The organism is Polyangium sorediatum (assembly GCF_029946465.1).
GTDB lineage: Bacteria > Myxococcota_A > Polyangia > Polyangiales > Polyangiaceae > Polyangium > Polyangium fumosum.
In genome coordinates this window covers 57,672-115,342 of sequence record NZ_JARZHI010000015.1, presented here as the reverse complement: position 1 = coordinate 115,342, position 57,671 = coordinate 57,672, and the positions used below count along the sequence as shown (strand labels likewise).

General features: G+C 68.6%; 44 protein-coding genes and 1 tRNA gene (2 of these 45 cut by a window edge). 21 read left to right on the top strand and 24 right to left on the bottom strand.

Going from position 1 to position 57,671, the window contains the following annotated elements; all coding sequences use genetic code 11:
• A protein-coding gene (locus QHF89_RS19020; protein ID WP_136969045.1) for a serine/threonine-protein kinase crosses the window boundary here: on the bottom strand, positions 1-866 show its 5' end (the start). The gene continues 1,105 nt to the left of window position 1, outside the view; the window shows 866 of its 1,971 coding nt (coding positions 1-866); its start codon is at positions 864-866; its stop codon lies beyond the left edge, outside the window.
• 183 nt (positions 867-1,049) lie between these two features.
• On the opposite strand from QHF89_RS19020, the gene QHF89_RS19015 reads away from it, so the two are divergent.
• Complete coding sequence (locus QHF89_RS19015; RefSeq protein WP_136928911.1) at positions 1,050-2,435, top strand: cystathionine beta-synthase; 1,386 nt, start codon at positions 1,050-1,052, stop codon at positions 2,433-2,435.
• 63 nt (positions 2,436-2,498) lie between these two features.
• On the opposite strand, the gene QHF89_RS19010 is transcribed toward QHF89_RS19015, so the two are convergent.
• From QHF89_RS19010 to QHF89_RS19000, 3 genes are all read right to left on the bottom strand, one after another.
• Positions 2,499-3,206, bottom strand: a complete 708-nt coding sequence (locus QHF89_RS19010) for a glutathione S-transferase N-terminal domain-containing protein (RefSeq protein WP_136928912.1) — start codon at positions 3,204-3,206, stop codon at positions 2,499-2,501.
• A gap of 83 nt (positions 3,207-3,289) precedes the next feature.
• A complete protein-coding gene (locus QHF89_RS19005; protein WP_284720675.1) occupies positions 3,290-4,153 on the bottom strand; it encodes a hypothetical protein in 864 nt (287 codons plus the stop codon).
• A gap of 30 nt (positions 4,154-4,183) precedes the next feature.
• Positions 4,184-4,573, bottom strand: coding sequence for a hypothetical protein (locus tag QHF89_RS19000; protein WP_136928913.1), 390 nt, complete (start codon positions 4,571-4,573; stop codon positions 4,184-4,186).
• Between the two features lie 374 nt (positions 4,574-4,947).
• Here QHF89_RS19000 and QHF89_RS18995 point away from each other — a divergent pair, with 374 nt between their 5' ends.
• The gene (locus QHF89_RS18995) at positions 4,948-8,181 is read left to right on the top strand and encodes a protein kinase domain-containing protein (protein ID WP_136969046.1); all 3,234 of its coding nucleotides are present in this window, start codon (positions 4,948-4,950) and stop codon (positions 8,179-8,181) included.
• Between the two features lie 6 nt (positions 8,182-8,187).
• The gene (locus tag QHF89_RS18990; protein ID WP_136928915.1) at positions 8,188-9,177 is read left to right on the top strand and encodes a zinc-dependent alcohol dehydrogenase family protein; all 990 of its coding nucleotides are present in this window, start codon (positions 8,188-8,190) and stop codon (positions 9,175-9,177) included.
• On the opposite strand, the gene pgeF is transcribed toward QHF89_RS18990, so the two are convergent.
• On the bottom strand, positions 9,178-9,954 hold the full coding sequence (gene pgeF / locus QHF89_RS18985; RefSeq protein ID WP_136969105.1) for a peptidoglycan editing factor PgeF: 777 nt from the start codon (positions 9,952-9,954) through the stop codon (positions 9,178-9,180).
• A gap of 193 nt (positions 9,955-10,147) precedes the next feature.
• On the opposite strand from pgeF, the gene QHF89_RS18980 reads away from it, so the two are divergent.
• Positions 10,148-11,515 (top strand): serine/threonine-protein kinase, encoded by a 1,368-nt coding sequence (locus QHF89_RS18980; protein ID WP_136928916.1) that lies wholly within the window; start codon positions 10,148-10,150, stop codon positions 11,513-11,515.
• Positions 11,516-11,557: 42 nt separating this feature from the next.
• Positions 11,558-14,197 (top strand): penicillin-binding protein 1A, encoded by a 2,640-nt coding sequence (locus QHF89_RS18975; RefSeq protein WP_136969047.1) that lies wholly within the window; start codon positions 11,558-11,560, stop codon positions 14,195-14,197.
• Between the two features lie 21 nt (positions 14,198-14,218).
• On the opposite strand, the gene QHF89_RS18970 is transcribed toward QHF89_RS18975, so the two are convergent.
• The 11 genes from QHF89_RS18970 to QHF89_RS18920 all read right to left on the bottom strand — a co-directional run bounded on the left by QHF89_RS18970 (position 14,219) and on the right by QHF89_RS18920 (position 23,883).
• Positions 14,219-14,830: an L-threonylcarbamoyladenylate synthase gene (locus tag QHF89_RS18970; RefSeq protein ID WP_284720674.1), complete on the bottom strand. Its 612-nt coding sequence runs from the start codon at positions 14,828-14,830 to the stop codon at positions 14,219-14,221.
• An 84-nt stretch (positions 14,831-14,914) separates the two neighbouring features.
• Complete coding sequence (atpG, locus tag QHF89_RS18965; RefSeq protein WP_136969048.1) at positions 14,915-15,850, bottom strand: ATP synthase F1 subunit gamma; 936 nt, start codon at positions 15,848-15,850, stop codon at positions 14,915-14,917.
• A gap of 3 nt (positions 15,851-15,853) precedes the next feature.
• A complete protein-coding gene (gene atpA / locus QHF89_RS18960) occupies positions 15,854-17,638 on the bottom strand; it encodes a F0F1 ATP synthase subunit alpha (RefSeq protein WP_136928919.1) in 1,785 nt (594 codons plus the stop codon).
• A gap of 79 nt (positions 17,639-17,717) precedes the next feature.
• Positions 17,718-18,260 carry an ATP synthase F1 subunit delta gene (gene atpH / locus QHF89_RS18955; RefSeq protein ID WP_136928920.1) on the bottom strand — a complete coding sequence of 181 codons (543 nt, stop codon included), beginning with the start codon at positions 18,258-18,260 and terminating at the stop codon, positions 17,718-17,720.
• The gene (locus tag QHF89_RS18950; RefSeq protein ID WP_284720673.1) at positions 18,257-19,231 is read right to left on the bottom strand and encodes a F0F1 ATP synthase subunit B; all 975 of its coding nucleotides are present in this window, start codon (positions 19,229-19,231) and stop codon (positions 18,257-18,259) included. The genes atpH and QHF89_RS18950 overlap by 4 nt, the downstream gene beginning before the upstream one ends.
• A complete protein-coding gene (locus QHF89_RS18945; protein WP_136928921.1) occupies positions 19,228-19,770 on the bottom strand; it encodes a F0F1 ATP synthase subunit B in 543 nt (180 codons plus the stop codon). The genes QHF89_RS18950 and QHF89_RS18945 overlap by 4 nt, the downstream gene beginning before the upstream one ends.
• Positions 19,771-20,066: 296 nt before the next feature.
• Positions 20,067-20,459, bottom strand: a complete 393-nt coding sequence (locus QHF89_RS18940; protein WP_170229043.1) for a PIN domain-containing protein — start codon at positions 20,457-20,459, stop codon at positions 20,067-20,069.
• Between the two features lie 5 nt (positions 20,460-20,464).
• A complete protein-coding gene (locus tag QHF89_RS18935; RefSeq protein WP_136928923.1) occupies positions 20,465-20,743 on the bottom strand; it encodes a type II toxin-antitoxin system Phd/YefM family antitoxin in 279 nt (92 codons plus the stop codon).
• Between the two features lie 48 nt (positions 20,744-20,791).
• Positions 20,792-22,129, bottom strand: a complete 1,338-nt coding sequence (locus tag QHF89_RS18930) for a hypothetical protein (RefSeq protein WP_136969049.1) — start codon at positions 22,127-22,129, stop codon at positions 20,792-20,794.
• Positions 22,130-22,134: 5 nt separating this feature from the next.
• Positions 22,135-22,737 (bottom strand): tRNA isopentenyl-2-thiomethyl-A-37 hydroxylase MiaE, encoded by a 603-nt coding sequence (gene miaE, locus QHF89_RS18925; RefSeq protein WP_136928925.1) that lies wholly within the window; start codon positions 22,735-22,737, stop codon positions 22,135-22,137.
• 90 nt (positions 22,738-22,827) lie between these two features.
• Complete coding sequence (locus QHF89_RS18920) at positions 22,828-23,883, bottom strand: hypothetical protein (RefSeq protein WP_232379497.1); 1,056 nt, start codon at positions 23,881-23,883, stop codon at positions 22,828-22,830.
• Positions 23,884-24,688: 805 nt separating this feature from the next.
• Here QHF89_RS18920 and dnaA point away from each other — a divergent pair.
• Entirely contained in the window at positions 24,689-26,143 is a 1,455-nt protein-coding gene (gene dnaA / locus QHF89_RS18915; RefSeq protein WP_136969050.1) for a chromosomal replication initiator protein DnaA, read from the top strand.
• Positions 26,144-26,196: 53 nt separating this feature from the next.
• Positions 26,197-27,810, top strand: coding sequence for a thioredoxin-like domain-containing protein (locus QHF89_RS18910; protein WP_136969051.1), 1,614 nt, complete (start codon positions 26,197-26,199; stop codon positions 27,808-27,810).
• Between the two features lie 18 nt (positions 27,811-27,828).
• On the opposite strand, the gene QHF89_RS18905 is transcribed toward QHF89_RS18910, so the two are convergent.
• The 3 genes from QHF89_RS18905 to grpE all read right to left on the bottom strand — a co-directional run bounded on the left by QHF89_RS18905 (position 27,829) and on the right by grpE (position 34,371).
• Positions 27,829-31,722, bottom strand: a complete 3,894-nt coding sequence (locus tag QHF89_RS18905; protein ID WP_284720694.1) for a serine/threonine-protein kinase — start codon at positions 31,720-31,722, stop codon at positions 27,829-27,831.
• A 111-nt stretch (positions 31,723-31,833) separates the two neighbouring features.
• Complete coding sequence (gene dnaK, locus QHF89_RS18900; RefSeq protein ID WP_136969053.1) at positions 31,834-33,681, bottom strand: molecular chaperone DnaK; 1,848 nt, start codon at positions 33,679-33,681, stop codon at positions 31,834-31,836.
• Between the two features lie 84 nt (positions 33,682-33,765).
• Positions 33,766-34,371: a nucleotide exchange factor GrpE gene (grpE, locus tag QHF89_RS18895; protein ID WP_136928930.1), complete on the bottom strand. Its 606-nt coding sequence runs from the start codon at positions 34,369-34,371 to the stop codon at positions 33,766-33,768.
• Between the two features lie 130 nt (positions 34,372-34,501).
• Here grpE and QHF89_RS18890 point away from each other — a divergent pair, with 130 nt between their 5' ends.
• From QHF89_RS18890 to QHF89_RS18875, 4 genes are all read left to right on the top strand, one after another.
• The gene (locus QHF89_RS18890; protein ID WP_136969054.1) at positions 34,502-35,755 is read left to right on the top strand and encodes an aspartate aminotransferase family protein; all 1,254 of its coding nucleotides are present in this window, start codon (positions 34,502-34,504) and stop codon (positions 35,753-35,755) included.
• Positions 35,752-36,714, top strand: a complete 963-nt coding sequence (gene argF, locus QHF89_RS18885) for an ornithine carbamoyltransferase (protein WP_136969055.1) — start codon at positions 35,752-35,754, stop codon at positions 36,712-36,714. The genes QHF89_RS18890 and argF overlap by 4 nt, the downstream gene beginning before the upstream one ends.
• Before the next feature lie 9 nt (positions 36,715-36,723).
• Positions 36,724-39,072 (top strand): HAD-IC family P-type ATPase, encoded by a 2,349-nt coding sequence (locus QHF89_RS18880; protein ID WP_136969056.1) that lies wholly within the window; start codon positions 36,724-36,726, stop codon positions 39,070-39,072.
• A gap of 65 nt (positions 39,073-39,137) precedes the next feature.
• Positions 39,138-39,593: a Fur family transcriptional regulator gene (locus QHF89_RS18875; RefSeq protein ID WP_342763967.1), complete on the top strand. Its 456-nt coding sequence runs from the start codon at positions 39,138-39,140 to the stop codon at positions 39,591-39,593.
• Between the two features lie 57 nt (positions 39,594-39,650).
• Here the strand turns inward: QHF89_RS18875 and QHF89_RS18870 are convergent, their stop codons facing one another.
• On the bottom strand, positions 39,651-40,715 hold the full coding sequence (locus QHF89_RS18870; RefSeq protein WP_284720671.1) for a hypothetical protein: 1,065 nt from the start codon (positions 40,713-40,715) through the stop codon (positions 39,651-39,653).
• Positions 40,716-41,015: 300 nt separating this feature from the next.
• Between QHF89_RS18870 and hrcA the strand changes: the two genes are divergently transcribed.
• Positions 41,016-42,065: a heat-inducible transcriptional repressor HrcA gene (gene hrcA, locus QHF89_RS18865; protein ID WP_136928935.1), complete on the top strand. Its 1,050-nt coding sequence runs from the start codon at positions 41,016-41,018 to the stop codon at positions 42,063-42,065.
• Here the strand turns inward: hrcA and QHF89_RS18860 are convergent.
• Complete coding sequence (locus QHF89_RS18860) at positions 42,057-43,100, bottom strand: RluA family pseudouridine synthase (protein ID WP_136969058.1); 1,044 nt, start codon at positions 43,098-43,100, stop codon at positions 42,057-42,059. The genes hrcA and QHF89_RS18860 overlap by 9 nt on opposite strands.
• Positions 43,101-43,370: 270 nt before the next feature.
• Between QHF89_RS18860 and QHF89_RS18855 the strand changes: the two genes are divergently transcribed.
• The 5 genes from QHF89_RS18855 to QHF89_RS18835 all read left to right on the top strand — a co-directional run bounded on the left by QHF89_RS18855 (position 43,371) and on the right by QHF89_RS18835 (position 50,753).
• Positions 43,371-44,159, top strand: a complete 789-nt coding sequence (locus QHF89_RS18855) for a response regulator transcription factor (RefSeq protein WP_136969059.1) — start codon at positions 43,371-43,373, stop codon at positions 44,157-44,159.
• Positions 44,160-44,353: 194 nt separating this feature from the next.
• Positions 44,354-45,088 carry a hypothetical protein gene (locus QHF89_RS18850; protein ID WP_136969060.1) on the top strand — a complete coding sequence of 245 codons (735 nt, stop codon included), beginning with the start codon at positions 44,354-44,356 and terminating at the stop codon, positions 45,086-45,088.
• A 68-nt stretch (positions 45,089-45,156) separates the two neighbouring features.
• A complete protein-coding gene (locus QHF89_RS18845; protein WP_136969061.1) occupies positions 45,157-46,494 on the top strand; it encodes a neprosin family prolyl endopeptidase in 1,338 nt (445 codons plus the stop codon).
• 801 nt (positions 46,495-47,295) lie between these two features.
• Positions 47,296-50,148 (top strand): valine--tRNA ligase, encoded by a 2,853-nt coding sequence (locus QHF89_RS18840; protein ID WP_136969062.1) that lies wholly within the window; start codon positions 47,296-47,298, stop codon positions 50,146-50,148.
• Positions 50,145-50,753, top strand: a complete 609-nt coding sequence (locus QHF89_RS18835) for a Uma2 family endonuclease (protein ID WP_284720670.1) — start codon at positions 50,145-50,147, stop codon at positions 50,751-50,753. Before QHF89_RS18840 ends, QHF89_RS18835 begins: the two co-directional genes overlap by 4 nt.
• 4 nt (positions 50,754-50,757) lie before the next feature.
• On the opposite strand, the gene QHF89_RS18830 is transcribed toward QHF89_RS18835, so the two are convergent.
• Together QHF89_RS18830 and rpoN are read right to left on the bottom strand one after the other, a co-directional pair.
• A complete protein-coding gene (locus QHF89_RS18830) occupies positions 50,758-51,702 on the bottom strand; it encodes a hypothetical protein (RefSeq protein ID WP_136969063.1) in 945 nt (314 codons plus the stop codon).
• A gap of 41 nt (positions 51,703-51,743) precedes the next feature.
• Positions 51,744-53,273 (bottom strand): RNA polymerase factor sigma-54, encoded by a 1,530-nt coding sequence (rpoN, locus tag QHF89_RS18825; RefSeq protein ID WP_136969064.1) that lies wholly within the window; start codon positions 53,271-53,273, stop codon positions 51,744-51,746.
• Positions 53,274-53,625: 352 nt separating this feature from the next.
• Here rpoN and QHF89_RS18820 point away from each other — a divergent pair, with 352 nt between their 5' ends.
• Complete coding sequence (locus QHF89_RS18820; RefSeq protein WP_136969065.1) at positions 53,626-54,351, top strand: Crp/Fnr family transcriptional regulator; 726 nt, start codon at positions 53,626-53,628, stop codon at positions 54,349-54,351.
• Here the strand turns inward: QHF89_RS18820 and QHF89_RS18815 are convergent.
• A complete protein-coding gene (locus tag QHF89_RS18815) occupies positions 54,305-54,754 on the bottom strand; it encodes a response regulator (RefSeq protein WP_136928944.1) in 450 nt (149 codons plus the stop codon). The two genes, QHF89_RS18820 and QHF89_RS18815, sit on opposite strands and share 47 nt — an antisense overlap.
• Before the next feature lie 456 nt (positions 54,755-55,210).
• Here QHF89_RS18815 and QHF89_RS18810 point away from each other — a divergent pair, with 456 nt between their 5' ends.
• The 3 genes from QHF89_RS18810 to secA form a co-directional block, all read left to right on the top strand.
• Complete coding sequence (locus QHF89_RS18810) at positions 55,211-56,608, top strand: hypothetical protein (protein ID WP_284720669.1); 1,398 nt, start codon at positions 55,211-55,213, stop codon at positions 56,606-56,608.
• A gap of 101 nt (positions 56,609-56,709) precedes the next feature.
• Positions 56,710-56,794 (top strand) — tRNA-Leu (locus QHF89_RS18805).
• Positions 56,795-57,110: 316 nt separating this feature from the next.
• Positions 57,111-57,671: the start of a preprotein translocase subunit SecA gene (gene secA, locus QHF89_RS18800; protein WP_136969066.1), read on the top strand. It continues 2,478 nt past the right edge of the window; only the first 561 of its 3,039 coding nucleotides appear in the window; its start codon is at positions 57,111-57,113; the stop codon falls past the right edge of the window.

Here is a 57,671-nt window from a genome sequence, read left to right as displayed (position 1 = left end):
TCGGTGAGCGCAGGCGGCGCGCCCGAAGGTCGCTCCGAGACGGCCTCCTCGACGTCGATCGCGGCGAGCGCGCGAAGCACGGCCGCCGCGCTCTGCGGCCTCGACGCCGGGTCCTCGGTGAGCAGCCGCGCGACGAGATCGTCGAGCGCAGGCGGCACGTTCGGCACGATCGTGGAGAGGCGCGGCGCGGCCGTGTGCAGCACCGCGGAGAGGACCTCGCCCTCGCTCGCGCCCGCGAAGAGCCTGCGCTGCGCGATGCATTCGAAGAGCAGGCAGCCGAGCGCGAAGAGGTCCGTCCGCGCGTCGATCTCGCCTTCCCCGCGGGCCTGCTCGGGGGCCATGTACCCGAGCGTGCCGATGACGAGCCCGTCGCATGTCAACGCGCGCGCGGGGCTCGTCGCGCGGGCGATGCCGAAGTCGAGCAGGCGCGCATCGTCGGGCCTGCCCGCGGCGAGCAGGACGTTCTCCGGCTTCACGTCGCGGTGCACGATCCCGAGCGTGTGCACGGCCTCCAGCGCCTCGGCGACGCGCGTCGCGATGTGGATCGACTCGGAGATCGTGAGAGGCGCGGGCTCGGCGAGGCGCTCGGCGAGCGTCATACCTTCGAGCCACTCCATCACGAGGAACGGCTCACCCGCCTCGGTCGTACCGTGATCGAGGTACCGCACGATCGCTTGGTGATCGAGCGTCGCGAGGATGCTCGTCTCCCGCGCGAAACGCGCTGCGTCATCCGGCGTCGCGCCGCGGAGGATCTTGACCGCGACGGCCTTGCCCGTGACGCGATCGAGCGCGCGGAAGAGGCTCACCGACGCGCCGTGGGCGTCTCCGAGCAGCTCGTATCTCGCGCGTATCTCTCGATCCGCCATGGTGAGGGATGGGCCACCTCGCGCGCTTCGCGCCCCGCGACCACCCTTCGAGGGTAAGACGTTTTGCAGGCGATCGCGGCACTTTTTCCGGTCCGTCCGCACGCGCACACCGGGCCTCCGGCGCGCGCGGGTGTGCCTGACAAAGCTTGTGTCGGTTCTCGTGGCCTACTAGAAACGTCCCCCATGATGCGAGGCGCCCTGAGTGACATCACGAAGGCCGTCGGTCGGACTCCCGTCGTCAAGCTGAACAAGGTGACCGAGGGGATCGCGAGCGACATCTACGTCAAGTGCGAGTACCTGAACCCCGGCGGCAGCCACAAGGACAGGGTCGCCATCAACATGATCCGGGACGCCGAGGCGGCCGGTCTCAAGCCGGGCGGCACGATCGTCGAGGCGACGAGCGGCAACACCGGCGCGGCGCTCGCGATGAACGCGGCCGTCAAAGGCTACAAGTGCGTCTTCGTGATGCCCGACAAGATGTCGCAGGAGAAGGTCGACACCTTGCGCGCGTTCGGGGCGAAGGTCGTCGTTTGTCCCACGGCCGTCGAGCCCGATGATCCGCGCAGCTACTACCAGGTCGCCAAGCGCATCGCGGAGGAGACACCGAACTGCTTCTACGCGAACCAGTACCACAACCCCTCGAACCCGGGCGCGCACTACCTCTCGACGGGCCCCGAGATCTGGGAGCAGGTCGGCGAGGACCTCGACGTGTTCGTCGCGGGCATGGGCACGGGCGGCACGATCAGCGGCACGGGCAAGTACCTCCGCGAGAAGAAGGCCTCGATCAAGCTCGTCGGCGTCGATCCCGTGGGCTCGCTTTATTACGACTTCGTAAAGACGGGCCGCATCACGAAGCCCTTCAGCTACAAGGTCGAGGGCATCGGCGAGGACTTCTTCCCGAGCACGATGAACCTGGAGATCCTCGACGAGGTCATCCGCGTCGACGACAAGGAGTGTTTCCTCATGACGCGTGATCTCGTGCGTCTGGAGGGCCTGTTCGTCGGCGGATCCGGGGGCGCGGCCGTCGCGGGCGCGATCAAGTACGCGCGGCAGAGCGGGCGGAAGGAGAACATCCTGATCCTGCTGCCCGACGCGGCCTCGAAGTACCTCGGCAAGATCTTCAACGACAACTGGATGCGCTCGAACGGCTTCCTCGAAGAAGAGAAGAGCCTCGGCACAGTGCGTGATCTGCTCGCGGGCAAACCCCTCGGCGAGGTCGTCTCCGCGCGGCCGCAGGACCGGGTCGGCGAGGTCATCAGCAAGCTGAAGACCCACGGGATCAGCCAGATCCCCATCGTCGACGAGGGCAAGCTCTGCGGGCTCGTGCACGAGGTCGACCTGCTCCGTCACCTCGTCGGCGGCAAGGGCAGCCTCGACTCGCACATCAAGGAGCTCATCGAGAGCGAGTACGCGACGGTCACCGTCGACACGAAGGTCGAGCTCTTGAAGGGCGTGCTGAACGACGCGCGCGTCGCCATCGTCACCGACGGCACGAAGGTCGTCGGCATCATCTCGAAGATCGATCTGATCGACTACCTGGCGAAGCGCGCGGCCGAGCCCGCGGTCTGAGCCTCACCCACGATAGCCCTCCCTCTCCACGCGCCGGAGAGGGAGGGAGCACGGGACATCCTCTCAGCGGCCGCGCACCGTGGCGGCCGATTGTCCGAACAGAAGCTTTTTCGCCTCGTCGTCCATCGTCTGGCTCGGGTTCTGCACGAGCTCGCGGCCGACGTCGCGGCCGCGGTTGACCGCCGGGCGGGCCTCAATCGCGTCGAACCAGCGCTTCAAGTGCGGGAAATCATCGAGGTTTTGCCCCTGCGCCTTCCACGGCACGACCCACGGCCAGGCGGCCATGTCCGCGATCGAATAGTCGCCCGCGAGGTAGTCACGATCCGAGAGGCGTTTGTCCATGACGCCGTAGAGGCGGTTCACCTCCCGGGTATATCGATCGATCGCGTACTCGATCTTCTCGGGCGCATACATGCGGAAATGGTGAGCCTGGCCGGCCATGGGGCCGAGCCCGCCCATTTGCCAGAAGAGCCATTGCAATGTCTCGGCCCGGCCGCGCGCGTCCTTCGGCAGGAAGCGGCCGGTCTTCTCGGCGAGGTAGACCAGAATGGCGCCCGATTCGAAGACGCTGATCGGCGCGCCGCCGCCCTCGGGGTCGTGATCGACGATGGCGGGCATCCGGTTGTTCGGGCTGATCGCCAGGAACTCGGGCTTGAACTGGTCGCCGCGGCCGATGTTCACCGGGACGACCCGGTACGGGAGCCCCACCTCTTCGAGCAGGATCGTGACTTTGCGGCCGTTCGGCGTGGGCCAAAAATGAAGATCGATCATCGTGCCTCCTCGGGCGCCGCGGGCCGGCGCGAGGACATCTTACCCCCGCCGAGGGACGATGCACGGAGCCGGGCGTCCGGAGCTCAAAACTCACCCATGAATCCGAGCGCCGGATAGACGATGAAGCTATTGTGGTCGAGGTCGCGCACGGGCTTGGCGAGCACCTCCAAGGTGCCGCTCGAGATGAGCTGCACCAGCGTGAGCTCGAAACCGAAAAATACGTGCTTGTAGCCGACGGCCACGCCGCCCTGTCCGCCCACGTAAAACGCATTTCCGCCGAACGACGCGAGCTCCGTGCGGCCCGCGATCGCCTTCGAGACGACCTCCGGGATCGCGAGCTTCAGCGACGTGCCGAAATGCGTGTACATGAACCGCGGCCCGCCCCAGAGCCGATACCAGCTCCCGTGCGTGCCGAATGCGATCGGAATGTCGACCTGATACCGCGAAAAATCCTCGAGCTCGATGATCTGGAGCGTGTCTCCGAGCGGTAAAGGCAAGACGTAATAGCCGAGCCCTAGGCCGACCGTGGCGTCGACGCCGTGCCGCTCCTTGTTCAAGAATTGATACCGGCCGCCCAGGCGAATGGAGCTCGTGGCGAAGCGGAGCGAGATTTCGAGGTTGTCGACGGCCGTATAACCGACGCCGATGTGCGGCGTCACGGAAGGCGGGTTCAGGAAGAGACCGCCGGCCGCAGCGTAAATCTGATCGACTTCCGCCTGGGTGAGCTCGCGATCGTCGGCGGCATCGACGAGCACCGTGGCGACGTCGATGACGTCCGAAATCGGGCCTGTCGGCACCGAGACGTCCATCCCGATCTCCGCCTGCACGTGGCCTTTGGGCGCCACGTGCGCCGGCTGCATGCTGGAGAGCGCAGGCGCGCAGCCGGCAGCGAGAAAGGAGGCGAGAAGCGCACAAAAAGGCGTCGAGGTCGAGCGGAGGACAAGCACGACCCCGAAGGTATCAGGAAGGCAGCGAAGTCAGGAAGACGCGACGACCGGCGGGCTCGCCCCGAAGAGCGGCGCGAAGATTCGCGAGAGCGCGGCGCTCGCGTCCTCGAGCGACGGAGGCATCTTGCCCACCGCCGAGAGCCGAAGGATGCGGCCATGGACCGGGACGTCGAACGAGACCATCCCCTCGCCGCGCGTGATCTCCTCGATCACGTCATCGAAATGGGGCTCACCCGTCACGACGCCAAGCGCCGCGAGCCAGTCGTGGTCGTACCCGGCCCCGGCCCCGGCCACGAGGAGCCCCTCGTCGCTCGCGAGCGCCAGGGCCTTGATCCGGTTCCGCTCGATCACGGCTTCGAGATACAGGCTGGCCGCCTCCTGGATCATCTCGCTCCGTTTCCTGCGTCGTTCCTTCGTCATGTAGGACAACCTCCCGTCGCGTACGACACGACACTACCTTGGAGGCCTCGCCGCGGCCAAAAATGGAGCGATCGATCCGGAGGGGAACGATCCGAGGGCGTCATCCGAAAAACCGGAGGGGACCTCTTCCGCGCGAGGTGGCAAGGGTCGTGACCAGGCGCGAAGAATTTGCCGACGTTCCGTAAGGCGAGCACGCGCGAAGGGGCGAACGATCCGCATGTAGAAGGCTGGTAAGCCGCAAAGAGGAAGAATACGATGCTCGGGATGTCCTTCCCCGTCCCAGCCGCGCGCGCCTCGAGGCATGCCTGCCAAGCGCACGTGTACGGGAACGAAGATGCCCGGCCAGCCGCCCGGTGTGGTGCGCGTCGCTGACTATGCTGCCGGAGAAGATCCCCGAGCTCATCGCATCTCGATATCGCGTCGTTCACCCCATTGGCGAGGGGAACATGGGGACGGTGTACCTCGTCGAGCACGTGTACACCGGCGAAGAGCTGGCGATGAAGGTGCTGCAAGCGCACGTCGGCACCAATGCGAAGCTCGTCAAGCGCTTCAAGCGCGAGGCCTGGCTGCCCGCCCGGATCCGCAGCGATCACGTGGTGCGCGTGATCGACGCCGACGTCGCCGCCGAGCTCGGCAACGCGCCGTTCCTCGTGATGGAGCTGCTCCGCGGCTCGGATCTCGAAGCCTACGTGCAACGGATGCAAAAGGTGCCCGCCGCCGAGGTCGTGGGCATCTACTGGCAGGTCGCGGACGCGCTGAGCAAGGCGCACGCGCTCGGGATCGTCCATCGCGATCTCAAGCCCGAGAACATCTTCCTGCACGAGCACTACGACGGCCGCGTGATCGTGAAGGTGCTCGATTTCGGCATCTCGAAGATGGCCGGCGACGACGGCAACATCGAAGAGGCGCGCCTGACCCGCACGGGCGCGGTGCTCGGGACGCCGCTCTACATGCCGCCCGAGCAAGCCACCGGCGACACGCCGCGTGTGGGGCCCCCGGCGGACATGTGGGCGCTCGGGCTGATCGCGTTCCGGCTGCTCACGGGGCAGGTCTACTGGAAGGCCCACACGATGGCCGAGCTGCTCGTCGAGATCCTCACGCGGCCGATGGAGGCGCCGTCGGTCCGCGACGAGAGCCTGCCGACGTCGTTCGACGCGTGGTTCTTGCGCTCGTGTGATCGGGATCCGAAAAAGCGGTTCCCGACCGTGTGGGATCAGGTCAAGGCGCTGGCGGAGAGCCTCGGGATTGGGCCGCCGGAGAAGACCGAAGCGCAGCGGACGATGCTCACGGGCCAGGCGCCGAAGGTCGAAGGTGATCCGATCCGGATGACCGAGCACGCCGAGACGTTGCGCCCGCAGGCCCTGCCGAAGACGCCGAGCAACCCGCCGCCGGCGACGATGCCCTCGGGCGCGCTCGCGCGGTCGGAGCGGGAGCGGACGCACACGCGCCCCTCGTCACGCTCGCGGCACAACATGAAGAAGGTCGCCGAGGCCGAGGCGCAGGCAAAGGCCGAAGCCGAGGCGAAGGCGCAGCCGACAGCCGCGGCGAAGGGCTCGGAGCCGATGCAGGTGGGCATCGGGACGGTGCTGCGCGCGGGCACCGACACGCTGATGCCCGAGGGCGAGCGCCGGCAGCTCACGATCGTCTCGTACGAGCTTTTGCCCTCGACGGAGAACGCCTCGAAGCTCGATCCGCAGAAGCTGCGCGAGTCGATGAAGGAGTACGAGGACGCGTTCGCGCAGGTAATGAAGGGCTACAAGGGCCAGCCCGCGCAGCCGCTCGGCGAGGGACAGATCGCGTACTTCGGCTACCCGATCGCGCGCGAGGACGATGCGCGCAGGGCCGTGAGCGCAGCGCTCGAGCTCGTGGAGACGGCGCAGAAGCTGAACAGCCGCCACGACAAACCGCTGCTCGACGTGCGGGTCGGTGTGCACACGGGCCTCGTACTGACGTGGGAGATCGTCGACGACGCGGCGACGAGCAAGCCGGCCGCGATCGCGGGCGCGACGCCGACGATGGCCTGGCGCCTGGCGAACCTCGGGCGGCGCAACACGGTGCTCATCAGCGGGACGACGTACCGGCTCGTGCGCAACTACTACCAGTGCGCGAGCCTCGGCCTGCGCACGCTGAAGGGGTACGCGCAGCCGGTCGAGACGTACCAGGTGAGCGACGAGAGCGGCGCGAAGAGCCGCATCGAAGGCATGACGACGGGCCGGCTCACGCCCATGGTCGGCCGCGATCTGGAGCTCGGCCTGATGCTCGATCGCTGGGCCCGCGTGGAAGAGGGCTCGGGGCAGTTGCTCCTGATCTCGGGCGAGGCGGGCATCGGCAAGTCGCGCCTGACGCGCGTGTTCCGCGACAGACTCGAAGCGTCGCCCCACACCTGGGTCGAGACACGTTGCCTGCAAGATCAGCGCGACCGCTCGCTCTTCCCGATCGCAGGCCTCGTGAACCAGCTCTTCGTGCTGGTCCCGCGTGACAGCCCCGAGGAGAAGATCAGCAAGATCGAGCGCGCGCTCACGCACTACGGCTATCCGCTGCCGGAGGTGATGCCGATCTTCGGCGCGCTGCTCGGCCTGCCGGTCTGGCATCGCTACCCGCCGACGGCGATGAGCACGGAGGATCAACGCACGAAGCTGCAAGAGGTGCTCTTCAGCGCGATCGACTCGCTCGCGCGGCGCCGTCCGCTCGTGATCATGTTCGCGGATCTGCACTGGGCCGATCCCGCGACGCTCGCGATCCTCGGCGACATCGTGCACGACCTGCCGACCGTGAGCGTGATGCTGCTCGGAACAGCGCGCCCCGGGTTCGTCCCGCCGTGGCCCGCGCGCTCGCACGTCAGCACCGTCACGCTGAGCCGCCTCACGCCGAAGCGCGTGAAGATGATGGTCGAGGAGATCACGAAGGGGAAAGAGCTGCCCTCGGAGGTCTTCGATCAGCTCGTCGAAAAGACGGACGGCGTGCCGCTCTTCGTCGAGGAAGTGACGAAGATGCTGCTCGAATCGGGGCTGCTCGAGGAGCGCGGCGGTCGCTTCGAGCTCACGGGTCCGCTGCCCGCGTTCGCGATCCCCGCGACGCTGCGCGACTCGCTCATGGCGCGCCTCGACCGGCTCGGCTCAGCCAAACGCGTGGCGCAGCTCGGCGCGATCCTCGGCCGCGAGTTCACCTACGACCTCATCGAGGCCGTCTCGCCGATCGATCCGGCGACGCTCCAGCGCGAGCTCGATCGGCTCGTCGAAGCGGACGTGCTCTACCAGCGCGGCCGCATTCCGCGCGCGACGTACACGTTCAAGTACGTGCTCGTGCAGGACACGGCGTACGAGTCGTTGCTCCACAACACGCGCCAGGCCTACCACCGCAAGATCGCGCAGGTGCTCCTGCAGCGCTCGATGGCGGCCTCGCAGCTCGGCGACGCGAAGGGAAACCGTGATCCGAGCGCGAGCGGCAACCAGCCGTCGCAAGCGGGGAGCGGCGAGAAAAAGGTTCCCTCGGACGACCCTCGGCCGCCTCAAAAAGACGTGAAGGAAGTGCTACGCGGGCTCATGAAGGACAAACCCGAGGAGAGCCCGCTCGGCAACGTGAAGGACCTGAAGAAGCGTCCCTTTTAGCGAGACATGAAGGCAATTCGAGTCGATGCGTTCGGGCCCCCGGCCGAGGCGGTCCGTTTCCTCGAGGTGCCCGAGCCGGAATCGCCGCGCGAGGGCGAGATCACGGTCTCGGTCGAGGCGACGCCGATCAACCCGTCGGACCTCTTGATCCTGTCAGGCATCTACGGCGCGTTGCCGCGGCTGCCCACCGTGCCCGGGAAAGAAGGCGTGGGCCGCGTGATCGACGTGGGCCCAGGCGTGCGCGGGATCGAGCGTGGCATGCGCGTGCTCTTGCCGATCGGCGCGGGTGCGTGGCGCGAGCGGGTGAAGGTCCTCGCCGAGGACGTGATCCCCGCGCCGGAAGGCGTGCCGGCCGCGCAGCTCGCGATGGCGACGTTGAACCCGCTCGCTGCGCATTTCCTGCTGACGGCGCTCGTGAACCTCGGTCCCGGCGACTTCCTCGTACAGAACGCGGCGAGCTCCGCGATCGGCCGGTGGATCGTCACGCTCGCAAAGGAGCGCGGCATCAAGACGGTGAACGTGGTGCGGCGCGCGTCGCAGGTGAACGCACTGCGCGAGCTCGGCGCGAACGTGGTGCTCGTCGACGGCGCAGAGCTCGGCAAGCGCATCACGGCAGCGACGCGCGGCGCGTCGATCAAGCTCGGGCTCGACGCGGTCGCGGGCGGCGCGACGACACGCATCGCGGGTTGTCTCGGCCGCGGCGGCACGGTCGTGAGTTACGGGATGCTGAGCGGACAGCCGGGGCACATCGCGACGAACGACCTCGTGTTCCGCGACATCCATCTGCGTGGCTTCTGGCTCGCCTCGCACCTCGCGACGATCCCGAAGGAGGAGCTGCGCGAGCTGTGGAAGCGGCTCGCAGGCCTCGTCGCGAGCAGCGCCGTCGCCGTGCCGGTGGAGGCGACGTACACGCTCGATCGGATCAAGGAAGCCGTGACGCACGCCGAGCGCGAAGGCCGCAGCGGCAAGATCGTCCTCGTCCCGCAGGGCGGCTGATCAGGCGCGCGCGACGATCGCGGAGAGGAGCCGTCCGCTCTTCGCAGCGTCGCGCCGATACGAGAACCAGCGCTCGGCGTCGCACACGGTGCAGCCGCGGACATCGTCGATGCGCGCGGGCTCGACGCCCGCGGCCGTGAGCTGCGCGCGGACGATGCGGCGAAGATCGACGTGCACGCGCGCACGGCTGCGATCGACGACGTCGTCACCTGCGTTCGACGCGCCGAGGAGCGAGGCCGCGACGTCGTCGCCGACTTCGAAGCAACAGGACTCGATGTGCGGGCCGATCGCCGCGACGATGCTCGGCGAAGGCGCGAGGGTGCGAAGGACGGCGACGCCTGCGGTGGTCGCGTTCGCCACGGTGCCGCGCCAGCCGCTGTGCACGGCGACGACGGCGCCGCTCTTTCGATCGGCGAGCAAGACGGGCACGCAGTCGGCCGAACGCACGCCGCACGCGACGCCGTGCGTGCGCGAGGCGGTGATGTCGCCGTGGCGCTTCACGACCTCGTCGCGGTCTTCGGTGCCGTCGAGGATGTGCGCGTCGGTCCCGTGAACCTGGCTGAGGATGTAGAGGCGCGGCAGGGGCACACCCAGGGCCGCGGCGCAACGACGAATGTTCTCCTGCACGGCGGCCGGGTCGTCCCCGGTGGCGGCGGCGGCCACGTTGAGGGAGTCCCACGGGGGAAGGCTGACCCCGCCCGAGCGCGTGAAGAACGCGTGGCGAAAGCCCTCGGCGTCGAGAAGTGCCGAGAAAACAGGGCTCGGCGCGCCCGCCAGGGGGGGCCCGGAGGGGGGGGCGTCGAGGGGGCTGCCGAGGGCTTCGACTGGGGGGTTACCGGAATCCCGGGTTGGCGTGGGGCGTTGGGACGCCTGCTCTCCATTCGGGCTTTTCACGGATCTTCCTCGCCGGACGTGAGGCTGTCATGGACGAGCGAGGCCGGCGAGGTGATATTTTCCCGCTGAAGCTCCGATGCGCCCGCAAGACCCGAACATCGGCCGAGACATTCTGGGCGGTCAGTTCCAGATCCTGCAGAAGATCGGCTCGGGCGGGATGGGATCCGTCTACAAGGCCGCGCAACCGGCGATGAACCGGATGGTGGCCGTGAAGATCCTCCATCCGAAGCTCGCGAACCGCAAAGACCTCGTCTCGAGGTTCCGCCGCGAGGCGCGCGCGATGAGCCACCTGACGCACCCGAACACGGTGAAGGTGTTGCTCTACGGCGAGCTCGAGGACGGCTCGCTCTACATCGTGATGGAGTACCTGGAGGGGAAAAACCTCAACCAGATCGTCCGCAAAGAAGGGCCGATGGGCCTCGACCGCGCGATCCCGGTGCTCATCCAGGTCTGCGGCGCGCTGCAAGAGGCGCACTCGCAAGGCATCGTCCATCGCGACCTGAAGCCCGAGAACATCTTTTTGTCCACCAACGGAGGTCTGCGCGACTTCCCGAAGGTGCTCGACTTCGGCCTCGCGAAGGTCACCGAGCGCGAGCTGCGTCCAGGCTCCGTGATGCTCACGCAAGAGGGCATGGTCTTCGGGACGCCGGAGTTCATGTCGCCCGAGCAAGCCCAGGGCAAACCGCTCGACGCGCGCAGCGACATCTACTCGCTCGCGGTGATCCTCTACGAGATGCTCACCGGCAAGCTGCCGTTCGACGCGCGCACGCCGATGGAGTTCATCCAGCACCACGTGACGAAGCCGCCGCTCGCGCTGGAGACGCGCGTGCCGGGAAAGACCTTCCCGCAAGGGCTCGGCGCGGTGATCGCGAAGGCGCTCGAGAAACGGCCGGAGGATCGATACACGACGGCCGCGGACTTCGCCGACGCGCTGAAGCCGTACGCGCCGGGCGGAGGCAAGGGTTTCTCCGGGCTCTTCCCCGCGAGCAGCATGGAGGTGCTCGAGAAGGCGTCGCGCTCGCACGCCGAGCTCGCGCACGTGCCGGAGCAGAAGCCGGAGTCGCAGCGGCAGCCCCCGCCCGCGCCCGCGCCCACACCCGCGTCGTCGCGGCAGGGAGGAGGCGCGTCCGCGCCGGCGGCGATGGATGGCGCGCCCTCGAACCGCAAGCCGAACGGCGCGAATCCGATGACGAGCACGGGCAACCCGCTCTCGTCGCCAAGGCCGATGCCATCCCCCCACGCGGTCCGGCCGCCGACGAAGTCCGGGACCAATGAGGGTCCGTCTTCGCTGCGCATCGCGCCGCCGGTGTCGAGGCCGGCGCCAGCACCTGCGCCCGTCGTCGTGAAGGGCAGCCCATCGACGCTGACGCTCGTCGGCGTGGCGGTGGGCTTCTTGATCGTCGGCGTGCTCCTCGCGGTCATCGTCCTCAAGCTGCTCCGCTAGCGGACGATCTGAAGCGCGCTCGGCGTTTCCGAGACACCCACCATGCCGGCCGATCGCCCCTCCGAAGAGCAGAACGGTAGCGACGCTCGGAAGAGCGCGCCCTCCACGCCGAACGAGGTGAAGAGCGCGCCCTCCACGCCGAACGAGACGAAGGACACGAGCGACGACGAGCGCGAGAAGCGGCGCGCCGCGCGGAGGCGCAAGCGCACGATCCAACGATGGGTGCGGCGCGCGGGGATCACGATCGTGCTGCTCGCGGCAGCGGCGATGCTCGGCGTGGCGTTGACGATCCGGCACTACGAAGCGGACCTGCCGTCGACAGAGGAGCTGAAGAGCTACCGCCCGCCGCAGGTGACGCGCGTGATGGCGCGGGACGGTCAGGTCGTGCTCGGGGAGCTCTTCGTCGAGCGGCGCACGATCGTCGACGTCGAGGCGATGCCGGATCGCGTGCGCTATGCGGTGCTCGCCGCAGAGGACGCGTCGTTCTACGAGCACAAGGGCCTCGACTATCCGGGGATGCTGCGCGCGCTCTACAAGAACCTGCGCGGCGCGAGCGCGCGGCAGGGCGCGAGCACGATCACGCAGCAGGTCGTGAAGAACGTGCTGCTCACGTCGGAGCGCACGTTCGACCGGAAGATGAAGGAGGTCATCCTCGCGCGGCGCATCGAGCAGGAGCTCACGAAGAACGAGATCCTCGGGCTCTACCTGAATCACATCTACTTCGGGCACGGGCGCTACGGGATCGAGGAGGCTTGCCGGTACTACTTCGGCAAGTCGATCCGCGACGCGACGCTCGCGCAAGCCGCGCTGCTCGCAGGGATCGTGAAGGGGCCGAGCATCTACTCGCCGCGCGTAAGCCTGGAGCGCGCGAAGAAGCGGCGCGAGTACGTGCTCGGGCAGATGCTCGCGAAGGGCTTCGCGTCGGCGGAAGAGGTGGAGCGCGCGCGCGCGGAGGAGGTGAACCTCGCGCCCGCGCAGGAGGAGATGCGCGAGCTCGCGCCCGAGGTCGTCGAGGAGGCGAAGCGCACGTTGCGCGCGCTCGTCGGTCCGGATGCGGATCGCGGCGGCTACACGATCACGACGACGATCGATCCGACGATGCAGTCGAAGGCGCGCGGCGCCGTGCGCACGAGCCTCGACGGGTACTTGAAGCGGCACAACATGCTCGCGCCGCTCGCGCCGGGGAAACGCGAGCCGCCCGCGTTCGAGGGCGCGCCAAAGCCGAGCGGTCATCGCGTGTACGCGGGCGTCGTGACGGGGCATGACGACACGAAGGGGCTTTTGTTCGTGCGCATCGGCGCGCTCGCGGGCGCGGTCGATCTGCGCGGCAAGAGCCGGTACAACCCGAAGGATCTCTTGCCGAGCCAGTTCGCGAAGGTCGGCAAGGTGGTGCGCGTGAGCCTCGTGGATCCGAAGGAGGCCGCCGCGTCGGCCGCGGATCCGCGCCAAGGCGCGCCCGAGCCAGGGACGGAGGAGCCGGCGCTGGAGCCGGCGCCGAAGGAGAAGGCGCAGCCGGCGGGGCTACGGCTGGAGCTCGGGCCGCAGTCGGCGCTCGTGGCGATCGACGTCGCGTCGCGCGAGATCGTGGCGCTCGTCGGAGGGTACGAGGGCGTGCGCGGCGGGCTCGATCGGACGCTCTCGAGGAGGCAGCCGGGCTCGACGTTCAAGGCGTTCGTCTACGCGTACGGGATCCACACGCGCAAATTCACGCCGGCCACGCTGCTGGAGACGAACCCCGCGGCACTGAAGGGCTACCAGCCGAACAACTACGACGAGAGCGAAGGGAAGACGCCGGCACGTTTGCGCGAGGCGCTCGCGCACAGCGTCAACGTCGCGGCCGTGTGGTCGATCCAGGAGCTCGGCGCGGCGCACGTGATGGCGTTCGCGCAGGACCTCGGGATCGAGTCGAAGCTCGGCGCGGATCTGTCGCTCGCGCTCGGCGCCTACGAGGTGACGCCGCGCGAGATGGCCGCGGCGTACGCGGCGTTCGCAGCCGGTGGCGAGTACAAGAAGCCGCGGCTCATCACGCGGATCACCGGGCCGAACGGGGTCGACATCCCGCTCGGATCGGAGCCGGAGCCGGAGCCGAAGCGCATGCTCACCGAGGACGAGGCGTTCCTGGTGAACAGCCTGCTCCGGACCGTGGTGGAGCGAGGCACGGCGACACGCGCGAAGGCGCTCGATCGGTGGGTCGCAGGCAAGACCGGGACGAGCAACCAGTCGAAGGACGCGTGGTTCGTCGGCTACTCGATGGACATCGCGTGCGCGGTGTGGACGGGCTTCGACGATGCCGCGCCGCTCGGCGCGGGCGAGACGGGCGCGGTCGCGTCGTTGCCTGCGTTCGTGGACTTCATGCGCGAGGCGCACGCGGGCAAACCGAAGCGCGCGCCGACGGAGCCCGCGGGCCTCGAGCACAAGCGGATCGATCCGGAGACGGGCCTGCTCGCGTACGAGGGGCAGGAGAACGCGATCGACGAGGTGTTCCTGAGGGACACCGCACCCGACGCGGGCGTCGACGCCGCGCCGGACGGTGAGGCGGACGCGGAGACGGACGAGGCAGGCGCCACGGACGAGGGCGCGGAGGCGGGCGCGGAGGAGCCGCTCCCGGTCATCCCGGTGCCGACGCTGAAGCACGAGGGGCCGCCCGGCGAGGGCGAAGGGGATCACGCCAAGGAGCCTTGAGGCTCCGGCGTTCGTTCGAGCTCAAACGAGTTCGTCGATGGGGCCTGCGCCCTCGCGCAGGATGCGCACGTCGCCTTCGCTGAGGTCGACGATGGTCGTGGGCAGGTTGCCGCCGGCACCGGCGTCGAGGACGAGCTCGAGGGCGGGGAAGCGTTCCTTGATCTCCCAGGGATCGACCATGGGATCCTCGCCGGGCGGCGCGGCGGTGGTGCTGATGATCGGGCGCCCGAGTTCACGCACGAGCGCGAGCGTGACGGGGTTCGAAGGCACGCGGATGCCCACGGTCTTCTTGTTCATCTGCACGATCTTCGGCACTTCGCGCGTCGCTTGGAGCACAAAGCAATACGGACCGGGCAGGAAGCGCTTGAGCACGCGGTAGGCGGCGTTCTCGACGACCGCATACCGCGCGATGTCCCCGAGATCCGGGCAGATGAAGGCGAGGTTCTTGTCTCGCTGCATCCCCTTGATCTGGTAGAGCGTCTCGATCGCCTGCTTGTTGAAGAGGTCGCAGCCGAGCCCGTAGACGGTGTCCGTCGGGTAGCCGATGACGCCGCCCTTCTCCAGGATCTCGACGGCGCGCCGGATCTTGCGAGGCTCGGGGTGCTCGGGGTTGATGGGAAGGAGGATGCCCACGGGTACGGCTCGGGAAGGAAGGCCTGCGGCAGTGGGGCGCGGCTCGGCTCGTCCGAGCAACGCGCCCCCGGGCGTGACGAGGACCTAGTCCTTCAGCGCCTCGCTGCCACCGATGATCTCCATGAGCTCCTTGGTGATCGCAGCCTGACGCGCGCGGTTGTACTGGAGCGTCAGGCGCTCGACCATTTCCTTCGCGTTCTTCGTGGCCGCATCCATCGCCGTGAGCTTCGCGCCGAACTCGCTCGCCATCGACTCGTAGAGCGCGCGGAGAAGCGAGATGTCGACGTACATCGGCGCGAGTACGTCGAGCAGCGCCTCGCGGTTCGGCTCGAAGATGAACTCGGTCGCCGACGTCGCCTCGGCCTGCTCCCCTTCGGCGAGCGGACGAACGGGCAAGAGCCGCTCGACCACGACCTGCTGCGTGACCGCGCTCTTGAACTCGTTGTAGATGACGTAAATGCTGTCGATCTCGCCCTTGAGGAAGGGATCGAGGATCTCCTTGCCCACGCGCTGCGCCGTTTCGAGGGCGAGCTTCTCCCATACGCCCGGGAGGTAGCCGAGGTTCGGGGCGTTGCGACGGCTCATGTAGTCCCGGCCTTTGCGGCCGATGACCTTCATGATCACCTCCTGCCCCTGCTCGACGCGGCTCTTCCACTCGCGCTCGGCGCGCTTGTTGATGTTCGTGTTGAACGCGCCGCAGAGGCCACGATCACTCGTGAGGATCAGGAGCATCACGCGGCGCTCGGGGCGCTCGACGAGCAGCGGGTGGAGCGGGCGATCGAGGACGACGTCGGCCTCCGCCGGGACGCCTTGCCCGCCGTCCTGCGCGCTCGCCGCCCGCGCCGACGCCGTGATCGCCGCGAGGACCTCCTGCGTCTTGATGGCGTAGGGGCGCAGCTCCGTGATGCGCTGCTGGGCGCGGTTGAGCCGCGCGCCAGCAACCATCTTCATCGCGCGCGTGATCTTCTGCGTCGAGCGGACGCTGGTGATGCGCTTGCGGATCGCTTTGAGCGAAGGCACGGCTTACTTCGCTTTCTTGGCGGCCTTCTTCGGGGCCGCCTTGCCATCGGCCTTCGCCTCGGCCTTCGGGGCCTCGGCCTCCTCCTCCTCGACGGCAGGCTTCGACTTGCCGCCGGGGACGAAGTTCTTCTTGAAGGACTCGATCGCCTTGTTGATCTTCTTCTTGAGCTCGTCGTCGAGCGCCTTCTTCTCGGCGATCTCCGGCAAGAGCGTCGAGTGCTTCGACTCGAAGTACTTGTAGAGCTCCTCCTCGAACTGCGCGAGCGCCTCGACCGGCAGGTCGTCGACGTAGCCGTTGATGCCGGCGTAGATGATGAGGACCTGCTTCTCGACCGAGAGCGGGACGTACTGGCCCTGCTTCAGGATCTCGACCATGCGTGCGCCGCGCTCGAGCTGCTTGCGCGTCTTCGCGTCGAGGTCGCCCGCGAACTGCGCGAACGCCGCCATGGCGCGGTACTGCGCGAGGTCGAGGCGGAGCGTGCCGGCGACGCTCTTCATCGCCTTGATCTGCGCGTTGCCGCCGACGCGGCTGACCGAGATGCCGACGTTGATGGCCGGACGAACGCCCGAGTAAAACAGGTCGGCTTCGAGGAAGATCTGACCGTCCGTGATGCTGATGACGTTCGTCGGGATGTACGCCGAGACGTCACCGGCCTGCGTCTCGATCACGGGAAGGGCCGTGAGCGAGCCGCCGGACCACTTGTCCTTGATGATCTCGTAGTCGCTGCCCATCTCCTTCAGGCTGTGGTGCGACGACTCCTTGCCCTGCTCCCCGATGTGGATCTTGCCGTCGGCGCCGCGATAGTCGCGGTCTCCGTGCGGCGGCGCCGGCGTGCCCTTCTTCACGACCCAGAAGACGTCCGCCATCTTCGCCGCGCGCTCGAGCAAGCGGGAGTGGAGGTAGAAGACGTCGCCCGGGTACGCCTCGCGGCCCGGCGGGCGGCGCAGGAGGAGCGAGAGCTGGCGGTACGCGACGGCCTGCTTCGAGAGGTCGTCGTAGATGCAGAGCGCGTGGCGGCCCGTGTCGCGGAAGAACTCGCCCATCGTCACGCCGGTGTACGGCGCGATGTACTGGAGCGGCGCCGTCTCGCTCGCGGTCGCGGCGACGACGGTCGTGTACTCCATGGCGCCGTAGCTCTCGAGCCGATCGACGACCTGGCGGACCGTGCTGAGCTTCTGGCCGATCGCCACGTAGATGCAGTGAACGCCCTTGCCCTTCTGGTTGATGATCGCGTCGACCGCGACGGCGGTCTTGCCGACCTGGCGGTCGCCGATGATGAGCTCGCGCTGACCACGGCCGATCGGGATCATGGCGTCGATCGCCTTGATGCCCGTCTGGAGCGGGTCCTTGACCGGTTGGCGCTGGATGATGCCGGGCGCCTTCACCTCGACGCGGCGGCGCTCCTTCGTCTCGATCGGGCCCTTGCCGTCGATCGGCATGCCGAGCGCGTTCACCACGCGGCCCACGACGGCCTCGCCCGCCGGCACGTCGAGGATGCGGCCCGTGCGCTTCACGGCGTCGCCTTCCTTGATGATGCTCGTGTCGCCGAAGATCGCGCAGCCAACGTTGTCGGCCTCGAGGTTCAGCACGAGACCGGCGAGCGTCTCGCCGCCCGCGCCCACGAACTCGACGAGCTCACCGGCCATCGCGCGGCTGAGCCCGTACACGCGGGCGATACCGTCGCCGACCGTGAGCACCGTGCCCACCTCGGTGACGAGCGCGGCCTTGTCGATGTTCTGGATCTGCTTCTTGATGATCTGAGAAATCTCTTCGGCTCTGAGCTGCATGGGGGAAGTCCTTGATCCTGTTTCGACCCGGCCCGTGCGAGGGGCGGTGGAAGTTTTGGGGCCTCGGGCGGCCTACCGACTAGGTGCGGAGCAGCGACTCGCGGAAGCTCTCGAGGCGGGCCTTGACGCTCCCGTCGATCACCTGGTCGCCGATGCGGGTGACGATGCCTGCGATGAGCGAGGGATCCTGCACGTGCGTGATGACGACCTTGCGGCCGGTCGATTTCTCGAGCTCGGCGCGGAGCTTCGCAAGGTAGCTCTCGCTGAGCGGACCGGCGCTCGTGACCGTCGCGCGGAGCGTGCCCGCGTCCTCGTCCACGAGCTTCTCGAGCTGACGGACCATGTCCGGCAGCGCAGAGAGGCGCCTGCGCTTGGCGAGCAGGCGCAACGTCGAGAGCGCCGTCTCCGAGAGGCTCATGCGCTGGCCGACCTCCTTGAGGAGCGCCTCACGTTGATCCTCCGCGATGAGCGGGCTCTGAAGGACCATCCGCAGCTCGTCCGACTTCTCGAAGCTCGCCGAGAAATCCGCGAGATCCCGCGCGACCACGGGCAGATTCTTGAGCTCCTTGCCGAGCTCGAAGACCGCACGCGCATACCGCCTGGCGATCGTCTCGCTGCTCATCGCGCACCTCCCGCAGGCCCGCTCGAAGCGAGCGCCTCACGCACCGAGGTCAGGTAGTCCTCACTCATCCGATCAAGGTCGGCCTGCGCCGTGCGGCTGCGGATGATCTCCTCGGCCGCCGTCGTCGCGCCCTGCACCGCGTCGCGCATGAGCTCGATCCGCGCCGTCCGCAGCTCCTGCTCGATGCGGAACTCGGCGTCGCGGCGCATGCGCGTCCGGCGCTCCTCGGCCTCGGCGAGGATGTGCTTCTTCTCGAGCTCGGCCTGCGCCGCGTACTCGGCCTTGAGCGCCGTGAGCGTCTCGGCCATCTGCTCGAACTTGCCCTCGTACTCGTCGAGCCGCTTCTGCGCCTCGTTCTTCAGGCGCGACGCGTTGTCGATCTCCGACATGATCGACTGCTTGCGCTTCACGAGCGCATCACCGATCGGCTTCTTGCCGAAGCGGTAGAGGATGAACCCGAGCACGCCGATGTTCAGGATCGCCGCGAGGAAGGGCGGAGGCTCGTTCTTCGGATCGCAGGGATCCGCGTGGTTCTCGTACCGCCAGAGGAGCTTGTTCACGAAGCCCGGCTGAACGGCCTTCTCGTTGTTCACGGAGATCATGCCGTGCCACCAGTTGATCTGGTCGAAGTGCGGCACGTCGTGCGGGCCATGGCCGGGGCAATGCCCGCCGTGCCCACCGCCATGGCCACCCGCCTCGGCGTGCGCCGGCTCGGGCGCGCGCTGCGGCTGCGACCTCTGCATGCCCGGGGGGAACCCAGGACGCCCCGGCATTCCCTGCCCCGGCATCCCTTGCCCAGGCATCGGCCGGCCCATCTGCCCCGGCGCTGGCCGCGCCTGGCCCGGCGGGACGTCGAGCGGCGGATGTCCCGCCGGCAGCCCCTGGTTCGGGTTCGTCTGCGCGAACGCCGACGCGCCCGCGAGCCCCACCGCGAGCGGGAAGGCGACCTTCGCAAGCCTTCGCGACATCATCGACCGACCTCCCGACCGAGGACCCGAGACGCGATCTCGGCGGCGAGCGCCGGCTGCGCGTCCTTCAGCTCCTTCCTCATCTGCTCGACCTCCGCGGCGATCCGCGCCTTGCCCGTCTCGAGGATGCGCGCCGCCTCGTCACGCGCCTCGCCCATGATCTTCGTCTCGAGCTCCTTGGCCTCGCGGCGCAGCTTCTCGCGCTCGAGGTTCGCCTCGCGCCGGACCTTCTCGAGCTCCGCTTCGTACTTCGTGAGCAGCTCGCCGGCCTTCGCATCCATCTTGCGCGCGTCGTCCTTCGCGCCTTCGGTGCGCTTCTCACGCTCCTCGAAGACGCGCAGCAGCGGATCGAAGAGCAAGGGCCGCAGCACGACGACGAACGTCGTGAAAAGGATGAACTGGGCGATGAACGTCGGGTCGAAATCGACGTTGATCGCCGAGGCGAAGAGCTTGGCTGAGGCGAGGTGGTTCACGGGATCCGGCGGTCTCCGGAGGGCCTCGATGTCTCGATCGGCTCGAGAGGCGGGGAGGCCACGGGTCATGGCCCTCGGTTGATCCCGAGGAGACAGCCTCCGAACGTCACGGGCCGCGCGAGAGGCAAAAAGACACCCTCTCGATGGGCGCGGGGGCAACTAGCACGTGGCGAAGGGAACGGGAAGGCCCCTTTTGTTCGCCGGAGGCAGGCCCACCAGCACGCGGCAAAAAGGGGGCAATGGACCCGGGTTCGCGCCCGCCCTTTCCCGAAAAAAGTGCGTCGTGTGCGAGGTCGGCCCTGACGGAACGCCCCGCGAACGCAAGGGCTCGCGCGGACGAACCCGCTCAGCCGCGCGCTCCGTCGTCAGAGCGTCCAGTCCTCGACACGCAGGTGCGGATAGATGCGGAACGCAGCGGGCCTGCGCGTCACGAGCGTGAAGTCGTGCGTGACGGCGATGGCCGCGATCATGACGTCGTCGGTGTCGACGTCGGGCGCCACGGTCGTGCGGAGCTTGGCGAAGGACTGCGCCGCGAGTGTGTCGAAGGGCGCGACCTTCACCGCCGCGACGAGGCGGATGACGTCCTGCATGAGCTTCGGGTGCCGCGTGCGGCGCGCGGCGATCAGGATCTGGCTGACCGTGATCGACGTCGTCCAGCGCTCCGACGTAGGCACGCCGGAGAGGCGCTTGACGAGCAGGCGCGAAGGGACCGTGCGGAGGACCTCGGCCAGCGTGGCCGTATCGAAGAGGTAACCCACGTGCGCTAGCCCCGATGCCAGAGCCCGGTCTGCGAGATGTCGACGAGGAGCGAGTCGACGAACTCGTCATGGCGGCACGTGCCGCACAAGGAGAGCAGCGGGTCGACGCCGTCGACCGCAGGATCGGGCGGATCGATCTTGTCGAGGTCACTCATCGGGACGATGGCCGCGATCGGATGCCCCTCGCGCGTGACGAGCGTGCGCGCACGGACGCGTTCGGCCGCATCGACGGCGTCGAGGCAGTGACCCGGCAGGTCTGCGATGGGGATCCCGTACTTCTGCACCACGGCATGATACCTACCGGATCGAGCGTCCGGAGTCACGAGCGCGCATCAGCGGAAGAGCTCGGCGAGCAAGCGCGAGAGCTCACCGAGGCCCGCTTCGATCGCAGCCTCGGGGCTCGTCGGCTCTCGCGGAAGGACGGCGTGCTCCTCACGCAAGGCGAGCGCCGCACGCGGGTTCTGGAACCAGTCTTCGTCGAAGCGCTCGAGGAGCGCGCGGCGATCCGACAAGGCGAGGAGCGCACCCGCGAGGCGCGTCGGATCCTGCGGATCGAAGGCGGGGAAGACGAACGCGAGCCCACCGGGGATCGAAGCGCCTAGGGCACGATCGGTGAGCTCTTCGAAGCGCTCGCGCCGGGCGCGGTGCGGCAGGGTGACCGTGCCACGAAGGAGGACACGGGCCGCGTCGAGGCGGAGCGAGAGGAGGAGCGCGCGGGCGACGTCTTGAGCTTGCGCCCGCGCACGCGAGCGGCCGAGGCCGAGCGAGCGCACGCCGAACGTGGGGTCGGCAGGCAAGGCACCGAAGAGCGCGGCCCTGCGCGCGCGACGGAGATCAAACAGCGGACGCGCGAGGACGAAGGGCGCCGCGCGCGGGACGTCGGCCTCGGCGAAGGCTTCGCCGAAGCGAGCGAGCGCGCGCACGAAGGAGGACGCGCCGAGCAGACGCGGGAGCGTGAACGGCGGGATCGAGAGGCCATCGAAGAGGCCCGTCTTGCCGAAGAGCTCCTGGAACCAGCGCGGCGAGAGGCGCGCAGGCCAGCCCTCGCCCGCGTCACGCGCGAGCATCACGGCGAGCGCATCGTCCCAGCGCGGCGCGCGCTTCGGCATGAGCTCGGCCGTCACGTCGAGCAGGCGCTCGGCGATCCGCGCGAGCGAGGCCGCGGGCTTCACGGGGATCTCGAGGGCATCGACGTCCTCGATCCCGAGGCGGCGGAACGCCTCGGCGCGGCGCTCCTCGTGGACGAGCGCGGCGTCGGAGAGATCGCCCGCGCCACGCGCGAGCGCATCGGCGAGCACGTGGCGCCGCGCGGGCACGGTCTCGTCGAGCAGACGTGCGAGCGTGACGCGCGGGCTCACGCGCTCGGGCGCGGGGCCTTCGATCTCGATCGTGGGCGCGTGCCACGCCTCGGCGAGGCGCACGCGCTCGGCCCAGGTGACGCGCGTAATCGTGAGCGCTGCGACGTGCGCCTGCGCGGCGGCGAGGATCGGATTCTTCGCGCCCCGCTCGCCGAGCTCGATCCACATCGAGCGTGTGCTCACCGCGCGGAAGGCTTCGAGCACGTTGCCACGCGCGGCGGGTCCCTCGACGCGGAAGGCGCGATCCTTCTGGCGGAGCTCGTCCGTGGCGCGTGCGATCAGACGATCGATCTCGTGCGGAGGTAGATCCATGTGCGTCACCCGTGCACGGTGGGCTCTTTGCCGAGCACCTCGACGAGCTTCCCCTCGGCCCGCGCGATCTCTTCGAGGCGCGCGCGCACGGCGGCGGGATCCGCCTTCACGCTCGTCGCGAGGTCGACGAACGTTCGGTAGTGCCGCGCCTCGCAAGCGAAAAGCTCCTCGTAGAACGCGAGCAGCTCGGGCTCGTCGCCGCGCGCCCGCAAGGCCTCGCAGAGGAGGCGAAACCGCTCGCACGATCGCGCCTCGATCACGGCGCCGACGAGCAGCCGATCGACGAGCGGATCCTCCGGCGCGCCTTTGCGACCGACGCCGATCGCCTTGCGCAGCTCGGCCGCGTAGACGTCGACCTCGGGCTTGCCGAGCGTGAGACCTCGGCGGGTGAGCTCGTCGAGCACGCCTCGGAAATGACGCAGCTCCTCTTCGGCGAGCTCGACGAGCGCGCGCGCCACCTCCGTCCGCTCGGGCCAGCGCGCCGCCAGCGACAGCGCGTTCGACGCCGCCTTCATCTCGCAGTGCGCGTGATCCCGGAGCAGGGTGGCGAGGTCCGCGAGGGCCAAGGTCGCCCAGGCGGGATCGGTCGGTCGGGTCAGGCAGAGCACGACGCCCGAACTATGGCACGACGACTCCGGGCGCAAGACGCGGCAAGCGTCCTTCCGTCCGGGATGCGCCCGCGCGTCGGGGCGCTTCGGTCACTTCTCCCCTTCGCCGCTCGCCGCCTCGCTCGCCGTCCCTTCGCCGCTCACCCGGTTGCGCGTCAGGCCGCTCGACTCGAGGTGATACGTCAGGCCGATGGCGATCATCGTGCTGTTGATCGTGGTCGAGAGCGTCCGGCGGACGGAGACCTCGGCGGCGATCTCCTGGCCGATGTAGCCGAAGCCGCCGGAGATCTGATGGACGCCCGCGCCTTGATCGAAGCGGTAGCCGAGGCGGATCGGGTAATGGTCGGCCGCGAGGTACTCGCCGCCTGCCATGACGCGCGCCGTCGCCTTGTTCCATGAATCGAGATCGGCGACGCCGTCGACCTCGAGCGTGAGGCTCTCCGATCCGTAGCCGAGCGCGGCGCCGATCGTGGTGGGCAGGAGGCCGTGGCCTGGGTGCGTGAGGTTCTGCCCGACGACGCCGAGGTGAACCGACTGCGTGATCTTGATGGTGACCCCCGCGTCGAAGGTCAGCGTGTCGACCGACGGCATGCGCTTGCCTGCCGCGTCGACGAGCCCGCCTGACACGGGGCTGTAACGTGCCGTCGCGGCGTCATCGAGCGGACCGAAGCCGTCCTGGATCATGCGCAGGTAGCGACCGCCGATCCCGAGGAAGACACGATCGCCGACGGGGTACGCGGCGGCCGCGCGCGCGTCGATGAAGCCGCGATCGGCGCCGTCGGGATCGATGATGCCGCCCATGAACGCGAGGCCGCCGGAGATGCGGGTCGACGACGTGATCGAGTCGACGATGGCACCGCCGCCGATGGCGCGTGTCACCTCGGGCGTGAACTGCCCGATCGCCTCGATGTGGTAGAGGCGCGTGAGCGCCATGTTCGCGGGGTTCGAGAAGATCGCCGTCGTGCCGTTGCCGACGGCGCGTGTCGCGCCGGCCATGGCGAGGCTCCGCGCCGTCTCGTTCTCCCCGTAGGAGTAGGCGAGCTGCGGGGCGAGGGCGATTTCCTGCGCGTGCACGATCGAAGCCGACGATCCGACCACCAGCGCGGACAAGACCGCGGTGGTGCCTGCTCTGCTCACCGGACGCATGAGGGGGCCTTAGCCACATGTCGAGGTCCAGGGCAACTTCTCGGACCCGCCGCGAAGAGGCGGCAGAACCGGTCGTGGCCGTCGCGGGCAAACGTCGGAAATCATGGACAATCTTCCCTCTTGACGGACGGACGCGTCTGCCAATGCCCGCCACTCGCGGGCGTCCGAGGACGCGCGTCCTCCGGACGCTATGGTTTCGGCCCTCCCCGCAACGTGACGCCCGGCAGAGCGCGAACGGCGCTACGCGTCGAAACGTCGAACTCGGAAAAACCGCCGTAAAATCCGGTGGTTGGGGTATTTGTTTTCGTTGGGGATGGACGCCCGCCCATCCCCGGTGCTACCTCCGGTTCGTCTTCGCCGCGGCCCCTGTGGGGGGCCCGTCGGGTCTCGGATTTTTCCTGACGATCGTGAAGGAAACCTCCCAAGGGCTTACGCAGGGGAGGCTTGATCCTGTATTGTCGTTTTCGCGTTCCGTGATGAACCATTGCGCGAAGCTCGAACAGCCCCCCTGGAAATGGGCGGGTCACCCCCGCGGGTCGACCCCCATCCCCGAGCCGGGCGAGCCCCGAGGTGTCGCCGGGCCGCCGGCTCCTGATCGTGCCCTTCGCGCCCACAGCATGCGTCCCCCTCGACATTCTGTGGATATCTTGTGGACAACGCGGGGGATTCGTCACGGGCTTCGAACTTCCCGTATTGATTCCGCACGATAGCGAGACGAATCGCTGATGCGGGTTGTGGAAAACTTGGGGGCGATCCTGCACGAGGATCGCCACGGCACTGTATTCGCAGCGATTTCTGGGCTGGAATGACCACTTCGAGAGACGAATCGCGAGCGATTTTCGAACGGGCGATCGAGCATACGCGCGGGCTTTCCCCTGCGACGTTCGATCAGTGGTTCGGCGGCGTGCAGTTTGACGACCTCACGGACGGGGTCCTCTCGCTCCGGGTGCAGAACGAGTTTGTTCTCGAGTGGGTCAAGACCAATTTCCTGCCCACGATCACGGACAAGATCCGTGAGCTCACCGGCTGGAGCGTCCAGGTCGCGTGGACCATCGACCAGCACCTCGAGGCTCCCATCGCGAACGTCCCTCAGATGCCGCCCGTGCGCCCCCGCTCCCTCGTCGTGCGCAGCTCGACGAACCCGCCGGCCGCGCCCGCATCCCCGAGCCCGCCCGTCGCCGCCGAGCCACGCGCCCCGGCGCCCGCGCCTGCGCCGCTGCGCAGGCCCGCCCTGCCCGATGATCTGAACCCGAAGCACACCTTCGCGACGTTCGTCGTCGGCCCCTCGAACCAGCTCGCCCACGCGGCCGCGATCGCGGCCGCGGGCGGCGGCGGCCGGCGGTACAACCCGCTCTTCATCTGCGGCGGCACTGGCCTCGGCAAGACCCACCTCGTCCACGCGATCGCACACCGCGTCCTCGACGAGCGCCCGGGCGCCCGCATCATCTACGTCTCCGCCGAGCGCTTCACGAACGACTTCATCACGGCGATCCAGCACCATCGGATGGACGACTTCCGCGCGAAGTACCGCGTCCATTGCGACCTGCTCCTCGTCGACGACATCCAGTTCCTCGCCGGCCGCGAGCAGACGCAGGAAGAGTTCTTCCACACGTTCAACGCGCTCCACGGCCTCGATCGGCAGATCGTCGTGACGAGCGACAAGTACCCGCAGAACCTCGAGCGCATGGAGGAGCGGCTCGTCTCGCGCTTCTCGTGGGGCCTCGTCGCCGACATCCAGGCGCCCGAGCTCGAGACGCGCGTGGCGATCGTGCGCAACAAGGCCGCGCTCGAGGGCATCGTCCTGCCCGACGACGTCGCGCTCTACCTCGCCCAGGTGATCCGCTCGAACGTGCGCGAGCTCGAAGGCACGCTGATCCGCCTCGCCGCCAAGTCCTCGCTCACGGGCCGCCCCGTGGATCTCGCCTTCGCCCGCGCCGAGATCACGGCCGCCACGCCCCGCGCGCAGATCATGAGCGTCGAGGACATCCAGCGCGCGGTCTGCCACCATTTCCACCTCCGCTCGATCGATTTGACCTCCAAAGATCGCCACAAGAGCATCGCCTTCGCGCGGCACGTGGCGATGTACCTGTGCAAGCAGCGGCTCAAGGTCTCGTTCCCCGAGATCGGTCGTGCGTTCGGCAACCGCGACCACACGACCGTCATGAGCGCCGTCCGGAAGATCGAGGCCCAGCGCGACACGGACCCGCAGGTCCGCGCCCACCTCGAAGCCCTGGAACGCAAGCTCGCCGGCGATTCCTGAGCGTCCGGCGGGACGCCGCATCCCCGAACGCCCCCCGCGCGTAGACTGGGGCCATGCGCTGGATCCCGCCCCTCGCGTTGCTCGTCGCTACGAGCGCCTGCGCGTCCCCTCCCCCCGCGCCCGCCACGATGCCTGCGCCGAAGATCGCGTTGCCTGTCCTCGACGCGGCTCCGAAGGAGACGAGCGCGCCCAAGGAGAGCTTGCTCCTGCCGCCGGGCGATCGGCCTTCGATCCCGGAATGGAACGGCGCGACGGCATGGCTGAACGTGGATCGGCCGCTGCGCCGCGACGCGCTGCGTGGTCACGTGGTGGTGGTCGATTTCTGGACGAGCTGCTGCATCAACTGCCTGCAAACGCTCCCCACGCTGGCTGCGATCGAGCGGCGTTTCGCGAAGGATCCCGTGCTCGTCGTGGGCGTGCATTCGCCCAAGTTCGACGAAGAGAAGAACGCGGCACGCCTGCGCGACACGCTGCGTGATCTGGAGATCGTCCACCCCGTCGCCGTCGACGCGAACATGACGATCTGGGACGCGTGGGGCGTGCGCGCGTGGCCCACGGTCGCGCTGATCGACGCGGAAGGAAGGCTCGCGTGGGTGGGCTCGGGCGAGCCGGATCCAGCCGACCTCAGCGGCGCGGTCGAAGAGGCGCTCGCCGAAGGGCGGGCCACGAACGTGCTCGCGAAGGCGCCGATCGAGGGGCTGCGGCCCGATCGCGGCCCGGCAGGCGTGTTGCGATATCCGGGCAAGGTGCTCGCGCTGCAGAACGGCGGCCTCGCCATCGCCGACACGGGCCATCACCGCATCGTGCTGACGAACGCCGCGGGCGCGGTGGAGGCCGTGTTCGGATCGGGCGAGGCGGGCGCGAAGGACGGCGCCGCGGAGCGCGCGACGTTCCAGCGTCCGCAGGGGATGACGGAGGTCGGCGCCGATCTCTACGTCGCCGATACGGGCAACCACCTGATCCGCAAGATCGATCGCGCCACGCGGCAGGTCATCACGGTCGCCGGCACGGGCGAGCTCGGCGCCGAGCCGCTCGGCTTGCAGGAGCACACCGGGCGAACGGCCCCGCTGCGCTCGCCCTGGGATCTGTTGCACCACAAAGGATCGATCTACGTCGCGCTCGCCGGCTCGCATCAGATCGCGGTCTTCGATCCGAAGATGGGCACGGTGCGCCTTTACGCGGGCAGCGGGCGGGAGGCGCGCGAGGACGGGCCGGCCCAGGCTGCCGCGTTCGCCCAGCCGAGTGCGCTCGCCACCGACGACAAGAGCCTCTTCGTGCTCGACAGCGAGACCTCGAGCGTCCGCGCGATCGACTTCGCGACGGCCACCGTGCGCACCGTGATCGGCGTCGACCTCTTCGTGTTCGGCGACGTCGACGGCGAGGCCGCAAAGGCGCGGCTGCAGCACCCGATCGGCATGACGTACGGGCAAGGCGCGTTGTGGGTCGCCGATTCGTACAATGGAAAGGTCAAGCGCGTGGACCCGGCGAAGGGCACGACACGCACCGTGCTCACGGGCCTCGCGGAGCCGGCCGGGATCACGGTCGCGGGCAAAGACCTCGTCGTGGCCGACACGAACAAGAGCCGCATCGTGCGGCGCGCGATCACTGCCAGCGGTGAGGCCGCGCCCGTCGCCTTCGCCGGCCTCGCGCCTCCCAAGGCGCCGTGAACGTCGGAGCCGATCGAGCTAGCCGAGCTTCGCGAGCGCCTCACGCGCGTCATCGGCGATGAAGCCGTTGCCGTAGGCATCGGCCATCCGGAGCACGAACTCGAGCTCGCGCCTCGCCTCGTCCCGTGCGCCGTGCTCGGCGAGCAGCGAGGCCAGAAGCGAGCGGCCTTCGAGTGCATCGGCGTGGTAGCCGCGCGCCTCGGCGTACTTCACGAGCTCGCGGATCCGCTCCTCGGCGCCCGGCTTGCCGCTCTGCCCGTCGAGGTACGCGAGGTGGACGCGGTTGAGCGATGCGATGCGCTCGTAGCCCGCCTCCTCGGCGATCTGCAGCGACTCGGTGAGCGTGGCGTAGGCGCGCGGAAAGTCGCCGAGGCGCCGCGTCGTATCTCCGAGGTTGTGCAAAGACGCGGCCATCTCGGCGCGCAGCCCCGCAGCACGAGCGAGCTCGACCGCGCGCGCCGAGGCCTCCGACGCAGCGCGAAAATCGCGCATGAAGGCGTACACGAGCACGCGCTCCTTCTCGCGCTCGCTCGCGAGCGTGGGGTCGCCGCTCGGACTCTTTGCCTCGGCACGATCGATTGCGAGCAGCGCCGCCGCAGCGACGCCGGTCGCGGCGCGCACGTGGGCGATGGCGAGGAGCGTGCGCGGATCCTCGGCTGGCCCCATCGCTTCGAGCCGATCGGCGGCGCGCGCCGCGCGGGCAAAATCACCACTGCGCGCGCCGAGATCGATCTCGGCGACGAGCGCGCAACGCTGGAGCTCTTCGTTCTGCGCGGCGAGCTTGAACGCGAAGTCGATCTCGACGTACGCCCGATCGAAGCGGTTCACGGCGCCGAGCGCGCGCGCGACGTCGACCCGGGCGGCGACGCGCTGCTCGAGCGTGCCCGCCGCATCGATCCGACGCAGCGCCCGCGCGGAAAGATCCTCCAGCGAGGGCGCCGCGCGAACGGGCAGGACCGCGGCGCAGAGCTCGCGCAACCAGCTCGTGATCTCGGTCGTGGGACGCCGGTCGAGATCGGCGAGGTCGATCGCGCGGAGCAGCAGGCGGATGCCGGGTTCGAGCTGGCAGAGGCGCACGCGATGCGAGGCCGCGCGTGCGTAAAACGTGGCGGCGCGATCGCGATCGCCCGCGTGGGAGAGGTGTGTCCCGACGCGCTCGCCGTGCGCCTCGGCGACCTCGTCGCCGAAGACGGCGCGGTACGCCTCGGCCGCCTTGCCGTGCAGATCCCGCCGCGCCTCGTGCGGGATCGTGTCGAGGACGATCTCGCCGTGCATCGGCGACGGGAAGCTCACCTCCGCGGGGCCGGCCGAACGCAAGAAGCCTCGCGCGACGAGCTCGCCGATGCCTCGATCGACAACAGAAAAACTCTCGCCGAGCAGCGCCGCGAGCACCTGCGTGTGCACCGGATCGCCGAGGATCGCCGCGGCGTTCAGCGCCCCGCGTTCCCGCTGCGGCAGGCGGCTCACGCGCGCCTCCATGAGCGCGCGCAGCGCTCGCGGCACCGCGCGCGCGCCGTCGAGCCGCAGGCGGACGCGGCCGTCCTCGACCTCCACGGCGCGCGCGTCCACGAGTTCCTTCAACAGCTCCTCGATGAAGAGCGGGTGCCTTGCGGCGCGCTCGCGACAGAACGCGGCGAGCTCGCGGGGCGCCGCGCGCACGCCGATCCGCTCTGCCACGAGGCGCTCGCTCTCCTCACCGCCGAGCGGGCCGAGCGCGACCACGTGGTGACGCGCGAGCGGCAAGAGCACGCTCGGCGGCGCCGTGCGCGTCGCGAGAAGGAACACTGCGCGGATGGCCGACGCCGCTCCTTCGTTGCGGCTCGCCACGCTCGCGATCACCTCTGCGGTCGCCGCATCCATCGCCTGCGCGTCGTCCCACGCGAAGCAGTGGATCCGATCCTCGCAGAGCTTGTGCACCATGCGCGTGAACGCCGCGCGTAGCGTCGTCCCCATCCCGCCGACGTGACGCGAAGGCCGATCGCCGAGCCGCGCGCCGAGCTGGCGCAGCACCGCCGACGACTCCTCCTCTTGCAGGCCGAGCGCGCGGAGCCGCGGCAAGGTCGCGAGGATCGCCTGCTCGCCGTCGCCCTCCTGCACGCCGCAGAGCACCTGCAGCATCGCCTGCAGCCCGCTCCACGGCAGCTCGGCGCCGCTCGGCGGGCAGCTCGCCGCGTAAAACCCGACCGACCAGTTGCCGCGCCCGAGCCGCCGCTCGATCTCGGCGCAGAGCCGCGTCTTGCCGATGCCCTTCTCGCCGAGGACCGTGATCACCTGCGCGCGCTTGCGCGTCGCAGCCGCGAGGATCTCGCCGATGCGTCGCAGCTCCTCCTGCCTCCCGACGAACTTGCCGCTCGTGCCGATCGGCGGGCGCGCCGAGGTGATCACACGCCCGCCCTCCGGCACCGAGCTTGCTCCGTCCGGAAGCTCGTCGAAGCCAAACGCCCCGCGCACGATCCGCGCCGCCGGGTGTGACGCCGCGACCTGCTCCGCGACCGCGCGCGCGAGCCCCTGCGCCTGCGCGACCAGCGTCCCGAGCCGCGCGTCGACGATCGGCATTCCGCGCGCATCCACGAGCACGCGCCCCACGTGAACACCCGCCGACGCACCTCGACCTTTTTGCGCACGAAGGATCACCAGCGCGGCACGCACAGCCGCCTCCGTGTCGCGACCGTCCGCGTCTTCGAGCCCGAAGAGCGCCACGACCTGCGAGGGCTCCTGCTCCAGGATCACCCCGCCGTACCGCGTGATCACATCGCGCGCGCCCTCCACGTCGAACGGCAGCGCCGGGATGCGGCACGTCCCCGCGACCACGAGCACCGTCCCCTCGCGCCGCTCGCCCACGGGCTCCAGAAAATTCGCCGTCGCGACGTTCTCCACCGCGACCTTCAACGACGCCGATGTCGTCGGCACCTCGACCGGCGTCCGCTCGTGCTCCGTGCCTTGCGGGTCCCCGAGCACCGAGCCTGCCTCGATCTCGGGCGTCTTCCTCGCGTCGTCGTGGAACGACGCGACGAGCTCCGCGAGATCGTTTGAACCAAAACGATCACCCGTCGCGTAAAAGTACCCGAGGAGCTGCTCGTGCAGCCGACCCGCGTCGGCCACGCGCTCCTCGGGCCGCCGCGTGAGCAGGCGTCGCACGATCGCCGCGAGCTCTCGCGGCACGTCGGACCGAGCAAGCTCGAGCGGCGGCGCCTCGGCCGCGCGCACGCGTCGAAGCGTCTCGGCGTCGCCCGCGCCGGCGAACGGGTTCGTCCCGGCGACGAGCTCGTAAAGCACCGTGCCGAGCGAGAACAGATCACTCCTGCCGTCGAGCGGCTGCGCGAGCGACTGCTCCGGGCTCATGTACGAGAGTTTCCCGCGGACACGCAGCACGGATTCGCCCGCGTGCTCGTCCTCGCGCATGAAGCCCTTCGCCTTCGCGATGCCGAAGTCCGTGACCTTCACCTCGCCTTCCCAGGACACGAGGATGTTCTGCGGCGAGACGTCGCGGTGCACGATGCCGAGCGGCTTGCCTTGCTCGTCGCGCCTCCGGTGCGCGTGATCGAGCGCCTTCGCCACCTCGGCCGCGACGAACACGGCCATGCCGAACGGCAGCCGCGTCTTCGTCCGACGAAACCGCGCGAGCAGCGTCGCGAGGTCGAGCCCCGCGACGTACTCCATCGCGATGTAGTAGCCCGGCGGCTCGCCCTCCTGCTCGACGAAGCCGAGGTCGAAGACCTGCACGATGTTCGCGTGCGAGAGGCGCACCGAGAGCTTCGCTTCGTGCACGAACATCTCGAGCAGCTCGGGCTCGCGCGCGAGCTCCGGCAGGATGCGCTTCAGCGCGAGCGTCTTCTCGAAGCCCAAGGCGCCGAAGCTCTTCGCCTTCCAGACTTCGGCCATCCCCCCGGCGCCAAGCCGCTCGAGGAGCACGTAACGCCCGAACTGTCTCTCCAAGTTCGCCCCCCGAGCATGCCCGCGGCGGGAACGAATCCTACCACCTCGCCCGTGTCCGGGGACCCCAAACCAAGCCGAAATCCGCGCTCACGCGGTGCCGGCGCTGCCGCCGTAGATCGCCTCCGAGAGGAGGTAGGCGGCGGCTTCGAGCCTGCCGTACGCGCCCCGCAGATCGCTGCTCGACGCATCCTCGTCGAGCAGCCTGCGCAGGATCACGCAGCCCTCGCGCACGCCGGAGAGCGTGGCCTCGTCGACGAGCTCGGCGTACGCCTCGAGGGCCTGCTCGGTCGTGTAGAGCAGCGTCTCGGACTGGTTCTTGAGCTCGGCCCGATCACGCCGCTTCGTATCTTCCTCGCGGAATTTTTCGGCCTCGCCGATGAGCCGCTCGACCTCCGACGGCGCGAGCCCACTCGTCGGCGTGACGCGCACCTTCTGCGCGCGCTTCGTACCGAGATCCGTGGCCTCGACGTGGACGATCCCATCCTCATCGATGTGGAAGACGACCTGGATCTTCGGCACGCCGCGCGGCGCGGGGGGAATGCCCGAGAGCTCGAAGCGCGCGAGGCTCTGGTTGTCGGCGGCCATCTCGCGCTCGCCCTGCAAGACGTGGATGGGCACGAATGTCTGCCGATCGAGGCTCGTCGTGAAGATCTCGCCGCGCGCGGTGGGGATCGTGGTGTTGCGCGGGATGAGCCGGGTCATGATGCCGCCGCCCGTCTCCACGCCGAGCGAGAGCGGCGTGACGTCGAGCAGGAGGATCTCGTCCGCCTGCCCCGAGAGCGCGGCCGCCTGGAGCGCCGCGCCCACGGCCACGACCTCGTCCGGGTTCACGCCCTTGCACGGATCCTTGCCGAAGAGCTCCTTCACGGCCGCCTGCACCGCCGGCATCCGCGTCATGCCCCCGACGAGCACCACGGTCTGGATCCCGCTCGGCGCGATCTGCGCGTCCCGCAAGACGTCGCGTGAGACCTCGATCGTGCGCTCCACGAGGTCCTGCGTGAGCATCTCGAGCTCGTTGCGCTGCATCGATCGTTCGAGGTGCAGCGGCGCACCGTCCGGCCCGACCGCGATGAAGGGCAGGTTGAGCTGCGTCTCGAGCGAGGAGCTGAGCTCGTGCTTGGCCTTCTCGGCGGCCTCCTTCAAGCGCTGCATCGCCATCCGGTCCGTGCGCAGATCCACGCCGAATTCGAGCTGGAACTCGCCGACGAGCATGTCCATCAGCCGCCCGTCGAAGTCCTCGCCGCCGAGGTGCGTGTCGCCGCCCGTCGCCTTCACGTTGAAGACGCCGCCGCTGATCTCGAGGACCGAGATGTCGAACGTGCCGCCGCCGAGGTCGTAGACCGCGATCGTCTCGGCGCCCGTGGCCTTCTTGTCGAGGCCGTACGCGAGCGCCGCCGCCGTGGGCTCGTTGATGATGCGGCGCACTTCGAGGCCCGCGATCTTGCCCGCGTCTTTCGTCGCCTGCCGCTGCGCGTCGTCGAAGTACGCGGGGACCGTGATCACCGCCTCGGTGACCGGCTCGCCGAGGAAGCGCTCGGCGGTCTCCTTCATCTGCGCGAGGATCATCGCGCTGACCTCGGGCGGCGAGTGCGCCTTGCCGCGCAGATCGACCCACGCGTCGCCGTTCGGCGCGCGCACGATCGGGTACGGCACGAGCGAGATGGCTCGCTCGACGTCGGGCGTGTCGAGCTTGCGCCCCATCAGGCGTTTGACCGCGTAGACCGTGCTCTGCGGGTTCGTCACGGCTTGCCTTCGGGCCACCTGCCCGACGAGCCGTTCGCCGCTCGCGACGATCGCGACGACCGAGGGCGTCGTCCGCGCACCCTCGGCGTTGGGGATCACCTTGACGTCGTTCGCCGACGAAGCCGACGCCACGTCGACAACGGCCACGCATGAGTTGGTGGTCCCGAGGTCGATGCCGACGATCCTTCCCATGGCGAGGGCGAGGATATCAAAGACGCGGCGAACGATGGTCCTCGGTGGACCGAGGACCGGGTTTTGCGTGGCGTTCGAGGGAAATCAGCTCGCCGCGGTCGCGCCGCCGCCGGGCGGGCCCTTCGAGACGACGACCATCGCCGGACGGACGAGGTAGTCCCCCATGCGATAGCCGGGCTGCACCTCGTACAGGACCACGCCGGCCGGATGCTCGGGTGATTCGAGGTGCTGGATGGCCTCGTGTTGCGCGGGATCGAAGGGCTGGCCGACCGCGACGACGCGATGGATCCCCATCTTCTCCAGCGTGTCGACGAACTGCTTCAGCACCATCCGCAGGCCCTCGGCCACGGCTTTCCCGTCGGCGGAGCCCTCGGCGTGCACGAGCGCGCGCTCGAAATTGTCGAAGACGGGCAGGAGCTCCTTCACCGTGGTCTCCCGGCCCCGCCGCTGGGCGTCGTCGACCTCACGCCGCGAGCGCTTGCGGAAATTGTCGAAATCGGCCGCGGTGCGCAGGAGCTGATCACGCGTCCGTGCGGCCTCGGCCAGGGCGTCCGCAAGGCGCTGCTCCACCGTGGGCGTCGGAGGAGCCGAGGGCTCCGCCGCCGCCGACGGCTGCTCGCCGTTCGTCGCTTCGCCGTTTTGACCGTTCGGATCCTGGGCAGACTTCGTCGTGGACTCGGCTTCGGACATGGGTGCGGGCCACTATAACCTCCAAAGATCGACTGGCAACGGGCGCCCCCCACCTGGCGACCCGAGCGAGCCACGCCGCGAGGGCGCGTGGCATTTGCCCCGGCGGGGCGACCGGCGTAGATCGCCTCGCATGACCCTCGCCCCCGCCTACGGAGCCGAGAGCCCCATCGCCGAGCTGCTCGAACCCGAAGACCTCCTTCCCCTCGCCGAACGCAGGCTCGTGGGCAATTACCGCCAGGCCCCGTTCGTCCTCGATCGAGGCAAGGGCTCCGAGGTCTGGGACACCGAGGGGCGCCGTTACCTCGACTTCTGCGCCGGCGTCGCGGTCTGCTCGCTCGGCCACGCGCACCCGCGCCTCGTCGCTGCCATCGCCGAGCAGGCCGCGCGGCTGATGCACGTCTCGAACTACTTCTACAACGCCGAGAACGCGCGCCTCGCCGACGAGCTTTGCAAGAGGAGCGGCATGGACCGCGCCTTCTTCTGCAACTCGGGCGCCGAGGCGAACGAGGCGATGCTCAAGCTCGCGCGTCGCTGGTTCTTCACGAAAGGCGAGCCCGATCGCTACCGCATCATCGCCTTCGACAACGCCTTCCACGGCCGCACGATGGGCGCCGTCGCGCTCACCGGGACGCCGAAATACCGCGAAGGGTTCGGCCCGCCGCTCACCGGCGTGACGCACGTGCCCTACGGGGATCTCGACGCCGTGAAGGCCGCCATGGGCCCGGACGTCGCGGCGATCTTCGTCGAGCCCGTGCAGGGCGAAGGCGGCGTGATCCCGCCCCCGAAAGGCTTCCTCCCCGGCCTGCGCAGCCTCTGCGACGAGCACGGCGCGCTGCTCTGCCTCGACGAAGTGCAGACCGGCCTCGGCCGCACCGGCGCCTTCCTCGGCGCGCAACACGACGGCGTCGAGGGCGACGCGATCGCGCTCGCCAAGGGCCTCGGCGGCGGGTTTCCGATCGGCGCGCTCCTCATCAAAGAGCGCCTGAACGGCGTGCTCTCGCCAGGCACGCACGGCTCCACGTTCGGCGGAAACCCGCTCGCGTCGCGGGCCGCGCGCACCGTGCTCGCCGTCCTCGACGAGGAGAAGCTCATCGAAGGCGCCGTCACGAAGGGCCAGCGCCTCGCCGAGGGCCTCGCGGCGCTCGTGAAGGAGCACCCCACGCTCTGCGTCGGACAACGCGGCCGCGGCCTCTTGCAAGGCCTCACGCTCGCGCAAGGCGTCGACACGCGCGCCGTCCTCGGCCGCGCCCGCGCCCAGGGCCTGCTCCTCACGGTCGCCGGCGCGAGCACGCTCCGCTATACGCCTCCGCTCGTCGTGCGCGAGGCCGAGATCGACGAAGCCCTCACCATCACGAGCCGTGCGCTCCTGGAGATGAAGCCGTGAAGCGTGATCTGTTGCGACTTGCAGACCTCGGGGACGGCGGCATCGTCGACATCCTGGATCGTTCGGCCTTTTATGCCCGCGTGCGAGGCAAGGCCGACCACCCGCGGCCGCTCGCCGGCCACGCCATCGCCCTCCTCTTCGACAAGCCCTCGACCCGCACGCGGCTCTCGCTCGAAGTCGCGACCGTCGAGCTCGGCGGCCACCCGATCATCGTCACGCCCGACTCCACCCAGATGAGCCGCGGCGAGCCCACCGAGGACACCGCGCGTGTGCTCGGTCGTATGGTCTCCGCCGTCACGTACCGCACGAACACCACGGCGCGCTTCGAGGGCATGGCCCGCGCTTGCCGCGCGCCCGTGCTGAACGCGCTCACCGACGACGCGCACCCGATGCAGGTCCTCGCCGATCTGCACACGACGCGCGAAGCACGCGGTCGGCTCGACGGCCTGCGCATCTGCTGGGTCGGCGACGCGAGCAACGTGGCCCGCTCGTGGATCGAGGCCGCGGGCTTGCTCAAGCTCGACATGACGCTCGCCACGCCGCCCGCCTTCGCTCCGCCCTTGCCCGAGGTCGACGAGGCGCGCGCCCGCGGCGCTCGCATCACCGTCACGACCGACGCGCGCGAGGCCGCGAAGGATGCCGACGTCCTGCTCACGGACGTGTGGGTCAGCATGGGGCAGGAGGCCGAGCGCGACTACCGCATCAGCGCGCTCTCGCCGTATCGGATCACGCAGGAGCTCGTCTCGCTCGCCTCGCCCGAGGTCGTGGTGCTGCACTGCCTGCCCGCGCATCGCGGCGAGGAGATCGACGCCGACGTGCTCGAAGGCCCGCGGAGCTTCGTGTGGGACGCCGTCGAGTCGCGGCTGCACACGAGCAAGGCGCTGCTCGAATGGGCCGCGCTCGGGCCCGGCTTCGGTCCGCCGCCGTTCGCTGTCGGCCGCGGCGGCGCGGCAGGCTGAGGCTCGGCGTTGCGAGCACTCGGACCCGTCGCCGATCCCGTGCCGTGCTCCGGGTGCGGCAAGCTGCTCGATCCGTTGCGCGCCGGCCACGTCGCGATCTTCGACAGCAAGTTTCACTTCTTCTGCGATCGACACGCTTGCCGCGCGTGTTTCCTCGGCGAGCCCCCCGGCGAAGCCGAGACCACGCGCCCCGCGCGGGTCCCGCTCTCCCTCTTCGCGCCCCGCCGATCCGGCGCCGAGCCCGAGCCCTCACGCAGCAGCCTCGACGCGCCCATCGTCCCTTTTCACGCACCCGCGTCGCGCGACGCTGCGCTCCCCGAGCCGCCCGCTCCCTTCGACGATCGGACCCTCGTCGAGCCCATCGCGCACGCCATCCTCACCGAGGAGCCGTCCCGCCTCGACGTGCCCGAGCCGCGCGACATCGGCGCGCTCCTGCTCGTCATCGCCACGATCGCCGGCACGCTCGCCGTCGCGCTCGGCCTCGCGGGTGACGCGGCCCTCGTCATCGGCGCCCGCATCGTGCTCGCGTCCGTCGGCGCCGGCATGCTCGTCGGACGCGCAGCCACGACCCCGCGCGAGCCCTCCGATCCGCACCCCGCGCCGATCCTCGCGCCCTCGATCCTCTCGCTCGTCCTTGCCATCGGCGCCGCGCTCCGCGCTGTTCCTTCGCTGGGCGCCGAGGCGGCTTCGCTCGCGGGCATCATCGTCACCGCGACGGCCGTCGGCGCGTGGCTGCTCGAAGGCGCGCGGCACGCCTCTCTCGCTGAACGTGCCTTCGTCGCGCAGTCGCTCGCCGTGCCTGGCAGGCGCGCGCCCGACGACGGCTCTCCCGGCGAGATCGCGAAGAACAAAGTCTTCGACCTCTGCCCCGGCGAGCAGGTCCTCGTCGAGCCGGGCGAGGTCGTCCCCGTCGATCTCGTCGTCGTCTCGGGTGAGGTCTTCGTCCTGCCCTGGCTCGGCGCGACCACGCCCGTACGCAGGCGCGCGGGCGAGCCTGTCGTCGCGGGCGCGAAGGTCGTGCGCGGCCGGCTCCGCGGCACCTGCACGTTCGCCGGCAACGACCGCGCGTTCGCGCGTGTCCTCATCGATCCACGCCGCCGCGCCGACGCCCTCGCGCCCATCGCGCGCGCCTCGCGTGCGCTCGCCGAGCGCTGGTCGCTCGCTGCGCTCGTGACCGGCGCGCTCTCGGCCTTCATCGCCGGCGGCCGTACCTATGTCGAGATCGCGATGACCGCGGTCGCGTCCCACGCCGCGCTCGCGACCACGCTCATCGCGGGCGTCGCCGGCGTGCACGTCGCGCGCGGCATCTTGCACGCGCAGCGCCGCGGCATCGCCTACAAGAGCGAAGGCGCGTGGGACCGCGCGGCGCGCGTCAACGTCGCCGTCTTCTGCGCGCGCGGCACGCTCCTCCTCGGCGAGCCCGAGCTCGCGGAGCTCGAAGCCCCGGGCGGCAAACTCGAACCGCTCGACGTCCTCTCGCTCGCGGCCGGCGCCGAGCGCGGCGAAGAGCACCCGATCGCCACGGCGATCGTGCGTGCTGCCGTGACCCGATCGGTGCGCCCCGACGGCGTGCGCAACGCGCATCATGTCCCCGGCCTCGGCGTCACGGCCGTCACGAGCTCGGGCGAAGACCTCTGCGTCGGAAGCCGCGCGCTCCTCCTCGCGAACCGCATCTCCATCGCCGCGGCCGAGCAACGCATCGCCGAGCTCGAAGCCCTCGGCCGCACGGTCGTCCTCGTCGCGGTCGGCGCGCGCCTCGTCGGCATCCTCGGCTTGCAGGACGGCCTGCGCCCCGGCGCGCGTGCTGCGGTGCAGCACCTGCTCGACGCGCAGATCGAACCCGTGATCATGTCGGGTGACGCGCGGGAGACGTGCGAGGCCATCGGCCACTCGCTCGACGTCGACCACATTCGCCCCGAGGTCTTGCCGAGCGAACGTGGGGCCGAGGTTCGCAGGCTCATCGACGCGGGCATGTCCGTCGCGGTCCTCGGTCATCCGGGCGTCGACGAGGGGGCGCTTGGCGCGGCGGACGTCGCGGTCGCGCTCGGCGCGGCTGGCTCCTCGCCGGGTGATCTTTCGGTCGCGCTGGCCTCGGACGACGTACGCGACGCGGCGCTCGCGCTCGCCATCGCGCACCGTGCGCGCCTCGAAGCACGCGTGGGGCTCGCGATTGCCGTCCTGCCCGCGCTCGTCGGGGCGATCGCGGTGGCGTTCGGCGTGCTTCCGCCGGCCTACGCGCCGCTTGCCTCCCTGCTCGGAGGGGCGATGGCGGTTTTGCACGTGCGAGCGCTCGATCGCGTGCGAGAGTCTGGACCGACACGAGGACACACGTGGGAAAACGGCCCAAGCGACCCTTGACGCACGGAAACCTGGACGGGATAAATGACGCCATGGTCGCGAGCGTGAGGGAGGAAGCCGTGACCCTGGACCGGGCCGCCGTGGATCGCTTGCGGGCTCGACTCCAGGCGTACATGGCCAAAAAGGGCCTGCGCTCGACGGCGCAGCGGCGGCTCATCGTCGACACGTTCTTCGAGGGTGCGTCGCACATGACCATCGAAGACCTGCTCACCGAGGTCCGCGCGCGCGACAAAGGCATCGGCTACGCGACCGTCTATCGCACGCTCAAGCTCCTCGCCGAGTGCGGCGTGGCCTCCGAGCGGCGCTTCGGCGACGGCCTGAGCCGCTACGAGCTCGCCGACGACGCGAAGGCGCACCACGACCACCTGATCTGCATCTCGTGCGGCACGATCGTCGAGTTCGAGGAGCCGCGCATCGAGACGCTCCAGGACGAGGTCGCGCATCGGTACGGCTTCCAGGTCACCTCGCACAAGCACGAGATGTACGGCACCTGCGCCGACTGTCAGAAGAAGGTGTCTTGAGGCGCGAGCCCCTCTCCTCTGCGGGAGAGGGGCCCTCGACGAGAACGCGGCGGGGTTTTACTCGCCGACCTGCGCGACGTAGCTGACGCGCGCGATCGGATCGTAGAGCGGGTTCAGCACCTGCACCGGCGGCGCCACGAGGCCTGCGTACTGCGTGTTGTCGAGCACGACGTAGTAGAGCCCCGGCGTGAGGTTGAACTTCCGTGTCTGCGCCGGCCCTGGCGCGAGCGGCGCGCCGCCGAGCACCGGCCCCGGCGCGACCCCGAGCGGCTGCCCCGTCTGGTAGCCCTCGCGCCACGGATCCCCGACCATCTTGCTGACGATCATCACGTCGAGCGTCGGCCCTTGCACGCTCATCGTCAGGTAGAGCGCTTGCCCCGAGCCGACCTCGAAGGGGCCGAGGAAGTCGCGCGCGTTGCCGTGGACGTCGACGGTCTCGTTCGCGAACGTGAAGCGCTCGTCGTCTTGCACCTTGAACGGCTTGATCGGCTTGTTCGGCGGCGTGAGGATCCCGAGCGCGAACTCGTTGCCGCGGTCCTCGTTCGCCACGACGGTGAAGCCGCGCGTGAGCTCGCCCGTCATCACCTGGTTGCCGAAGAAGTTCGTCAGCGTGCCGAAGGGTGGGATGTTCGAGGCGATGTTGAACGCCGCGTTCTCGATGTACCCGACGCGGAAGTCCGGCCCCGAGATGATGCGGTTCAGCCGCCCCCACACGTAGATGTCGTCGTCGGCGATGGCGAAGTCCGGCCGCAGCTCGATCGTCGTCGACGCCGAGAACCCGACGCGCTTGGCCGGCTGCATGTAGCCGTATCCCGTCCCTGCGAACGTGACGGCCACGGTCTGACGCGCGTCATCGACGGTGTAGTTGCACGTCATCGGGAAGAAGCGGCCGATCGCGGGCGAAGCCGAGTCGGTCTTCAACGACACGCCGAGCTTGAGCATCTCCGGGCAGATCCGACTCGCCCCGAAGTTCGAGAAGAGCCACCAGCGGAGCTGCGGGTTCGCGTTCACCACGGTGCCGGCGCAAGGGCAGCCGGCCACGGCGAAGGAGAGCGCGAGCACGAGCAGGACCAAGAACGCGCCCGCCGGTCGGGCGGACGACTTGCGACGGGATCGCAGCACGCGGATTACCATAGCGACAGAGCGGGCGAGCGTGTCCTGGAACCTGCAGGAAGCCGGGATCCAGGGCGCGCTCCGTTGAAGGTGGATGAAGGCGAAAGAAGACGTTTCTTGGACGATCCGGAAGGCACCCTCCCTAAAAACAGGGCACGAATCCGGCACTTCGGAGTCGTCTGGAGAATTTGCCCGGGATTCGTCGGTCGGATTTGACGCCCCCATCCAACAGGCCTACAAAAAGCGAAGCAAGCTAGCACAGGGGAGGAAAACGACGGCCCCGGGTGACTCGTAGGGACGGATGCGATCATGAGTGACCTGACGAACCGCTCTCGCAAAATCCTGCTCGCCGTCGTCACCGAGTTCATCTCGACAGGCGCGGCGGTGGGAAGTCGCACGCTCGCGCGTAAGTATGGCCTCGATCTGTCGGCAGCCTCCGTTCGTAACGTGCTCGCCGATCTCGAAGAGGCCGGGTACCTGAAGCAGCCGCATACCTCCGCCGGCCGTGTCCCCACGGATCGCGCGCTGCGCCTCTTCATCGACACGCTCGTCCAGGCGCGCGCCTACAGTCCCGAGGAGCAGGCCAAGCTCGGCAAACGTTTCGCCGAGATCTATGCGGTCGCGACAGACCCGATGCGCGAGGCCGGGCGGTACCTGTCCGAGCTCTCCGGCACGGCCGCGGTCATCGCCTCGCCGCGCACCGAGCTCCGCGCGCTCTCGCAGCTCCGCTTCATCCCCACGCGCCCCGGCCAGCTCCTCGCCGTGCTCGTCTTCTCCGACGGCACCGTCGAGAACCGCTTCATCCAGATCGAAGAGGTCCCCGCCGAGCCGGAGCTCACGCGCATCCACAACCTGCTCGCCGACGTCATCGAAGGCCGCTCGCTCGGCGAAGCACGTGACCTCTTCGCGCGCCGCCTCGCCGACGAACGCATCGCGCTCGACGCCCTGCGTCGTCGCGCCTTCGAACTCGGCAGCCGCGCCACCGCTGACGTGAACCGCCGCAGCGGCGACGTCGTCATCGAGGGCCAAGGCAAGCTCATCGACTTGCCCGAGTACACCGACGCATCGCGTCTCAAGAAGCTGCTGCGCACGCTCACCGAGCGCGAGGATCTGCTGACGCTCCTCGACAAGGTGATCGCCGCGGGCGCGGTGACGGTGTTCGTCGGCAGCGAGGCCGGCGAGCTCGGCGAAGGGGATCTCAGCCTCGTCGTCGCGCCGTACACCGAGCATGGGCGCGTCGCCGGCACGGTCGGCGTGCTCGGCCCGACGCGCATGGACTACGCGAAGGTCATGCCGCTCGTGGACGCGACGGCCACCGCGATGAGCGAAGCGCTCGGCGGACGGCGCGGGTCATCCTGACGCGCGCAGCCGCTCGAGCACGCTTTGAAAATCTTCGGGCGCGGGTTCTTCAAAAAAGACCTCGTCGCCCGTCTGCGGGTGGACGAAGCCGAGCTCCGTCGCGTGCAGCATGAGCCGCGGCGCGTCGATGCGCGTGCCCGCATAGCGGCGCACGTACACGTTCTCCCCGACGATCGGATGTCCCGCCTCGGAGAGGTGGATCCGGATCTGATGCGTTCGTCCCGTCTCGAGCCGGCATGCGACCAGCGTCGCACCGCGCAGCCGTTCGAGCGGCTCGACGTGCGTCACCGCGAGCTGCCCCTCGCCGCGGCGCTCGCCTTCTTCGAGCGAACCTCGCAGCCCATCGCCGCGATCCGCGATGAGCCTCGATCGAAACGTCCGCTTCCCGATCTCGCCGTGCACGATCGCCAGGTAGACACGACGCACCGAGTGCTCGCGGAACTGCTGCGAGAGGTGCTTCTTCGCCGCGAGCGTCCGCGTGAAGACGAGCAGCCCGCTCGTCGCCTTGTCGAGCCTGTGCACCACGCCGAGCGGCGCGCGTCCGCGGATCTTGTCGCGACGCGCCAGCAGATCACGCACGAGCGCGTCGAGCGTCTTTTCGCGCTCCGCGGGCGACTCGTCGCCGAACGGGATCGTCGAGATCCCCGCGGGCTTTCGCACCACGACGAGGGCCGGATCCATGTGCACCACGAGCTCCTCGCCGATCTCCGCGAGGCGCGCGACCTTCGGCGAAGGCGCGCGCGGATGCCGCGTGATCTCCGCGCCGGCCCGCGTCTTTCGCGTCGAATCGAGGAGCTGCGTCCCGTCGATCGCGATCTTGCCGGTCTCGATGAGCCTTCGTGCGTCGGACCAGGACACCGCGGCGAGCGTCCGGACGACGCCGTCGAGCGGACGACCGCCGAGGTCGGGCGGGACGACCCAGGTCGCGTCGGGCGAACCGAGCGCGCTCGCGGGCTGACCGGCGGGCGGCGGCGTACGAGGGGAACCACGCGGGGCGGCGCGGGGGCGTGTGCGAGGCGGGAGACGCGGGGACATGCAGAAAATCAGCGGGGATGCGGACCAACCGTGCGCGCACGATGACGTACCGCGCATGAATATGCCGCTCGTTTTTTCCTCGCGGGCCTCGACTGCGCTATGCTCGGCCCGCTCTTCGGAGCAACGCTCGATCGTGGGTGCCCGACATCGAACGCCGCATGGGCGCCCGCGGCGGAAAATCATCCGGCTTGTTGACACGCTGCGCGCGCGAGACCGAAGATAGCGCGAAAGACAGCCCTAGCGGCGCTTTACCCCAGAGGAGACCGTTCCGTGGCCAGCACCATCCTCGCCGTCGACGACAGCGTGACCATGCGCAAGGTCCTCGAGATCACGTTTGCGGGTCCCGAGTTTCGCTGCGTCGCGGCTAATGGGCACGACGCGGCCCTGGAGAAGCTCAAAACCGAGAAACCTGCCCTCGTGATCGCGGACGTCACGCTCGAGGGCAAGAGCGGTTACGACCTCTGCAAGGCGATCAAGCAGGCTTCGCCCGCGACCCAGGTCCTCATCCTGTCGTCCAAGCAAAACCCCTACGATCAGGCCAAGGGCTCGGCGGCCCAGGCCGACGACCACATCGACAAGCCGTACGACAGCACGGCGATGATCGACAAGGTCAAGAAGATGCTGGCGTCGCCCGCGAAGCCGGTCGAGGCCCCGAAGGCCGCCGCGCCGATCGCCGCGCCGACCCCGGTCCCCGCGGCCGCCGCCAAACCCGCCGCGACCGTGCCCGCCGCAGCCGCGGCCGCCGCGCCGCCCCAGCGCGCGAAGACGATGCTCTACAACCCGGGCGGCGTGAACGCCGGCCTCCCGGGCGCGCCCGCCGCGGCCACGAAGCCCGAGCCCGCGCTCGCGAAGACGGACGTCTCGGCCAAACCCGCCGTCGCCGCCGCCGTGAACGGCGGTCAGCTCAGCGCGCGCCTTGAAGAGATGGGCCTGACGCCCGTGCAGATCGAAGGCGTGCTCGCGCTCTCGCGCGAGGTCGTCGAGCGTGTCGTGTGGGAGGTCGTCCCCGTCCTCGCCGAGACGCTCATCAAGGAAGAGATCGCGCGTCTGACGAAGTAGGCCCCGTGCGCGAGCACGAACCACGGCCGACGTCAATCCTCCCGTAGTCTTTCCCTCCTGCCGTTCCACGGACGGCGGGGGGCGTGCCTTGGGTGACTCCTGGTTACGAGGGAGGCTCGTGGTGCGGCCTCCGTCCATCGTGTGTGTCCAGCGTTGCTTGCTTCCATGACGGGGTGACTTTTACCATCCCCGGCATGAGCAATGCCGAACACCTCAGCCGTCAAACCCTCGAAGAAACCCCAGCCCGCGTCCTCGCCTTCCTTCGTGGTGTGGGCACGTCCGCTGTCATCCGCACGGCCCTCGCCGGGCGGGGATATTCGTCCGAGGAGCACGCCCAGGGCTGGGAGCTCCTCCATCGCGTCTCGGGGTATCGGGATCCGAGGGCCACGCCGACGGACGCGACGGACGCACAGAAGGCCATCGTCGCGCTCGATGCGTGGGACGAGCCAAACTTTCGCGTGAGCCGCGCCGCGCTGGAACGGCTGCACCCGGAGCAGGCGGCGTTCGTCTTCGAGGGCCTCTCCGCCCAGGTCGGCGCGGGCGCGGTCCTCTCGGTAGGTACCTTCCTCGATCGGCTCGACGCTCTGGAGAGCGCGCCCGAGCGCATGACGACGCGCAATGCCGACCACGCAGCGCTCGCGACGCTGGTGAAGCGAGGAATCACAAGCGCCGAGCGAATGCGCGTCCGAAAGCTCGTGCAAATGGCGCAAGCCATCGGCGCGCCGGCCGAAGCGGAGATCGATTCGACGGCCGACGCGCGGCGGGCGGACCTCGTGGCCTTACGCGCCTGGTTCGACGATTGGTCGGAGACGGCGCGGACGGTGATCACGCGGCGGGACCATTTGATTCGGCTGGGGCTCGCAAAGCGAAAGAAGGCTGCGAAGCGGGCGGAGGGCGATGCGGAAGGGAAGGGCGGGACGGAGGGATAGCGTTTTCCGTCGAGGCTCGCCCATCACGAGGGTGCTGTGGCAGCCCCCGCCACGAGGAGGATGAATCCATGAAATCGAATGCAAGGTATGTTCTTGGTGGCGTCTTTGCTCTTCTCGGCGCGGGCTGCCTGATTCCCGACGACGAAGAGGCCTGCGTCCTCGGCGAAAGCAACGGCGAACCTGCTTTGGTCGTGGAGGCGTCGCCCGCGCCCCTCGATCCGGCAGACCGGATCGTTTCCCAGGAGGTGCGCGAATACCTCGAATCGCGGCGCCAGCAGCGGGGGATCGTCGCGACGACGGTCACGAAGTGGGGCCACGTCTACGACTGGATCGACATCAACTCGCAGGTGCCGGGCGGGGACGTCGGAACGCCACCGCCGATTGATGCACGGAGTGACTCAGGCGGCGGAGACTGCGCGCCGATGGCGGTGCGCAGCGAACTGGAGGAGGATCCGGATGCGATGGGGCCGCCTGGGACGGTACCGGTCCTATGGGTCGATCCGGACCTGATCCATGCCCCGGGGACGATAGCTGACTTCTTGTCGAAGTACGGACGGGAGGGGGAGTTGCCTTCCTACTGGATGGACGCGCCTCCGCCGGTGGCCCTGGACGGACACCAGCACCGGTACGCACGGGCGAACTTGGTCACGGAGAACTACGGGGGCGAGGGGTACTTCAACGTCTGGATGCCGTTCGTGAGGGTCCCGAACGAACAGTCGACGGCCGAAGTCGCTATCAGTCGGCTGCACCACCCCACCTTGCCCCATGAGACGATTGAAGCCGGGTGGCACGTACTCGGCGGGAAGTACGGCAATTTTACCACGCGCTTCTTCATCTACTACACGACCACTGGCTACGCCGAGACGGGCAACGGGAAAGGCGGCTACAACATGGACCACGCGGGGTGGGTCCAGGTGTCGCGCACCATGACACCAGGCACGATGCTCATACCCACCAGCGTCATAGGCGGGGAGCAGGTGGAGATGTTCATCCGCGTCGAGTTGCACCAGGGGAAATGGTGGGTGCGGGTGAAGGACGAGTTCGTGGGGTACTATCCCGCATCGTTGTTTGCCCAGGATGGGCTCGGCACGAAGGCGACAGCCGTTCACTTTTACGGCGAGACCAATGATGACCCGACGATCCCGGAGATGACCGAAAGCGATATGGGAAGCGGGAAGTTCCCCACGATCGAAGGGTGGCGAAGACAGGCGGCGTACATACGCAACCTTCAATACCAATTTCATCCGGACGGAGATCGAACGAAATTCTTTACGACGGATGATCAAGTCAAGGCGACGAGGCCGCAGTGCTACGATGTCCTCGCCAATTTCTCGTTCGATCCAAACGACCCTTGGCAGAGCCAAATCTATTTCGGTGGACCTGGCCGGAATCCTAATTGCCAATGAACGAGGAGCCGCACAACCGGGTTTGGTCGCCGGCACTACTCCTTGGACTCTTCGTCGCCCTCTGCTCCCTCGTGTATGCAGGCTTCTGGATTCATCAACGCAACGAGCAGCGCGCGCGAGAGGAAGAGTGGAAGCGCGTCGAACAGAGCATGTTGCGTGGCAAGCAGCTCGCATGGCAAGCGCCATGCGGCGAAGATGATGTCCGATGCCTTCCCGGCACATTCTGCAACCGGGGTGAGTGTGAGCAAGAATGGACGACGGATCCACTCTATCCGAAGCTGACCCCGTGCGACAGCAGCGATATGTGCAGGGCGAGGAATGGCGAGCAATTCCTTTGCATCCGCGGACGCTGCCGGAGCTGCCTGAAAGACGAAGAATGTGGTGCTGGCTTCTCCTGTAAACAAAAAAGCGGTTTGTGTGTGCCCTCCGCCCCCCCTCCCACGCCCAGCGCCTCCCCCTGAACTCCGCCTCCTCCCCCTTGTCGGTCCCCCGCGCCCCCTGTCGACCCCGCCCCCCGCCTTGTCACCCCTCCCCCACCGCGTGCCGCCTCACCAACCTGCCCACGCCGTCGCCGCGCGGGACGAAATTCCTGCCTCGACACGCGCTCCTTGACATCCGACGAGCCTCCCTCTCGGGCTCCGTCGTCCTCGCTCCCGCCGCCGACAAGCTCCGCCGTCGTCCGACAAGCCCTCCCCTGCCCTCGACAAGCCGTTCCAGCGCTCGGGGCTGCGCTCGGACAAGCCGGGCTGCGCCCCGAACCCCTTCCCCTCGTGCCGCGGTGTGGCAATGTGCCTGCCCCCGATGAGCACTGCCGAACTCGCAAAAGCTTACGAGCCGAAGGACGTCGAACCCCGCTGGTACGCCTACTGGGTCGAGCACAACGTCTTCGCCGCCAACCCCGATCCGGCGGATACGCGACCCGTGTACGTCCTGCCCATGCCGCCCCCGAACGTCACGGGGTCGCTCCACATGGGGCACGCGCTCTTCGTCACGCTCGAGGACGTCCTCACCCGTTGGCATCGCATGCGCGGGTTCAACACGCTCTGGCAGCCCGGCATCGATCACGCGGGCATCGCCACGCAGACCGTCGTCGAGCGTCAGCTCCGCCGCGAGGGCAAGAGCCGCCACGACCTCGGCCGCGCGGCGTTCATCGAGCGCGTCTGGCAGTGGAAGGCCGAGAGCGGCGGCCGCATCGCGCTCCAGCAGCGCGAGCTCGGCGCGAGCCCCGACTGGCCGCGCAGCAAGTTCACGATGGATGCCGACATGTCGCGCGCCGTGCGCGAGGCGTTCGTCCGTCTCTTCGAGCAAGAGCTCATCTACCGCGACACGCGCCTCGTGCACTGGGACTGCGAAGCGCAGACCGTGCTCTCGAACCTCGAGGTCGAGAACGAGGAATCGAACGGCGAGCTCTTCGAGTTCGCGTATCCCATCGCCGGAGGTGGGGGGTTTGGGGGCGAAGCTCGTGACAACGAGCGAAGCCCCCAAGCGTCAAACGACGAGCTCGTCGTCGCGACGACACGCCCCGAGACGATGCTCGGCGACACGGCCGTCGCGGTGCACCCCGACGATCCTCGGTACAAGCACCTGCACGGCAAGTTCTTGCAGCACCCGTTCCTCGACCGGAAGGTCCCGATCATCACGGACGCGATCCTCGTCGATCCCAAGTTCGGCACGGGCGCCGTGAAGGTCACGCCCGCGCACGACTTCAACGATCACGAGACGGGCAAGCGCCACAAGCTGGAGATGATCTCCATCATGAACAAGGACGGCACGCTCAACGCCGAGGCGGGGCCGTTCGCGGGCATGGAGCGCTTCGCCGCGCGCAAGGCCGTCAAGAAGGCGCTCGACGAGAAGGGCCTCGTGCGCGGCTCGAAGAACCACACGCTCGTCCTGCCGCGCAGCGAGCGCAACGGCTCGATCGTCGAGCCGATGATCTCGACGCAGTGGTTCGTGAAGATGAAGCCGCTCGCGGGCCCGGCGCTCGCCGCGGTTCGTCACGGGCACGTGAAGATCATCCCCGAGGACTGGACGAAGACCTACGAGCACTGGATGACGAACATCCTCGACTGGTGCATCTCGCGCCAGCTCTGGTGGGGCCATCGAATCCCGGCGTTCTACTGCGACGCTTGTGGCCACATGATGGTCACGCGCGAGGATCCCGCTGCGTGTGAGAAGTGCGGCGGCGACAAACTGCGCCAGGACGAGGACGTGCTCGACACGTGGTTCTCGAGCGGGCTCTGGCCGTTCTCCACGCTCGGCTGGCCGAACGACACGGAGATGCTCCGCAAGTTCTACCCGGCGAGTGACCTCGAGACTGGCTACGACATCCTGTTCTTCTGGGTCGCGCGCATGATGATGATGGGCATCCACTTCATGGGCGTGCCGCCGTTCAAGCGCATCCTCTTGCACGGGATGGTCGTCGACGAGACCGGCGACAAGATGAGCAAGGTGAAGGGCAACGTGATCGATCCGCTCGACCTCGTGCACGGCGCGGCGTTCGACGCGGTCGTGGAGAAGACGCTGCCCGGCGCGCCGCGCGAGGAGTCGCTGAAAAAGTTCAAGAAGGCCTACCCCTCGGCCTCGCAGATGGGCGCAGGCTTCTCCGCGTACGGCGCCGACGCGCTGCGCTTCACGCTGAGCACGTACTCTCCGCAGGCGCGGCGCATCCCGCTCTCGCCGAAGAAGATCGAGGGCAACCGGCACTTCTGCAACAAGATCTGGAACGCGGTGCGGTACTCGCTGCCGTATCTCGAAGGCGCGCGTGTCGGGCGCGAGCCGCCGTTGGCCACGACGCTGACGAACCGCTGGATCCTCTCGCGTCTCGGCGCGGCGCTCGAAACCACGAAGCGCGGGCTCGACGAGTTCCGCTTGGATGACGCTGCGCTCGCGCTCTACCACTTCTTCTGGGGCGAGCTCTGCGACTGGTACCTGGAGCTCACGAAGCCCGTGCTGAACCCGAGCGCGGGCGCGGTTCAGGGGCCGGAGCAGGACGAGACGAAGGACGTGCTCGCGTATGTGATCGAGGCGTCGATCCGCGCGCTGCACCCGTTCATCCCGTACATCACGGAGGAGCTGTGGCAGCGCCTGCCGCGGCCTTCGGGCGCGCCGAAGTCGATCGCGCTCGCCGCGTATCCGGAGTCGGGCACGGCCCCGCGGGATGAGGACGCCGAGCGCGAGATGGGCGTCGTGATGGCCGTGATCTCGGCCGCGCGAACGATCCGCAGCGAGCACGAGGTGCACCCGGGCGCCGAGGTGCCGCTCTTGCTCCGCGCGGATGGGGAAGCCACGTTGTCGCTGCTGCGGGCCGAGGCGCGCGCGATCAAGACGCTCGTGAAGACCGCGGCGGAGCCGGGGATCGAGGCACGCGGCGGGGCGCGTCCGAAGGGCGCGGTGATGAGCGTGACGGCGGGCGTCGACGTGCTCGTCGACCTGCGCGGCCTCGTCGAGGGCGCGAAGGAAGCGGCGCGGATCGAGCGCGAGATCAAGAAGACGGAGAAGGACGTCGCCGCACTGGAGAAGAAGCTCTCGCTGCCGAGCTTCGCGGAGAAGGCGCCGCCCGAGGTCGTGGCGGAGTCGCGGAGTCAGCTCGACGAGCTGAAGAAGAAGCGCGTGGCGCTGGAGGAAGCGAAGAGTTTGGCGGCGGAGCTCGGATGAACAAGGTATCGTTTGTCCACGGAGGCTCGGGGATGAACGATCCGGCGCACAAGCTCAAGTACACGTTCGCGGAGTACGTGGCGTACGACGAGGCGAGCGAGACCAAGCACGAGTACGTGGACGGCGAGATCCACGCGATGGCGGGGAGTACGGCCCGGCATTCGCTGCTCACGACGGGGATGAGCAGCGCGCTCAGCCAAGCACTCCGCGATCGCGGATGCCGCGTCTTCAGCCCGGATATGCGCATCCGCGTGCAGGAGACCGGCCTCGCGACCTACCCCGACGTAAGCGTCGTCTGCGGCAAACTCGAGTTCGACCCCGAGAGCTCGACCACGCTCACGAACCCCCTTCTGATCGCCGAAGTCCTCTCGCCGAGCACCGAGAAGTACGACCGGCGGCAGAAGTTCAACCACTACCGGCTCATCCCCACGCTCCGCGAGTACCTGCTCGTCTCGCAGGACGAGCGGCACATCACGCACTACACGCGCAACGAGGACGACACCTGGACGCTGCGCGACGTGCGGCTCTCGCAGCCCCTCGCGCTCCGAACGCTCGGAGTCACGCTCTCTCTCGACGACATCTACCGCGGTGTCTTCGACGACTGAGGCTTCACGCCCCCCACCAGAGCATCTCGTGCACCTGCATCTGCGCCTGGATGCTCACGATCACCCGTAGTTTGTCCCCGTCCGTCTCCACCACGTGCGCCGGGAACCCGTCGGCCGGATAGAACGCGCTCTTCACGAACCCCTTCGCGTCGAGCCAGAACAGGTGCACACCCTCGGGCGTCGGCCCGTGCAGGAGCAGCATCCGCCCGCCGCCGAGCCACACGAAATCCAGCCACTTGAAGCCTAGCTCCGTGAAGCGCTCCGCCGACGGGAAGTCATCGCCCACGTCGCGCAGTTCCGGCAGGTGCGCGCGCAGGTGCTTGTAAAGCAGGTCGTACCGCACCTTCGCGAGCCTCGGCATGCGCCGATCCGGAGGCGCGATCACGGGCAGCGCCTCCGCGTCGAACGTCGGCACCTCCACGTGCGTTCGGTACCGATCGACGAGCCGCGGGAGATCGATCTCGTCGTCGGAGACCGCCTTCAGCCACCAGCCGAAGATCGAGAGATCCCCCGTGCCCGCGCGTGACGTGAGCCGCACGAGCGACTCCCACAGCGGCCGCCGTACCTGCCACACGCCCCCGTGGTTCTTCACGACGCACGCGCCCACATACAGCGCTCCGTGCGTCACGAACTGCACGAGGAACGGTGGTTCTCCTTTTGCCTGGGGCTCGAGCCAGGCATCCCGCTTCTCGCGCGAGAGCTTCGCGCCGAGCCGATGCACCGACGCGTCCGAGTAGTCGAGCACGAGGTCCGGCGCGCCGAGGGCCTTCGGCGCGAGGTGCGCGAAGGTCTCGGCGATCGCCTCGATCTGCCCGAGAATCGTCGCGTTCCCGGCTGGGTTTGCGTCCTCGGTTCGGGCCTTCGCCAGGTCGAACCGGACGTCCTTCGGGTAGTACGGCTGGAAAAACCTCGCGAAGAGGAGCTCGGCGGTGTGTTTTTCGGCGCTCATGGAGGAGGGCGAGGAGGGCGAGGAGGGCGAGGAGGGCGCGCTCAGAACATCTTCTTGCGCTTCGAGGACGACAGAATCCCGAGCATCTCCCGGTACTTCGCGACGGTCCTCCGCGCGATGCGGATGCCGTCCTGATCCTCGAGGATCTTCACGATCGCCTGATCACTCAGCGGGTTCGACTTGTCCTCCGCCGCGATGATCTTCTTGATCGCCTGCTTCACGCTCTCCGAGGCGATGTCCTCGTCCGCGACGCGGTGGATCGACGAGTTGAAGAAGTACTTCAGCTCGAAGAGCCCCTGCGGCGTGTGCACGTACTTGTTCGACGTCACGCGCGAGATCGTCGACTCGTGCATCCCCACGCTCTCGGCCACGTCGCGAAGGATCATCGGCTTCAGGTAGGCCACGCCTCGTTCGAGGAAGTCCTTTTGCTTCTCGACGATGCACTCGGTCACCTTGATGATCGTCCGCCGCCGCTGCTCGATGGCACGGATCAGCCACTGCGCGGACCGGAGCTTCTCGCTGATGAACTCCTTCGCCTTCGGGTCCTTCAGCATCCGCTGCGCGAGGCCCTCGTTGATGAAGAGCCGCTGCAGACCCTTGTCGTTGTCCGTCACGACCCACAGGTCGCCGTCCTTGATGACGTAGACGTCGGGCGTGATGGCGATCGTCTTGTCGTCCACCTCGGCGAAATTCCGCGCCGGGACGCTCTCGAGCTTCTGGATCTCCTGGACCGCCTCGTAGACCTCTTCGAGCGGAATCTTCAGCGCCTTGGCGATCGCCGGAAAGTTGCGCCGCTCGACGTTGTGGAGGTGGTCCTTGATGATGGCCATCTCGACGGCGTCGTAGCCGAGCACCTCTGCTTGGATGCGCAGGCATTCCGAGAGGTCCCGCGCCGCGACGCCCACCGGGTCGAAGCGCTGGAGCATGGCGAGCACCTCCGGCGCGTCTTCCGGGTTGAGGTCCGCCTCGTTGGCGAGGTCGTCGAGCGTCAGGTCGGGCCGCTTCGTCCCGTCCGGGTTCTCCCCGCCCGACATGTCGAGGTAGCCGCGGTCGTCGAGGTTGCCGATGACGAGCTCGGCGAAACGACACTCGTTTTCGACGAAGTCGCTCATCTGGAGCTGCCAGAGCAGGTGCTCTTGCAGGCTCAGGTTCCGGGTCAGGTTCTGCTCGATCGGCGGCAGTTCCTCGAACCCCCCGCGCTGCGAGGGCATCGCCTGCTGGAGCTGGCGGTTCTCGAGGAACTGCTCCCAGTCGACCTCCTTCACCCGTTTTTCGGTGTCTCGCATCGCGAGATCGGTGTCGGAGTGCTCCGAACCCGACCGCTCGAGGTTCAGGTTCCGACCGTCGAGGTCCTGCGCCTCCCGGTTCGTCGCCCCCGAGGTGTCCCGCGACTTCGTGGACACCGATTCGCCCGAGTCGTCGGCGAGCAACGGGTTGCCGTCGAGCTCCTTGCGGATTTCCTCTACCAGTTCAAGCCGCGACAGCTGTAACAGCCGGATCGCCTGCACCAGCTGTGGTGTCATCACCAACTGCTGGGACAGCTTGAACTGGAGCTTCATCTCCATGCCCATCGAGAGCTCCTACCTGGTCGAACACCCTGGGATCCCCACGCCGCCGCCGGCGTCGGGAGCGAGGTTCGGGCCGACAACGTGCCCGGTACCGCATCCCACCCTAGCACCGAAACCGGTCTCGGCCCGAGTCTTGCTTTGCCTCGTCGACAACTCCTGGTTCAAAAATTGCGCATCCTCAGGACCGCGACAAGCCTTGCCACACGGTGTTCTGAAGCACAATCGCTGGAGAAGCTCCCTCACGACTCGGGAAAATCCTGATGGCACGCTCAGTCAGGGATGGACGTGAGGACCGACCCATGGTGTTGTACGAGCAGCCCAGCTCACGCGCTGTGCTGTCAGACAGGGGGGTACCATGGGTTTGCAGGAAGGCGAGGCACAAACCACGACAACCAGACCGAACGCCCGCGCCCTCGAAATTCTCGAGCGCTCCGGCCTCCGCGGCCTGCCTGAGCCCACACGTCGCGCCTTGTTCGAGGTGGGGAAGGTCGAGCGCCTCGCCCGCCGCCAGCGCCTCGCCCAGCAAGGCGAGCCCGCCCAAGCCCTGTTCCTCCTCGGCAAGGGCCGCGTGAAGCTCGAGCGCGCCGGCAGCGGACACGTCTTCCCGGTCGGTCATCGAGGTCCGGGCGACCTCGTCGGAGAGGCCGCGCTCACGGGCAACGTCGCTCCGGAGCACGCCATCGTCGCCGACGAGGCCGAAGCCCTCGTGATCCCGGCAGCTCTCGTGCGCCGGCTCACGACCACGGACACCACCTTGCAAGCCGCGGTGGCGCGGGCGCTGCTCGAAGGGCAACGCGCCGCGGAAGACCGGCTCGCCTCTCTCCTCTTGCGCAGCGTGCGCGCGCGGCTCGTCGAGCTCCTCCTCGACGGGCTCGACCGCTGGGGCGAACCCCACGTCCGCGGCATCACCCTCTCTGCGCCCTTCACCCACGCCGATCTCGCGAGCCTCATCGGCTCGACGCGCGAGACGGTCACGCTCGAGCTCGGCAAGTTGCGCCGTGCCAAGCTCATCGAGCTCGACAGGCGCCGGATCGTCATACTCGACCGCGGCGCGCTTGCGCGGTACGGCGAGACGCAGTGATGCGACGCACGAGCGGGAAGATGCCCGAGCGCGGAGCCGCCCGCCGCGACGAACGCGCGCCGAAGACCGCATCGAGGAGCCGCTCGAACGGATAGGGCTTGACGATCACGTCCGTGAGGTCGGCGGACTCGTGCCGGGGCAAGGGCTGGCTCGTCGTGACGATCACCCGGTGCGGCACGTTTCCGTGCGAGCGCATCCGCTGGAGGATCTCCACGCATTTCGGCGAAGAGTTCGAGAGATCGATGACCGCGACGTCGTACGTCCGGTGCCCGAGCTCTGCGAGCGCCTCGTCGAGCGTCGCCGTCTTCGTCACCTTCGCGCCGCGATTCGTGAGCAAGAGCGCGGTGGCCTCACGCATCAGTTGTTCTTCATCCAAGAGCAGGATCGTCGGTACATTGAGCATGGCGCCGCGGCACCTTGCAGCGCGCGTGCCGTCACGGTTCGGCGTCGGCGAGTTGGTTTCTGAGCTTACCAGCGTTCGTCGACGCGCCCGAAGATCCCAGGTTCAAACAGCGCTCCCGCGGCTGCCTGGCCCCATTCCGTACGATTACGATCTGTGCCCGAAGGGGGCTTGCGTGAGGCTCCTTGCGCGCAAATCGGTGACCAAACACGGGGAATCGTCGTCCGAGGACATTGCAGCGTCGAAGTCGTGCGCGGATTCTTCCCATCAACGAGCGGTCTGGACGTGGAAACGCGGGAGGCCAGACAGAGCAACCAAGGGCGCCCAGCACGTTCTTCCTCGACTCCAAGATCAAACCTGATTTCAAGTACTTGCACGTCCTCGACGTCATGGATCGAATCGTGCACCACGCGGGTCCGCCGGGTCGGTCCTCCCGGCCCAGGTTTCCTTGGAGGCACGATGATGCATTCGCTTCGCGTTCTGACGATTTCCACGCTTTCCCTTGCAATGGCCGCGCTCGTGGGCTGCGGCGACGACGAGCCGCCGAACGAAGAGAACAAGAGCTGCTCCGTCCAGGCGCAGACGGGATGCGGGACCGGGCTCGTATGCGAGGAGGTCGAAGGAGGAGAGCCGACCTGCTTTTCGCCCGTGGCATTCAAAGGAAAGGTCGTGAACGCCCTCGACGACAAACCCGTCCAGGGAGCACGAATCGTGGCCCGCGACGCGAATGACGCGGCCGTCTCGCCGGTCGCCATTTCGGCGGCAGACGGGACGTACACGCTGCACGTTCCGGCCAAACGCAATGCGGAAGGCAAGCCCCTTCCCGCAAAGCTGACCCTGCGCGCGGACGCGTCGAGCTACCAGACGTTCCCGGTGGCCCCGCGCATCGCGCTGCCGATCGACGTGGACACGGCGACGGGCAGCCCGCCCGTGGTGCAAAACGCATCGACGGACATCGCGCTCGTGCCGCTGCAAAACGCGTCCGGGCTCGGGTCGATCGCAGGCCACGTGGTGGCCGACGAAGGCGTGACCCTGGTGCCCGCGGGGGCGCTCGTGGTCGCCGGCGGGTCGACGGGGATCGTGGATTTCGATGGGAACTTCGTCGTGTTCAACGTGCCGGTGAGCATGAGCGTGGACGTGAAGGCGTACGCCGCGGGCCTGCAGATCAGCCCGAAGACGGTGGCCGTGGAGGCGGGCAAGGAGACGGGCAACGTCGAGCTGCACATCACGAGCGCGGCGACGGCGGACGTCTCGGGGAAGCTCTCGATCGTGAACGGTAATGGCTTCAGCACGACGAGCGTGGTGCTCGCGCTGGAGGACACGTTCGTCGAGGATGTGGCCCGCGGCGAGGTGCCGAAGGGGCTGCGTGCGGGCGGCGTGACGGGTGACTTCCTGTTCAAGGGCGTGCCCGACGGGAAGTACGTCGTGCTCGCGGCCTTCGAGAACGACGGGCTCGTCCGGGATCCGGACACATCCATCGGCGGGACGCAGATCGTCCACATCGAGGTCGCCGGCCAGAACATCGCGCTCGCGGAGAGCTTCAAGGTGACGGGCTCGCTCGTCACCGAGTCGCCCGGCAAGGACGGGCTCGAAGAGGTCGCGGGCACGCCGACGTTCGTCTGGGCCGACGACTCGAGCGAGGACAGGTACGAGGTGCGCGTGTTCGACGCGTTCGGCGTGAAGGTCTGGGAAGACCTGGCGGTGCCGAGCGTGAGCGGCTCGAAGACGGTCAGCGTCGCGTACGGCGGCGAGGCGCTGATCCCGGGCATGATCTACCAGTTCCGCGCGACGTCGATCAAAGACGACACGCCGATCGCCCAGACCGAAGACCTGCGCGGCGTGTTCATCGCCCGCTGACCCTTTTCCACGGCTCGGCGTGGCCCCCGAACCTGAAAATCCCGCCCTTCGCCGGAAGAATGCGCAGCTCCGCCACATGCTGCTAGAGTGCCGGTCCCCGAGCACGAGTGGCGGAACTGGCATACGCACCGGGTTTAGGTTCCGGCGCCGCAAGGATTGAGGGTTCGACTCCCTCCTCGTGCACCACCCAACGTGGGGGGCTCCGGTCGGCCCTGGAGCGATTTTTCGCGATGCGAAAGATCGCCGGGCCTTCCTCTGCCCCCCACACCCCCCCGCGCGCTCCCCTCCCCTTCGCTGCACTCCGTTGCGGGAAGCGCCTCGAACCGGTACGTGTTCAGGTCCCATCTCGGGGGGCGTGTTCAGGCCCTCCCCTGCGGGAACCCATCCCGCGGGGGATTTGCGCCCGCTTGCCGTAGGGACTACGTTCGGCAGGCTCCGCGCCACCCCCACGCACCGCACGATCCGACCGGGACGACGAGCCCCGGAGCCAAGGCGAAAGACGATGCTCACCTGGGCGATGAAGAAGATCTTCGGCACCTCGCACGACCGTGCCGTCCGCCGCATGCGACCGAAGGTCGAGGCCATCGGGGCCCTCGAAAAAGACCTGAAAAAGCTCTCGGACGCCGAGCTCCAGGCCAAGACGGCCGAGTTCAAGACCAAGCTCGACAACGGCGCGAAGCTCGACGACATCCTCATCCCAGCCTTCGCCGTCTGCCGCGAAGCCTCCCGGCGCGTGCTGCGCATGCGTCACTACGACGTGCAGCTCATCGGCGGCATGGTGCTCCACCAGGGCTCGATCGCCGAGATGCGCACCGGTGAAGGCAAGACGCTCGTCGCCACCCTGCCCTGCTACCTCAACGCGCTCGAAGGCAAAGGCGTCCACGTCATCACCGTGAACGACTACCTCGCCAAGCGCGACGCCGAGTGGATGGGCAAGCTCTACGGCGCCCTCGGCCTGAGCACGGGCGTCGTCGTCAACCAGCAGAACGACGCCGACAAGCGGCTCGCCTACCGCTGCGACATCACCTACGGCCAGAACAACGAGTTCGGCTTCGACTACCTC

Excerpts from the sequence above, each read along its gene's own strand:
- QHF89_RS19015 (WP_136928911.1), top strand. The coding sequence starts at position 1,050 with ATGATGCGAGGCGCCCTGAGTGACATCACGAAGGCCGTCGGTCGGACT.
- QHF89_RS19010 (WP_136928912.1), bottom strand. The coding sequence starts at position 3,206 with ATGATCGATCTTCATTTTTGGCCCACGCCGAACGGCCGCAAAGTCACG.
- QHF89_RS19000 (WP_136928913.1), bottom strand. The coding sequence starts at position 4,573 with ATGACGAAGGAACGACGCAGGAAACGGAGCGAGATGATCCAGGAGGCG.
- QHF89_RS18995 (WP_136969046.1), top strand. The coding sequence starts at position 4,948 with ATGCTGCCGGAGAAGATCCCCGAGCTCATCGCATCTCGATATCGCGTC.
- QHF89_RS18990 (WP_136928915.1), top strand. The coding sequence starts at position 8,188 with ATGAAGGCAATTCGAGTCGATGCGTTCGGGCCCCCGGCCGAGGCGGTC.
- QHF89_RS18980 (WP_136928916.1), top strand. The coding sequence starts at position 10,148 with ATGCGCCCGCAAGACCCGAACATCGGCCGAGACATTCTGGGCGGTCAG.
- QHF89_RS18975 (WP_136969047.1), top strand. The coding sequence starts at position 11,558 with ATGCCGGCCGATCGCCCCTCCGAAGAGCAGAACGGTAGCGACGCTCGG.
- atpA (WP_136928919.1), bottom strand. The coding sequence starts at position 17,638 with ATGCAGCTCAGAGCCGAAGAGATTTCTCAGATCATCAAGAAGCAGATC.
- atpH (WP_136928920.1), bottom strand. The coding sequence starts at position 18,260 with ATGAGCAGCGAGACGATCGCCAGGCGGTATGCGCGTGCGGTCTTCGAG.
- QHF89_RS18950 (WP_284720673.1), bottom strand. The coding sequence starts at position 19,231 with ATGATGTCGCGAAGGCTTGCGAAGGTCGCCTTCCCGCTCGCGGTGGGG.
- QHF89_RS18945 (WP_136928921.1), bottom strand. The coding sequence starts at position 19,770 with ATGACCCGTGGCCTCCCCGCCTCTCGAGCCGATCGAGACATCGAGGCC.
- QHF89_RS18930 (WP_136969049.1), bottom strand. The coding sequence starts at position 22,129 with ATGGATCTACCTCCGCACGAGATCGATCGTCTGATCGCACGCGCCACG.
- QHF89_RS18920 (WP_232379497.1), bottom strand. The coding sequence starts at position 23,883 with ATGCGTCCGGTGAGCAGAGCAGGCACCACCGCGGTCTTGTCCGCGCTG.
- dnaA (WP_136969050.1), top strand. The coding sequence starts at position 24,689 with ATGACCACTTCGAGAGACGAATCGCGAGCGATTTTCGAACGGGCGATC.
- QHF89_RS18910 (WP_136969051.1), top strand. The coding sequence starts at position 26,197 with ATGCGCTGGATCCCGCCCCTCGCGTTGCTCGTCGCTACGAGCGCCTGC.
- dnaK (WP_136969053.1), bottom strand. The coding sequence starts at position 33,681 with ATGGGAAGGATCGTCGGCATCGACCTCGGGACCACCAACTCATGCGTG.
- grpE (WP_136928930.1), bottom strand. The coding sequence starts at position 34,371 with ATGTCCGAAGCCGAGTCCACGACGAAGTCTGCCCAGGATCCGAACGGT.
- QHF89_RS18890 (WP_136969054.1), top strand. The coding sequence starts at position 34,502 with ATGACCCTCGCCCCCGCCTACGGAGCCGAGAGCCCCATCGCCGAGCTG.
- hrcA (WP_136928935.1), top strand. The coding sequence starts at position 41,016 with ATGAGTGACCTGACGAACCGCTCTCGCAAAATCCTGCTCGCCGTCGTC.
- QHF89_RS18860 (WP_136969058.1), bottom strand. The coding sequence starts at position 43,100 with ATGTCCCCGCGTCTCCCGCCTCGCACACGCCCCCGCGCCGCCCCGCGT.
- QHF89_RS18850 (WP_136969060.1), top strand. The coding sequence starts at position 44,354 with ATGAGCAATGCCGAACACCTCAGCCGTCAAACCCTCGAAGAAACCCCA.
- QHF89_RS18845 (WP_136969061.1), top strand. The coding sequence starts at position 45,157 with ATGAAATCGAATGCAAGGTATGTTCTTGGTGGCGTCTTTGCTCTTCTC.
- QHF89_RS18840 (WP_136969062.1), top strand. The coding sequence starts at position 47,296 with ATGAGCACTGCCGAACTCGCAAAAGCTTACGAGCCGAAGGACGTCGAA.
- QHF89_RS18835 (WP_284720670.1), top strand. The coding sequence starts at position 50,145 with ATGAACAAGGTATCGTTTGTCCACGGAGGCTCGGGGATGAACGATCCG.
- QHF89_RS18830 (WP_136969063.1), bottom strand. The coding sequence starts at position 51,702 with ATGAGCGCCGAAAAACACACCGCCGAGCTCCTCTTCGCGAGGTTTTTC.
- rpoN (WP_136969064.1), bottom strand. The coding sequence starts at position 53,273 with ATGGGCATGGAGATGAAGCTCCAGTTCAAGCTGTCCCAGCAGTTGGTG.
- QHF89_RS18820 (WP_136969065.1), top strand. The coding sequence starts at position 53,626 with ATGGGTTTGCAGGAAGGCGAGGCACAAACCACGACAACCAGACCGAAC.
- QHF89_RS18815 (WP_136928944.1), bottom strand. The coding sequence starts at position 54,754 with ATGCTCAATGTACCGACGATCCTGCTCTTGGATGAAGAACAACTGATG.
- QHF89_RS18810 (WP_284720669.1), top strand. The coding sequence starts at position 55,211 with ATGATGCATTCGCTTCGCGTTCTGACGATTTCCACGCTTTCCCTTGCA.